Origin of the sequence: Agriterribacter humi (genome assembly GCF_009192765.1) — a bacterium.
Lineage (GTDB): Bacteria > Bacteroidota > Bacteroidia > Chitinophagales > Chitinophagaceae > Agriterribacter > Agriterribacter humi.
In genome coordinates this window covers 57,672-115,342 of sequence record NZ_VOHQ01000004.1, presented here as the reverse complement: position 1 = coordinate 115,342, position 57,671 = coordinate 57,672, and the positions used below count along the sequence as shown (strand labels likewise).

47 protein-coding genes (2 of these 47 cut by a window edge) are annotated in these 57,671 nt (G+C 42.1%); 27 read left to right on the top strand and 20 right to left on the bottom strand.

Annotated features, from left to right (window positions below):
• A protein-coding gene (locus FRX45_RS09080; protein ID WP_152268104.1) for a PVC-type heme-binding CxxCH protein crosses the window boundary here: on the top strand, positions 1 to 2,053 show its 3' portion. Its footprint begins 1,025 nt before the window's first position; 2,053 of the gene's 3,078 nt are visible here — the last part of the coding sequence; its start codon lies beyond the left edge, outside the window; its stop codon occupies positions 2,051 to 2,053.
• A gap of 30 nt (positions 2,054 to 2,083) precedes the next feature.
• On the opposite strand, the gene FRX45_RS09075 is transcribed toward FRX45_RS09080, so the two are convergent.
• Both FRX45_RS09075 and FRX45_RS09070 read right to left on the bottom strand, forming a co-directional pair.
• Positions 2,084 to 2,605 carry a DUF2480 family protein gene (locus FRX45_RS09075; protein WP_152268103.1) on the bottom strand — a complete coding sequence of 174 codons (522 nt, stop codon included), beginning with the start codon at positions 2,603 to 2,605 and terminating at the stop codon, positions 2,084 to 2,086.
• Positions 2,606 to 2,680: 75 nt separating this feature from the next.
• Entirely contained in the window at positions 2,681 to 4,804 is a 2,124-nt protein-coding gene (locus FRX45_RS09070; RefSeq protein ID WP_193311641.1) for a peptidylprolyl isomerase, read from the bottom strand.
• Positions 4,805 to 5,370: 566 nt separating this feature from the next.
• On the opposite strand from FRX45_RS09070, the gene nadA reads away from it, so the two are divergent.
• Positions 5,371 to 6,381: a quinolinate synthase NadA gene (nadA, locus tag FRX45_RS09065; RefSeq protein ID WP_152268101.1), complete on the top strand. Its 1,011-nt coding sequence runs from the start codon at positions 5,371 to 5,373 to the stop codon at positions 6,379 to 6,381.
• A gap of 23 nt (positions 6,382 to 6,404) precedes the next feature.
• Here the strand turns inward: nadA and mnmG are convergent, their stop codons facing one another.
• From mnmG to ybeY, 3 genes are all read right to left on the bottom strand, one after another.
• Positions 6,405 to 8,273: a tRNA uridine-5-carboxymethylaminomethyl(34) synthesis enzyme MnmG gene (mnmG, locus tag FRX45_RS09060; protein WP_152268100.1), complete on the bottom strand. Its 1,869-nt coding sequence runs from the start codon at positions 8,271 to 8,273 to the stop codon at positions 6,405 to 6,407.
• 85 nt (positions 8,274 to 8,358) lie between these two features.
• Positions 8,359 to 9,024 (bottom strand): CAP domain-containing protein, encoded by a 666-nt coding sequence (locus tag FRX45_RS09055; RefSeq protein WP_152268099.1) that lies wholly within the window; start codon positions 9,022 to 9,024, stop codon positions 8,359 to 8,361.
• Between the two features lie 12 nt (positions 9,025 to 9,036).
• Positions 9,037 to 9,465 (bottom strand): rRNA maturation RNase YbeY, encoded by a 429-nt coding sequence (ybeY, locus tag FRX45_RS09050; RefSeq protein WP_152268098.1) that lies wholly within the window; start codon positions 9,463 to 9,465, stop codon positions 9,037 to 9,039.
• 61 nt (positions 9,466 to 9,526) lie between these two features.
• Here ybeY and FRX45_RS09045 point away from each other — a divergent pair, with 61 nt between their 5' ends.
• Both FRX45_RS09045 and nadD read left to right on the top strand, forming a co-directional pair.
• Positions 9,527 to 9,766, top strand: a complete 240-nt coding sequence (locus FRX45_RS09045) for a FeoA family protein (RefSeq protein ID WP_152268097.1) — start codon at positions 9,527 to 9,529, stop codon at positions 9,764 to 9,766.
• A 13-nt stretch (positions 9,767 to 9,779) separates the two neighbouring features.
• Positions 9,780 to 10,349, top strand: coding sequence for a nicotinate (nicotinamide) nucleotide adenylyltransferase (gene nadD / locus FRX45_RS09040; RefSeq protein ID WP_152268096.1), 570 nt, complete (start codon positions 9,780 to 9,782; stop codon positions 10,347 to 10,349).
• A gap of 26 nt (positions 10,350 to 10,375) precedes the next feature.
• Here the strand turns inward: nadD and FRX45_RS09035 are convergent, their stop codons facing one another.
• Both FRX45_RS09035 and FRX45_RS09030 read right to left on the bottom strand, forming a co-directional pair.
• Positions 10,376 to 11,638 carry a chromate transporter gene (locus FRX45_RS09035; RefSeq protein ID WP_152268095.1) on the bottom strand — a complete coding sequence of 421 codons (1,263 nt, stop codon included), beginning with the start codon at positions 11,636 to 11,638 and terminating at the stop codon, positions 10,376 to 10,378.
• A gap of 24 nt (positions 11,639 to 11,662) precedes the next feature.
• Positions 11,663 to 12,607: an isopenicillin N synthase family dioxygenase gene (locus FRX45_RS09030; protein WP_152268094.1), complete on the bottom strand. Its 945-nt coding sequence runs from the start codon at positions 12,605 to 12,607 to the stop codon at positions 11,663 to 11,665.
• A 174-nt stretch (positions 12,608 to 12,781) separates the two neighbouring features.
• On the opposite strand from FRX45_RS09030, the gene FRX45_RS09025 reads away from it, so the two are divergent.
• The 3 genes from FRX45_RS09025 to FRX45_RS09020 all read left to right on the top strand — a co-directional run bounded on the left by FRX45_RS09025 (position 12,782) and on the right by FRX45_RS09020 (position 15,581).
• On the top strand, positions 12,782 to 13,618 hold the full coding sequence (locus FRX45_RS09025; protein ID WP_152268093.1) for a universal stress protein: 837 nt from the start codon (positions 12,782 to 12,784) through the stop codon (positions 13,616 to 13,618).
• A 168-nt stretch (positions 13,619 to 13,786) separates the two neighbouring features.
• Entirely contained in the window at positions 13,787 to 13,951 is a 165-nt protein-coding gene (locus tag FRX45_RS23245) for a hypothetical protein (RefSeq protein WP_193311640.1), read from the top strand.
• 442 nt (positions 13,952 to 14,393) lie between these two features.
• Positions 14,394 to 15,581, top strand: a complete 1,188-nt coding sequence (locus FRX45_RS09020; RefSeq protein WP_152268092.1) for an ATP-binding protein — start codon at positions 14,394 to 14,396, stop codon at positions 15,579 to 15,581.
• Between the two features lie 70 nt (positions 15,582 to 15,651).
• Here the strand turns inward: FRX45_RS09020 and asnS are convergent, their stop codons facing one another.
• Entirely contained in the window at positions 15,652 to 17,088 is a 1,437-nt protein-coding gene (asnS, locus tag FRX45_RS09015; RefSeq protein WP_152268091.1) for an asparagine--tRNA ligase, read from the bottom strand.
• Between the two features lie 263 nt (positions 17,089 to 17,351).
• Here asnS and rho point away from each other — a divergent pair, with 263 nt between their 5' ends.
• Complete coding sequence (rho, locus tag FRX45_RS09010; RefSeq protein WP_152268090.1) at positions 17,352 to 19,013, top strand: transcription termination factor Rho; 1,662 nt, start codon at positions 17,352 to 17,354, stop codon at positions 19,011 to 19,013.
• Between the two features lie 95 nt (positions 19,014 to 19,108).
• On the opposite strand, the gene FRX45_RS09005 is transcribed toward rho, so the two are convergent.
• Positions 19,109 to 19,744, bottom strand: a complete 636-nt coding sequence (locus tag FRX45_RS09005) for an LON peptidase substrate-binding domain-containing protein (RefSeq protein WP_152268089.1) — start codon at positions 19,742 to 19,744, stop codon at positions 19,109 to 19,111.
• Positions 19,745 to 19,795: 51 nt separating this feature from the next.
• The gene (locus tag FRX45_RS09000) at positions 19,796 to 20,539 is read right to left on the bottom strand and encodes a biotin--[acetyl-CoA-carboxylase] ligase (RefSeq protein WP_152268088.1); all 744 of its coding nucleotides are present in this window, start codon (positions 20,537 to 20,539) and stop codon (positions 19,796 to 19,798) included.
• Positions 20,540 to 20,674: 135 nt separating this feature from the next.
• On the opposite strand from FRX45_RS09000, the gene rsfS reads away from it, so the two are divergent.
• From rsfS to FRX45_RS08950, 10 genes are all read left to right on the top strand, one after another.
• Positions 20,675 to 21,076, top strand: a complete 402-nt coding sequence (rsfS, locus tag FRX45_RS08995) for a ribosome silencing factor (RefSeq protein WP_152268087.1) — start codon at positions 20,675 to 20,677, stop codon at positions 21,074 to 21,076.
• An 88-nt stretch (positions 21,077 to 21,164) separates the two neighbouring features.
• Positions 21,165 to 23,258, top strand: coding sequence for an ATP-dependent zinc metalloprotease FtsH (gene ftsH, locus FRX45_RS08990; RefSeq protein ID WP_152268086.1), 2,094 nt, complete (start codon positions 21,165 to 21,167; stop codon positions 23,256 to 23,258).
• A 4-nt stretch (positions 23,259 to 23,262) separates the two neighbouring features.
• Positions 23,263 to 23,898 carry a LutC/YkgG family protein gene (locus FRX45_RS08985; RefSeq protein WP_152268085.1) on the top strand — a complete coding sequence of 212 codons (636 nt, stop codon included), beginning with the start codon at positions 23,263 to 23,265 and terminating at the stop codon, positions 23,896 to 23,898.
• A gap of 23 nt (positions 23,899 to 23,921) precedes the next feature.
• Positions 23,922 to 24,680, top strand: a complete 759-nt coding sequence (locus tag FRX45_RS08980; protein ID WP_152268084.1) for a UDP-2,3-diacylglucosamine diphosphatase — start codon at positions 23,922 to 23,924, stop codon at positions 24,678 to 24,680.
• Entirely contained in the window at positions 24,680 to 25,510 is an 831-nt protein-coding gene (locus FRX45_RS08975; protein ID WP_152268083.1) for a hypothetical protein, read from the top strand. The genes FRX45_RS08980 and FRX45_RS08975 overlap by 1 nt, the downstream gene beginning before the upstream one ends.
• An 11-nt stretch (positions 25,511 to 25,521) precedes the next feature.
• A complete protein-coding gene (locus FRX45_RS08970) occupies positions 25,522 to 26,598 on the top strand; it encodes a mechanosensitive ion channel family protein (protein WP_152268082.1) in 1,077 nt (358 codons plus the stop codon).
• A gap of 443 nt (positions 26,599 to 27,041) precedes the next feature.
• Positions 27,042 to 30,206 (top strand): SusC/RagA family TonB-linked outer membrane protein, encoded by a 3,165-nt coding sequence (locus FRX45_RS08965; protein ID WP_152268081.1) that lies wholly within the window; start codon positions 27,042 to 27,044, stop codon positions 30,204 to 30,206.
• 19 nt (positions 30,207 to 30,225) lie between these two features.
• On the top strand, positions 30,226 to 32,223 hold the full coding sequence (locus FRX45_RS08960) for a SusD/RagB family nutrient-binding outer membrane lipoprotein (RefSeq protein ID WP_152268080.1): 1,998 nt from the start codon (positions 30,226 to 30,228) through the stop codon (positions 32,221 to 32,223).
• A gap of 268 nt (positions 32,224 to 32,491) precedes the next feature.
• Complete coding sequence (locus FRX45_RS08955; RefSeq protein ID WP_152268079.1) at positions 32,492 to 33,043, top strand: hypothetical protein; 552 nt, start codon at positions 32,492 to 32,494, stop codon at positions 33,041 to 33,043.
• A 241-nt stretch (positions 33,044 to 33,284) separates the two neighbouring features.
• A complete protein-coding gene (locus FRX45_RS08950; RefSeq protein WP_262884202.1) occupies positions 33,285 to 34,409 on the top strand; it encodes a dipeptidase in 1,125 nt (374 codons plus the stop codon).
• 56 nt (positions 34,410 to 34,465) lie between these two features.
• Here FRX45_RS08950 and FRX45_RS08945 read toward each other — a convergent pair whose 3' ends face one another.
• Positions 34,466 to 35,002: a hypothetical protein gene (locus FRX45_RS08945; RefSeq protein WP_152268078.1), complete on the bottom strand. Its 537-nt coding sequence runs from the start codon at positions 35,000 to 35,002 to the stop codon at positions 34,466 to 34,468.
• Positions 35,003 to 35,306: 304 nt separating this feature from the next.
• Between FRX45_RS08945 and FRX45_RS08940 the strand changes: the two genes are divergently transcribed.
• Together FRX45_RS08940 and FRX45_RS08935 are read left to right on the top strand one after the other, a co-directional pair.
• Positions 35,307 to 35,915, top strand: a complete 609-nt coding sequence (locus tag FRX45_RS08940) for an RNA polymerase sigma factor (protein WP_152268077.1) — start codon at positions 35,307 to 35,309, stop codon at positions 35,913 to 35,915.
• Positions 35,908 to 36,645, top strand: a complete 738-nt coding sequence (locus FRX45_RS08935) for a tetratricopeptide repeat protein (RefSeq protein ID WP_152268076.1) — start codon at positions 35,908 to 35,910, stop codon at positions 36,643 to 36,645. The genes FRX45_RS08940 and FRX45_RS08935 overlap by 8 nt, the downstream gene beginning before the upstream one ends.
• A gap of 36 nt (positions 36,646 to 36,681) precedes the next feature.
• Here FRX45_RS08935 and FRX45_RS08930 read toward each other — a convergent pair whose 3' ends face one another.
• The 5 genes from FRX45_RS08930 to FRX45_RS08915 all read right to left on the bottom strand — a co-directional run bounded on the left by FRX45_RS08930 (position 36,682) and on the right by FRX45_RS08915 (position 42,529).
• Positions 36,682 to 37,302, bottom strand: a complete 621-nt coding sequence (locus FRX45_RS08930) for an L-threonylcarbamoyladenylate synthase (protein ID WP_152268075.1) — start codon at positions 37,300 to 37,302, stop codon at positions 36,682 to 36,684.
• Positions 37,303 to 37,382: 80 nt separating this feature from the next.
• A complete protein-coding gene (locus tag FRX45_RS08925) occupies positions 37,383 to 38,411 on the bottom strand; it encodes a radical SAM/SPASM domain-containing protein (protein ID WP_152268074.1) in 1,029 nt (342 codons plus the stop codon).
• 80 nt (positions 38,412 to 38,491) lie between these two features.
• Positions 38,492 to 39,160 carry a polysaccharide deacetylase family protein gene (locus tag FRX45_RS23490; RefSeq protein WP_226805135.1) on the bottom strand — a complete coding sequence of 223 codons (669 nt, stop codon included), beginning with the start codon at positions 39,158 to 39,160 and terminating at the stop codon, positions 38,492 to 38,494.
• Between the two features lie 47 nt (positions 39,161 to 39,207).
• A complete protein-coding gene (locus FRX45_RS08920) occupies positions 39,208 to 41,205 on the bottom strand; it encodes a glycoside hydrolase family 9 protein (RefSeq protein WP_226805133.1) in 1,998 nt (665 codons plus the stop codon).
• A 73-nt stretch (positions 41,206 to 41,278) separates the two neighbouring features.
• Positions 41,279 to 42,529 (bottom strand): serine hydrolase, encoded by a 1,251-nt coding sequence (locus FRX45_RS08915; protein ID WP_152268073.1) that lies wholly within the window; start codon positions 42,527 to 42,529, stop codon positions 41,279 to 41,281.
• A gap of 48 nt (positions 42,530 to 42,577) precedes the next feature.
• Between FRX45_RS08915 and FRX45_RS08910 the strand changes: the two genes are divergently transcribed.
• The 3 genes from FRX45_RS08910 (at position 42,578) to ispG (ending at position 47,155) form a co-directional block, all read left to right on the top strand.
• The gene (locus FRX45_RS08910) at positions 42,578 to 43,585 is read left to right on the top strand and encodes a fumarylacetoacetate hydrolase family protein (protein ID WP_152268072.1); all 1,008 of its coding nucleotides are present in this window, start codon (positions 42,578 to 42,580) and stop codon (positions 43,583 to 43,585) included.
• Between the two features lie 58 nt (positions 43,586 to 43,643).
• A complete protein-coding gene (locus FRX45_RS08905; protein WP_152268071.1) occupies positions 43,644 to 44,438 on the top strand; it encodes a hypothetical protein in 795 nt (264 codons plus the stop codon).
• Between the two features lie 665 nt (positions 44,439 to 45,103).
• Positions 45,104 to 47,155, top strand: a complete 2,052-nt coding sequence (gene ispG / locus FRX45_RS08900; protein WP_193311638.1) for a (E)-4-hydroxy-3-methylbut-2-enyl-diphosphate synthase — start codon at positions 45,104 to 45,106, stop codon at positions 47,153 to 47,155.
• A gap of 2 nt (positions 47,156 to 47,157) precedes the next feature.
• Here ispG and FRX45_RS08895 read toward each other — a convergent pair whose 3' ends face one another.
• Genes FRX45_RS08895 through FRX45_RS08885 form a run of 3 tightly spaced genes read right to left on the bottom strand, consistent with a single transcriptional unit; the run spans position 47,158 to position 49,890 of the window.
• Positions 47,158 to 47,421 (bottom strand): hypothetical protein, encoded by a 264-nt coding sequence (locus tag FRX45_RS08895; RefSeq protein ID WP_152268070.1) that lies wholly within the window; start codon positions 47,419 to 47,421, stop codon positions 47,158 to 47,160.
• A gap of 12 nt (positions 47,422 to 47,433) precedes the next feature.
• Entirely contained in the window at positions 47,434 to 47,730 is a 297-nt protein-coding gene (locus tag FRX45_RS08890; protein WP_152268069.1) for a DUF1360 domain-containing protein, read from the bottom strand.
• A gap of 30 nt (positions 47,731 to 47,760) precedes the next feature.
• The gene (locus tag FRX45_RS08885) at positions 47,761 to 49,890 is read right to left on the bottom strand and encodes a hypothetical protein (RefSeq protein ID WP_152268068.1); all 2,130 of its coding nucleotides are present in this window, start codon (positions 49,888 to 49,890) and stop codon (positions 47,761 to 47,763) included.
• A gap of 400 nt (positions 49,891 to 50,290) precedes the next feature.
• Here FRX45_RS08885 and FRX45_RS08880 point away from each other — a divergent pair, with 400 nt between their 5' ends.
• The 3 genes from FRX45_RS08880 (at position 50,291) to FRX45_RS08870 (ending at position 54,830) form a co-directional block, all read left to right on the top strand.
• Complete coding sequence (locus FRX45_RS08880) at positions 50,291 to 51,796, top strand: lipopolysaccharide biosynthesis protein (RefSeq protein ID WP_152268067.1); 1,506 nt, start codon at positions 50,291 to 50,293, stop codon at positions 51,794 to 51,796.
• 246 nt (positions 51,797 to 52,042) lie between these two features.
• The gene (gene nadB, locus FRX45_RS08875) at positions 52,043 to 53,662 is read left to right on the top strand and encodes an L-aspartate oxidase (RefSeq protein ID WP_193311637.1); all 1,620 of its coding nucleotides are present in this window, start codon (positions 52,043 to 52,045) and stop codon (positions 53,660 to 53,662) included.
• Positions 53,663 to 53,921: 259 nt separating this feature from the next.
• On the top strand, positions 53,922 to 54,830 hold the full coding sequence (locus FRX45_RS08870) for a lysophospholipid acyltransferase family protein (protein WP_152268065.1): 909 nt from the start codon (positions 53,922 to 53,924) through the stop codon (positions 54,828 to 54,830).
• A gap of 11 nt (positions 54,831 to 54,841) precedes the next feature.
• Here FRX45_RS08870 and FRX45_RS08865 read toward each other — a convergent pair whose 3' ends face one another.
• On the bottom strand, positions 54,842 to 55,429 hold the full coding sequence (locus tag FRX45_RS08865) for a Uma2 family endonuclease (protein WP_152268064.1): 588 nt from the start codon (positions 55,427 to 55,429) through the stop codon (positions 54,842 to 54,844).
• 135 nt (positions 55,430 to 55,564) lie between these two features.
• Here FRX45_RS08865 and FRX45_RS08860 point away from each other — a divergent pair, with 135 nt between their 5' ends.
• On the top strand, positions 55,565 to 57,671 hold the 5' portion of the coding sequence (locus FRX45_RS08860; protein ID WP_152268063.1) for a zinc-dependent metalloprotease. It continues 527 nt past the right edge of the window; the window shows 2,107 of its 2,634 coding nt (coding positions 1-2,107); it begins with the start codon at positions 55,565 to 55,567; its stop codon lies off the right edge, out of view.

Here is a 57,671-nt window from a genome sequence, read left to right as displayed (position 1 = left end):
TTCGCCAACAGGCATCCTGGTGTATGAAGGCAACCTGTTGCCCGAAAGATTCAGGGGCCAATTGATACACAGCGATGCCGGGCCCAATGTAGTGCGCTCCTATGCTGTTGCACCCGATGGTGCCGGGTATACCGCCAGCATTAATAATATTGCAGAAGGAACCGGCGACAACTGGTTCCGCCCCTCCGATGTTTGTATTGCACCCGATGGATCCTTGTTTATTTCCGACTGGTACGACCCCGGCGTAGGTGGTCACCAGGTAAAAGATTTTGCCAAAGGGAGGATCTTCAGGGTTACGCCAAAAGATCATAAGGGCTACAAAATTCCTGCATTAGATCTTACAACCATTGAAGGTGCGGTAAGCGCTTTACAAAGCCCCAACCTCTCTACCCGTTACTTAGCATGGCAAAAATTAAATGGCATGGGTGAAGCAGCAGCATTGCCCCTGGAAAAATTATACGCCTCGGAAAATCCACGTTTTCGGGCCCGCGCTTTATGGCTGTTGAGTAAAATTCCTGCTAAGGGTTTGTCTTATGTTCAGGAGGCATTAAAAGATAAGGATCCCAATATCCGCATTACCGCATTAAGAGCCGCTTTGCAAATAAAAGCAGACACTATTGCCATAGTAAAATCATTGCTCAAAGATGAAAGCATACAGGTAAAAAGAGAAGCTGTGCTGGCGCTTCACCGCAACAATTCACCCGAAGCCTCCGCAGTTTGGGCACAACTGGCGCAGCAATATAACGGCAAAGACCGATGGTATCTTGAAGCATTAGGTATTGCTGCAGAAGGACAATGGGATCACTATTTTAATGCCTGGCTGCAATTGGTAAACAATAACTGGAACACTCCCGCGGGAAAAGATATCGTATGGCGGGCAAGAGCAGCTGCGGCATTACCCTTACTGGCGCAAATCATCAGCGATCCCACCACAAACCCCAATCAGCAATTGAAGTTTTTCCGTGCCTTTGATTTTTATAAAGGGGGAGAAAAACAAAAGGTATTGTTATCCTTATTAGAAGGGCATCATCCGCAGCAGGATAATATTGATGCACTAACGCTGTTGCAGCTTGATGCCAAAACTCCCCAAACGGCAGTGGTAAAAAGGGCCATTCAGCACGGACTGAACAGTGCTGAAGGAACACAGCTTTATGTGGACCTGGTAAGAAAGTATGCACTAAAAAATAAAAAGACCGAGCTTCTGGAATTAGTGAAACAAGGTAACAATGAAGCGACAAAAGCAGATGCTTTGCGGCTACTGCTTGAATCGGGAGGCAGCGGGCTTATTGCTAAAACATTGCAACAAAAAAATGAGGCCGCTGCTCAAATGATAAACCTGCTGGGTAAAGCGGGTAGTGATGCTTCAAGAAATATACTACAGCAATTCCTTATCAATAAAAGCAATCCGGTTCAATTAAGAACGGAGGCGGTAAGTGCATTTGCTACCGGCAGATCCGGCGAAGCCAGCCTGCTCCAACTGGTAAAAAACAAAAAATTACCCGAAGACCTTGAAGCGGTTGTTACAAACATCTTTACAAAAACACACAGGAAGGATTTGAAGGAAGAGGCTGCCAAATACCTGGCTATAAAACTACAAACCAATAAGCTACCTCCCATTCCGGAATTAATGGAAATGAAAGGCAATGCAGATTCTGGCGCAGTTGCCTTCGCAACTTACTGTGGTTCCTGCCACCAGGTAAAAGATCAGGGTATTGCTTTTGGACCCGATCTTTCTGAAATTGGTTCAAAACTATCGAAAGACGCTTTATTCACTTCTATTCTTGAACCCTCCGCAGGCATCAGCTTTGGCTTTGAAGGATATGCCTTTAAATTGAAAACCGGCGCTTCAGTATCGGGATATATTGCCAGCCAAACAGAAGACGAGATCAGTATTAAAATGATTGGCGGTATCATTGAAAAATACAAGAAATCGGATATCGTTTCCAAAACCCTTTATGATCAGTCTTTAATGCCACAGGGTTTAGCAGAAGGAATGGGGACGCAGCAATTGGTAAATATTGTAGAATACCTCAGCGGATTAAAAAGAAAATAAATCTTTACAAAGCTGTTCGATAAAAGCAATTTATTGTGGCTTAACAGGAGCAGCTTTATACACAGGCACTGTGCTGCACGGTTCGCCATACATCAGGCTTTTAACCACTGGACGTAATTTTTGTGTAATGGCCGCATAAGCCGCTTCCGGGAGCACCACATCGCCGCATCCTTTTATAACAATTCTTTTGCCCGCATAATCATCCACGCTTATGTTTGAAATATTATTGAGCATCAGTGTTTGCAGTAAGTTCCTTTCACTGCCAAATACAATGTCTTTGGCGAGCGGCTGCAAATAAGAAACGGCAAGCATATAGGCCCACATGGGTATTATGGCATCTGCAGTATTGGTTAAAGCAATATATTTTCCATTGTATTGCTGCCAGTCTGTATGCTTTAGTGCTTCCCTAAAATCCTTTTCTTTTAAAATCAATCCTTTAAACAGGTAGTCTTTGATATCAAAAACCGCTGTCTCTACTTTAGGATAAAAGGTTTCCAAATCTATTGTAACAATGCCGCTTTCGGCTACTTTGTTAATTATTACATCATTCATAAAGCAAAGTTACCGAAATAAAAAAAGTCGCCAACTTTAAGCCGGCGACTCTTTGGGAATAAATAGTATCGTTTATCAATACCCCGCTTTCATACGGGTATCTTTTACCGTTGCTGCTTCTTTCAATGCCTGCATCACAGCATAACCCATCGTTTGTTTCATTTGCATCGCTGTTGCTTTACGCTGTTCTTCAACGTTGGCGGCATCATTAGGCAAGGCTCCTAAATTTTTTACCTGTAGTGCATACACCCCGGTATTGCCGGCGAGCGGCGGCGATACTTTTTCCTGATAATTTTTATTTAGCGCGGCTCCTATCAATATTAATTCATTACCGAATGCCGGTTTAAAATTATCGGCGAACCGTATACTGTCTGCCTGCTGAACCTGTTGGCCCGTATTTTTCGCTGCTTCATCAATGGACGCATATTTACCAAATTTCGCAACAAGCTGAGCAGCTTTCTTTTTATTCCGTAATTGCGGCTCTACTATTATCCTTGCTTCTTCAGCAGATTGCACGCCCTCTTCTTTTTCACCGGTAATAAGCGCCACCACATATTGGTCACCTACCGATATGGGATCCGAAACCGTTCCTGGCTTATTGTTATATATCCATTTAATAAATGCTCTGGATGTTCCGACCCCCGTAACCTGGTAATCCATATCTTTTACACTTTCTGCTATGCGTTTATTGAGTTTTTCCTTAACAACATTCTCATCAAAAGCCCTGGCTGTACGGCTTACAGAAGCAAATTGCGTGGCCGCTGCTGAGGCTGCACGATCTGTTTCCACACTGGCTTCAATGGGTTTCGACAAATAGGCGATTTTATATGCCTGCTCAAAATTCTTCTGATCCAGAATTTCGATATAATGGTATCCGTATTCCGTTTTTACAACGCCTTTGTCACCTGTTTTTCCTTCAAAAGCAAAATCATTAAAGGCTTTTACCATTTGACCGTTTGGAAAATAACCTAAATTACCAAACACTGCTTTTGATCCTTCATCATCTGAATACTTAGTAACCAATAATTCGAAAGAAGCGCCACCCGCAATAGCCTGCTGTATGCTGTCTATTCTTTTTTTGGCAACAGAATCGGCAAGTGTTGGCTGACCTGTTTGAGGGTTAATTGTTCCTATTAATATATGACGGGCTTTTACCGAATCGGGCAATACTTTCGATCCGATCATACGGGCAATTACAATGGAGTTCCCATCATAGTAAGGACCATACACTTCACCAGGCGACAACCGAAACAAAGAGTCTTTAACCGGTACCTGAATACGGCTTTTGTTCATGTAACCATCGAAAAACTGCGATTTTGTTCCCTGCCTTGTAACAAAAACACCGGCATCCGCTGCTTCGGCCAATGGCTTTTTCAATTCTTCCATTTTGTTCCACAAATTGGCGCTATCCTGTTTATTGGGTGCCGCATTAAATAATACATACGCAATGCTCCGGCTTTTTTCCTGCTTAAAATTGTCTTTATGCTTTTGTATATAATCGTTAATCTCCGCATCTGTAACATTCACTGATGAATCGGCAACTGTTGAATAAGACAAGCCCACAAAAGAAATGTCTGCCACCTGGCCTGTTACTGCATTTTGTTTTTCAATTAACCATTTGGGTATATAGGTACCATTGGTAAAAATGGTCATGAGCTTTTTTTGTATCTGGCTCAGTACAATGGGATCAATCAACTGATCATTCACCTGCCGCAGTTGAGCGGCATCCTTGCTTTTTTGCAATGTTTTAAAAGCGTTGCGTGCCGCTTCAATATTATATACGCCTGTTTTAGGATCGGTGAATTGTTGTTTAAATTCCTGTGGTGCATTTTCACTAAATAACAATTCTGTAAATTCTTTGGATGTAAAGTCTATACCCAGTTTTTGAGCTTCTGCAGTTATCAGTTCTTTGCTTATTAAACCATTCCATATCTGGTTTTGAATTTCCTGACGCACAGATTCATCTACGCGGTAGCCCTGCGACTGGTACTGCGCTTCCATAGCTCTCACCCTTTCATCAAAACTTTCCCTTTCAATAGCAACGCCATTTACTTTTCCTACGGTGGAAGACGGGGCAGTAAACAAATGGCTGCCACCTCCAACAAAAGCATCCTGCACTAAAAACCCAATTAAGCTGATACCGATAATCCCAAATACCAAAACAGCAGCTTTGTCCCGGATAGTCTGAATAATAGACATATAATAATGAATGTATTTTTTATGGACGGCAAAAATAGGGTAATATACGTTTATCAACAAATTGTGGAAAACGACTGTAAAGCAGCATCCCTCCTGCTTTTTAAAAAGTGGATATCTGCTGGTTCCCTCAGAACAATAAAAAAGGAAGGAAGCGCGTTTATAGCAATCCACATCCTGTTGTTGATACATACCCTTTTATGTTGAAAACCCCGGGTTTAACCTTTTTTTAATGTGCTGTTCAGGACAACATATTATTTTGGAAATATCAGTCTCTTCCCAACCAGTGAAATAATGACCAAAAAAAGAAATTTCACCACAGCTTATTAACAGCTAATTAATAAAAAATAAGAGGAAACTTTTCCGCACCCTTAATCCTTCAACATTGTTAATAACATTTGAAAACATATACTGCTGTTTATTTCCTCCCTGTGAACAGCTTGTGAATGAAAGTGTATAAAGTATTAGTTTTAACTTTGCCAAGAAATTGGTTTACCTATATTTCCCCATATTCACAGCCGTAATAGTAATAGGGCTTTTAAATAAATAATCAATTATTATTAAATACTATGGCAGTAATTAACATTGATGAGGCAAAGAAAAATGTACAGCAGGTTGGTTTTTTAGATGTTGATATTGACGCACGCCTGGATCTGTTTAAAGAGATAGAAAGATTGAAGAAAGAAAAGAACGCCATAATTCTGGCACATTACTACCAGGAAGCAGATATCCAGGATGTAGCGGATTATATTGGCGATAGCCTTGGACTGGCACAGCAGGCCGAAAAAACAACCGCAGACATTATTGTTTTTGCGGGAGTTCATTTTATGGCTGAAACAGCAAAAATTTTAAATCCCGGAAAAAAGGTTTTATTGCCCGATCTGAAAGCAGGTTGTTCTTTATCTGATTCGGCTCCTCCGCCTCTGTTTAAAAAGTTTAAAGATGAGCATCCTGATCATCTTGTTATATCTTACATTAATTGCTCTGCGGGAATTAAGGCTTTAAGCGATATTATCTGCACTTCTTCAAATGCCAGGCAAATAGTAGAGAGTTTACCGGAAGATCAAAAGATCATCTTTGCGCCCGATAAAAACCTGGGTGCTTACATCAACAAAAAAACCGGCCGCAATATGGTGTTGTGGAATGGCGCGTGCATGGTACACGAAATTTTTAGCAGGGAAAAGATCACCAGATTGAAAGTAAGGCATCCCAATGCCAAAGTAATTGCACATCCGGAGTGTGAAGATGTGGTGTTACAATTGGCCGATTTTATTGGTTCCACTACACAGTTGCTCAAGTTTACCGAAAAAGATGAGGGAAAGGAATTTATAGTAGCTACAGAAACGGGTATATTACACCAGATGCAAAAGAATTCCCCGCATAAAATATTTATTCCTGCGCCGCCGGACAATAGTTGCGCTTGTAATGATTGTCCGCATATGAAACTGAATACGCTTGAAAAATTATACCTGTGTATGGAATATGAATCGCCGGAACTTACAATGGATGAAGATTTACGGATAGCCGCTTTGAAACCGATCAGGCGTATGTTGGAGATAAGTGCATCCTTAGGCTTGTAAACAGGGCTTTAAGCACTTTAAATCTATCTTCCCATATATACCATCAAAATTTGAACATCGCTTGGATTGACGCCTGAAATGCGTGAGGCCTGACCAAGTGTTCTGGGTTTAACCCTTATAAATTTTTGCCTGGCTTCTGTAGAAAGTGCGGAAATACCAGAATAATTAAAATTTTCCGGGATCATAAGATCTTCGAGTTTGCTCATCTTTGAAACCAGCTCTTTCTCTTTTTCTATATATATATTATATTTAATTTGAATTTCAGCCTGTTCTATAGCTTCCGGTTTGTCGTTTTGAAGCGCTTCGGTTAATTTAGGCAGGGCTGTTTGCAAATCCGTGAGATTGATACCCGGACGAAGCAGCAATTGAGCCGCTTTTTGTTTTTGGGTGATTGGTGCAGTAGGAATATTTTGAAGAAAAGGATTTATATCTTGTGGATCAATATATAAAGAATTAATAATATTTAGTATATTATTAACTGAACTCCTTTTTTCTTCTAACGCTTTCATTCTTTCTTCTGAAGCCAATCCTGACATATATGATTTTTCTGTTAACCGTAAATCGGCATTATCCTGCCGCAATAAAGTTCTGAATTCTGCACGGCTGGTAAACATTCTGTAGGGTTCTTCTGTTCCTTTACTGATCAGATCGTCAATGAGCACGCCAATGTATGCATCGCTTCTTTTAAGAATGAAAGGCGCTTTATTTTGTGAGGTGAGATGCGCATTCATCCCCGCTATTAAGCCCTGGCAGGCAGCTTCTTCATAACCTGTAGTGCCGTTGATTTGCCCGGCAAAAAAAAGGTGCTCAATACGTTTTGTTTCCAAAGAATAATTGAGTTGGGTAGGAGGAAAATAATCATACTCTATGGCGTATCCGGGTCTGAACATTTTGGCAGCTTCAAAGCCAGGGATCATGCGAAGCGCCTCAAATTGTACCTCTTCGGGCAGTGAAGTGGAGAATCCATTTACATAGATTTCTACCGTATTCCATCCTTCCGGTTCAACAAAAATCTGGTGCCGGTCTCTTTCAGCAAAGCGGTTTATCTTGTCTTCTATACTGGGGCAATACCTGGGGCCAACACCTTCTATTCGCCCGGCATACATCGGGCTCCTGTCGAACCCTGTTTTAAGAATGTCGTGAACAGTTTGATTGGTATATGTAATCCAGCAGCTTTTTTGCTGCCGAGCTTTAATTTTAGAAACCGGGGAGAAGCTAAAGCCGCTGATTTCGTCATCTCCTTTCTGTTCCTCCATTTTGGAATAATCCAAGCTTCTTCCGTCTACGCGGGGCGGAGTTCCCGTTTTTAACCTGTCGCTTTCAAACCCCAGTTCCACCAATTGTTCTGTAATACCGGTTGCTGCTTTTTCAGCAACTCTTCCGCCTCCAAATCTTTTTTCGCCAATATGGATAATACCATTTAAAAAAGTGCCATTGGTGAGTACTACTGCTTTGGCTTTTATTTCATGTCCCATGCCGGTTATTACGCCAAAGCATTGACCGTCTTTAACGAGTAAGCCGTTAACCATATCCTGATAAAAATCCAGGTTGGGTGTTTGTTCCAGCATTTCCCTCCACTTTTGCGAGAAAAGTATCCTGTCGCTCTGCGCCCGGGGGCTCCACATTGCGGGTCCCTTGGATTTATTCAGCATTCTGAACTGGATCATGGTAGCATCTGTAACAATGCCAGAATAGCCACCCATAGCATCAATCTCCCTTACTATTTGGCCTTTGGCAATTCCACCCATAGCCGGATTACAACTCATTTGAGCTATGGTTTGCAGGTTCATGGTGACGAGCAAAACCTTGCTGCCCATATTTGCCGCCGCTGCTGCTGCTTCACAGCCCGCATGGCCTGCACCAACCACAATTACGTCATATGTTGAAAACATGCGGCAAAATTACAGCAGCAAAAAATAACAGGGATATTTATTTACGGATTGATGTATGATAACAATGTTTCACGTGGAACTAACTTTAATTGCAGGAAAAATCCTGAACCATAAAATATTGGTTCGTCCTTCCTTTAATTGGAAAGAAGGATACACCTATATACTTCATATTGGAGTCAAGTATATTTTTACGATGTCCCAGGTTTTGGACACCGGCGTCAATAAGAAGAAAAAGAACTGCCTGTAAACCATCTTTTTTTCCCTCGTACACATTCTCTGAAACACAGTCAAAATAGCCAAACTTGTTCAGGCGTTCTTTAAAGGATTCACCTTTTGAAGAATTATGAGAAATGTTGAGCCGATTGGAGCCTAAATCTTTTGTGTGACTACTGGCGACTTCATATAGTTTTTTTGAGGGAGCAAGTGGCGGGCGGGAAGAAAGGTTTGACAGATCATTGATCAAGGACCGGGTGTAATTGCTTTTTGCTTCAGGAAATTGCTTCAAAAAGGGCAATAAAATGGTTTTGGAGAACAGCCGGGGTTCCTTCCTGGCATAATTTACCCAGTAAACAACCTCTTTTTCCTGAGCTCCTAACTGAGCATAAGCCGGGTTTATGCTCAGCCAGTTTTCCAAAGCCGTGTCTTTTACCGGTGTAATTATGAAGGGTTTGTCACTTAAAACCATAGAACCCTGGCTAAAAGCGATGGTAAAAAAGAGTGACACAATAATTGTAATAAGGAAACGTTTCACGTGGAACGGAGTTTATTTTTTATCAAAGTATAACTGCAATAAACGATCTTCTTTTGTTCTCATTTCAAGGTTTTCGTTTTTTAACTTATCCTTATAGCCACAGAGATGCAGCACTCCATGAAAAATTACGCGGTGCAATTCTTCTTTAAAACTGGTTTGCATTAACCGGGCATTTTCCTTTACCCGCTCTGCACTGATGTATATTTCACCGTCAATCTTTCCTGCTGCGCCAAGCTCAAAAGTTATAATATCGGTATAATAGTCATGCTGTAAATATTGTCTGTTGATTTCAAGCAGATATGCATCGGTACAAAAAATATACTGGAGCTTGACGAGGGATTTCTTTTCCTTTTTAAATATCTCCCTGATAAACGACTTTAGCTTTGTTCTTTGAGTAAGCGAGAACTTTTGATAGGGGAAGAAAAAGTGAATAGGGACCATTAATAATTCCTTTTCCGAAATTCGTAAATAATGCTGCAAAACTACCGATAGATTTGCTTATATGAAAAAGCTTTCTGAGATAAGTCCAGGTATTGCGGTAATCATCAGGCAAATTGAAAATGATGAGCTTTTTCTAAAGCTGATGGAAATGGGTTTTATTCCCGGGGAAGTAATTACCATTGAGCAGGTTGCTCCATTGGGTGATCCTATTTCTGTGTCTGTTGCGGGATATAGCTTAAGTTTGCGGTTAAATGAGGCTAAGAGCGTGCTGGTAGAAGAAGTATACAAAAAAACAGCCTGATTGTTTTTTACACATGCAGATAGGTTTGTATTTCGGTTCATTTAATCCTGTTCACCACGGGCACTTGATCATAGCCAGTCATATTGCCGGGCATACAAATCTTGATCAGATCTGGTTTATTGTATCACCCCAAAATCCTTTTAAAATATCGCACTCCCTGCTCAACGAATACCAGCGTTTACATCTTGTACACATTGCTATCGAAGGCGAGTCAAAACTAAGAGCCTCGGATATTGAATTTCATTTGCCCAAACCCTCCTACACCATAGATACTTTGACCTACATAGAAGAAAAATACCCACAGAACCAGTTTGCTGTTATTATGGGCAGCGATAGTTTTCAAAATTTGCATAAATGGAAAAATGCTGATGTGCTGATGAAGCGCTATTCCTTTTTTGTTTATAACAGAGCGGGCTTTGAAGCCGGCCGGCTTCAGCCTGAAAATATTACGATACTGGATGCGCCATTGCTGCAAATTTCGGCTACGCATATCCGGGACCTGGTAAAACAGGGGAAATCCATACGGTATCTGGTACCGGATATAGTAAAAGAGGAAATTGAAAAGAATGGATATTACAAATAAAATACCAGCCGGGGTTTATCATCAACCTAAATAATCCATCCCAATAACAGGCAGAACAAAGCAATTACAGGTGCAGGTAAGCGGGTAAAAGTGAGCAATAAAAAGGTTCCGGTAATTACGCCAATATTTAAAAAGCTGATTGTATTTTCTTCGTTCACTTCAAAGAAAGAAATGTCTTTCATTAAAAAAAGGGTAGAGGCTGCCATAATACCTACTACTGCTGCATTTATCCCCTTTAAAGCACGGTAAATGGCGGCATATTTTTTTAAATTATTCCAAACCGGGTAAAAAAACAATACCAGCAAAGCGCTTGGCAAAAAAATACCAAAAGCTCCTATTGCACAACCTATAGCCTGCATACCCATTCCTTCGTTTTTTAAAGCCTCTCCACCCACGAAAGCAGAAAATGAAAAGGTCGGTCCCGGTATGGCTTTTACCATTCCTGCGCCCGTAAGGAACTCATTTTGATCAATGCGTATTACATTTTGATTTCTTTGCTGTATGCGTTCCGTATTGGGACGAACAACATATTGTTCATACATTATGGGCATCAACACATCGCCTCCGCCAAAAACCATTCCCCCAAAGCGATAGGTATTTTCAAAAAGATTAAATGCTTTGCGGTGTTGCCATTCATTTTTCCGGGAGAGTTCACTGAATACACCAGCCATTATAAATATTAAAAAGAATATTACTATGTTACCCCATTTAATGGGTCTTGGTTCAACGATAATTTTTTCATAAGTCTTTTCTGTAAAATTGGTAATCAGTCCGCCAAGTAAAATAACAGCAGGAAAAACCCAGGGCGAATTAAAAAGAAAATAGGTAGCGATCATTGTACCAGCCATAATCAGTCGTGCAATGCGCCTGTTGGCCACCAACGTATAGGCCCTAAAGGCAGCAAAAGCCAGGAAGCCTACAGCCATTGGCTTTATGAATTTAAATAAATCATTTTGAAGAGTGGTTTTACCGGCAAAATCAAGTGCAAAAGAAAGCCCGCTCATGAGCAGGCAGGCGGGCAATATCCAAAGCAACAAGGTTAAAATAGCCAGGGGTAGTTTGCCTTTTTTATATCCGATAAGTGTGATAATCTGGGTAGAGGATGCACCGGGAAGCAGTTGGCAAAATGCGTTGTATTCCAGGAGTTCCTGCTCCGTGATGTCTTTTCTTTTGGCAACAAAGGTTTTCATCATCATTCCAAAATGCCCCTGTGCTCCGCCAAAAGCTGTTAAGCTATACAATGTAACAGCTTTCAAAAAAGAAATGTGACGCAAAAGTTTCAAACGCATTCCATAAAGCATTAAAAGTGACCCTCATTTTTTAAGTCCTATTTCTCTTAGTCTTTCATCTAAGTATTCACCTGCCGTGGCATCTGTATAAGATTTAGGGTGGTTTTGATCCTCACAACCGGGTAAGCAGGCCAGCGACATGTTACTCCTCGGGTGCAAAAAGAAAGGAATCGAAAAGCGGGAAGTATGCCACAGTTCCTTTGGTGGGTTAACTACCCGGTGCGTTGTGCTGCGGAGTTTATTGTTGGTAAGCCTTTGCAGCATATCACCCACATTAACCACAATTTGTTCCGGCAAAGAAGTAACAGCAACCCATTCATTTTGTTTCGTTAATATTTGTAATCCGTCAGCGCTGGCACCCACCAGTAGTGTAATCAGGTTAATGTCTTCGTGCTGCTCGGCTCTTATGGCCGATTTTGGTTCCTGTAAAATAGGTGGGTAATGAATAGCTCTCAAAATGGAGTTGCCATTATGAATATGCACATCAAAAAAATCTTCTTCCAAACCCAGATACAACGCTATTGCCTGTAATAGCACTTTACCAGACCTTTCAAAAGCCCTGTAAGCATCATGAAGCGTGCTGTTGAATTGTAAAACATCTTTTACGATTACATTACCGGGATACTCCTTTTTAACCGGGTCATTGTCTTCCACCGGTTGGCCAAATTGAAAGAACTCTTTTAAATCAGGCGCGTCACAACCCCTGGCGTGCTCGCGGCCAAAGGAAGTATAACCCCGTTGCCCCGCCAGACCAGGAACTTCATATTGCAATTTTTTTTGCAAAGGCAACGCAAAAAATTGCTGTACCTGCCCGTATAAAGTATTGATAAGGGCATCTGAAATAAGATGATTCTTTACCGCAACAAAACCTACCTCTTCATAAGCCTTACCCAATTGTTGCACGAAATCTTTTTTTCTTTCTCGATCGCCTCCCGTAAAATCGGAAAGGTCAACAACAGGAATATGCATAGGAAAATTTTTAGTTTGCTTTGAGTAACAAAAAGTAGAATTTTGTATGAAATTAGCATCAATTCTTTTAAAATTGTATTTCAAAGATATCTGCAGGTAAATAAAAGCCCCGGCAAACTGCTCTTATCATCAACCAACTGCTGGTATTATTTTTATTAGTGTAAAAGCAATCTGATGAAAACAATTATTGTTCCCACAGACTTTTCCCCGGCAGCTATTAATGCTATGCATTATGCTGTAAATATGGCACAGGTCATTGGTGCCGATATTATGCTGTTGCATGTATACCAGATGCCTGTATCGTATAATAACAGCGACATCCCGCTGCCGCTTATGGACATTGGCGAACTGGAAAAGATCAACGAAGAAAGATTGCAGGAATTAAAAGAGGTAACAGGGCGAACTTCTTCGGGAAAGTTAAAAATATATGCTGAAGTAAAATTGGGAGACCTGGCAGATGAGCTGGAAACAATTTGTGCTGCCACACAACCCTTTGCCATAGTTATGGGAACCAGAGGCGCTGGTTTTGTAGAAAGGCTGCTGGTTGGCAGCGCTACTTTATCGGTGATAAGGCGGTTAACCTGGCCTATTCTGGTTGTTCCACCCGGCGCTATTTTTAAAGGGATACAAAAAATTGGATTTGCCTGCGATTTTAAAAAGGTTGTAGAAACTACGCCTGCGGCCTATATAAAAGAATGGGTAAAAACTTTTGGTGCTTCGATGAGCATTTTGAATGTAGATGATAAAAAGAATGCCGCAACGGGTAATACAGAAGAACAGTCTGCCTTATTGCATACTTTGTTGGAAGAAACCCACCCTCAATATTTTTTTATTGACAATCCCGATGTGGAAAAAGGCATTCACGAATTTACTGAAAACAATAATCTTGACCTGCTTATTGTAATACCCCGCAAGCACCGTTTATTAGATTCATTGTTTCAGAAAAGTCATACCAAAGAACTGGCCTTTCATTCACATATCCCTATTTTGGCGGTACACGAAGAGGAGTAGGGTGGATTTATGGTTTGTAGTTTATAGTTTTTTGTTGCATTTCGTTTCGAATTTGAATTTTTATCCGCCACGCCGGACAGGTTTGTTTTTTGTAATTTGGCTTACTGATGCTTTGTATCCTGGTTCTTAACGTTTGGCGAAGATGCACAGATACAAACACATGAAGAAATGCTGGAACAGTTTGAGTTATTTAAAGAAGGTCTGCCGGATGATGAAGATAAGCGGTTGCATTATTTGCGTTTTATAAGAGAATTTAAAGACAACAACCCCAAAGAATTTAAACGTATCATATGTTGCTTTAAAACTACCTGGGCTTTCAGGCTTCAACCGTAGGGTAGTTACAGAATGATGCAATTTTTTGAGTCTTACACTGCATCGTCTGAGTGTTATTTACTTTGGCAAAATCTTCAAACTCAAAAAGTGTCGCCAGCGGCGACACAATTACAAAGTACTGAAAATCAAAGTCAAAAATTTGTGTCGGCGGTGCTGACACAAACTTCATGGACCAATCACCGGGAAATTTTTTCAGCCGTAAAAATTGCAGAGCAACGGCTTTTTTACATGCTAATGTGCATTAAAGAAAATGGCTGGGTGTAATGAAGGAATATTTCAATGCTAAGAAATTTCATATAAAATCTTGCCTGTTTCGTTACCTATTACATGCGGTTTGATCGGATGGTCCGCCAAACAACATTCTGGAGAAAAAGAAAAATGTATTTCAGTTTACTCATTATATTGAGTAATTTTACTCAGCACGTTGAGTAATTTGTATAAAATGTTTGAACGATCTCATTTACAAGAACTTATACAAAGAGTGAAAGAACCACGCCGTTTCATTCAGGTGGTAATGGGTCCGCGACAGGTGGGTAAAACCACGCTGATTACACAGTTGGTTGAAAAAATAAGCATGGCTTATCATTTTGTGTCTGCCGATGCTATAGCTGCAACCCATACCACCTGGCTGGAACAGCAATGGGAAGCGGCCCGGGCTCTGATGGACCAGCATAAAGCCCCCGAATTACTACTGATCATTGACGAAATTCAGAAAATAGAGCAGTGGAGCGAAACCGTGAAATTATTATGGGATGCGGATAGCCGTAAGAAAAGAAATATGAAAGTGATACTGCTCGGTTCGTCCCGGCTGCTGCTGCAACGCGGACTTACAGAATCGCTGGCGGGCAGGTTTGAAAACACCTATATGGGGCATTGGTCTTTTACCGAAATGCAGCAGGCATTTGAGTGGAGTGCTGATGAGTATGTATGGTTTGGCGGATACCCCGGAGCGGCGGCACTTATACAAGATGAAGTGAGATGGAAAGCTTATGTGCAGCAATCTTTAATTGAAACGAGCATCTCCAAAGACATACTCATGCTCACCAGGGTAGACAAGCCGGCGCTGATGAAAAGACTTTTTGAAATGGGATGCCTGTATTCGGGCCAGATCCTTTCCTACACCAAAATGCTGGGGCAATTGCACGATGCGGGCAATACCACCACCCTGTCGCATTATTTGAATTTATTAGATACCGCGGGTTTGCTTGGCGGACTTGAAAAATATGCTACTGATATTATCCGCAAGCGGGCTTCCAGCCCGAAATTCCAGGTACACAACACCGCTTTGATAAGCGCCCAGCGTGATGCAAACTTTAAGGATGTTGCAGCACAACCTGCCCAATGGGGCCGTATGGTAGAATCGGCGATAGGAGCTCACCTGATCAATCATGCGCTAACAGAAAAATTTACCCTGTATTACTGGAGAGAGCGAAATGAAGAAGTGGATTTTATTATTGAAAAAGGAGGTAAAACGGTGGCGCTGGAAATAAAGAGCGGAGCAACACAAAGAATTCCAGGTATGGCTGCGTTTCAAAAACAGTTCAATCCGAATAAAGTATTGCTGGTTGGTAATTCCGGTATGCCCTGGCAGGATTTTCTAAAACTAAACCCCGTGGAGTTGTTTGGATGATCCCGTTGCGGCAATGGTGCAGGAAAACGATCTGTGAAAAGCTTCCAAATCCCCGGCGTAAAGAGCTTCCCTAAAACTCCGCACTCCCCGGCGTTCTTGGAAAAGCAATGGCATCGCGGATATTGCTCATGCCGGTAACGAACTGCACCATGCGTTCAAAGCCCAGTCCAAAGCCTGCATGCGGAACAGTACCAAAGCGGCGGGTATCTAAATACCACCATAATTCTTCTGCAGGCACATGCATTTCCTTCATGCGCTGTTCTAATTTATCCAAACGTTCTTCACGTTGTGAACCGCCCACAATTTCACCAATGCCGGGGGCTAAAATATCCATGGCGGCAACGGTTTTACCATCATCGTTCTGGCGCATATAAAATGCTTTTATGCCCAGCGGGTAATCCGTAACGATAACCGGTTTTTTAAAATGCTTTTCAACCAGGTATCTTTCATGCTCGCTCTGCATATCAATACCCCATTTTACTTCGTACTGAAATTTCTTTTTCTTGTATGCGGGCGATTGCAATAAAATAGCAATGGCTTGTGTGTAAGTAATCCGTTCAAAATTATTATTAAGAACAAAATCTAATTTTTCCAATAGCCCAAGCTCACTGCGTTTATCCTGCGGCAATTGTTTCTCTTCATCGGCAAGTCGTTGCGCTAAAAATTCAAGATCTTCACGATTGTGTTCTATAGCGTAGCGGATGATGTATTTAATGAATTCCTCTGCCAGGTTTATATTGTCTTCAAGGTCGCAAAAAGCCATTTCGGGTTCAATCATCCAAAACTCGGCCAAATGACGGGGCGTATTTGAATTTTCAGCCCTGAAGGTTGGTCCGAAAGTATATATTTCCCCCAGGGCTGTAGCACCCAGTTCGCCTTCTAATTGCCCGCTAACAGTAAGGTTGGTTGCGCGGCCAAAAAAGTCTTCCTTGTAATTAATACTGCCATCTTCGGTACGGGGTGGATTACCGGCGGGTAAAGTAGTTACCCTGAACATCTCTCCTGCGCCTTCGGCATCGCTGGCGGTAATTACCGGGGTATGCAGGTAAACGAAGCCTTTATCGTTAAAAAAATGATGTACAGCATAGGCTAAAGCATGCCGCACCCTGAAAACAGCTCCAAAAGTATTTGTGCGAAAGCGGAGGTGGGCGATCTCTCTTAAAAACTCGAGGCTGTGCTTTTTAGGTTGCAGGGGATATTTTTCAGCATCGCTATCGCCAAGGATCTCAATGGTATTGGCTTTTACTTCCAGCTTTTGTCCCTTACCTAAGGAGGGAATAGCTAAACCGGTAACTTTTAAGGAAACCGAGGTAGTAATGCGTTTAAGCAGGGCTTCGTTAAATTTCCCCAGTTCAGCCACTATCTGCAGGTTATTATTGGTAGAGCCGTCATTTAGGGCAATAAACTGGTTATTTCTAAAACTGCGTACCCATCCCATAACTGTAACTTCCTGGCTATCTGGTTCCTGCGACAGTAGTTGCTTTATTTTAATTCTTTTATTAAACATATGATTCTTTTTGATCAGGCCTTCCCTAAAATAGATGATGATAATGAAAGCGCACAAAGATAAGGGAGTAAAAAATTTTTTAGATTCCGGAAATTTGATGTATTATTGCCACGGAATCAAACTGATCAGTTCTTACCAAGCTCCGGGATTCTATCAGTTTTAGCCATTCCGCACCAATTTCATTCAACCAAAAATTCATTTCAACATTTCTCTTTCAAATTATCAGGTGTTTTTGATGAGAGGTTAAACCGTTAAGTATATTTATGTACGACATTCTGCAACTGAATGATATGCTCGTTCCTGAGCTGCTTGATATTGCCGAGCAATTGAGCATTGCTAACGCTAAAAAACTCGATAAACAGGAACTCATCTATAAAATTTTAGATAAACAGGCTATAGAAAACAGTGCTGAAACCAAAGGCACGGAAGAAAAAGGGAAACGCAAGCGTGTTGTAAAAACAACAACGGCCAACAGTACCGAAGAAGCACTTGTGGAATCCGAACCCGAAAAAGCGGCTCCGTCCGGCAGAAAAAGGAAAATTGTTGCCGCCGAACCGGAAAAAAAGGCGGACAGGAAAATAGTAAAAAAGCCAAAACTTTTCCATGACGAGACGCCGGAGCAGGCTGAAAAGAAGAGGGAACAGGAAGCTGCTGCGCTTGCTGCTGCTGAGGAAACAGAAGAGCAGGAAGAGCAGGAAAACGAACTATCTGAAGAAGAAGCGCCCCAGTCCGAAACAGCGCCTGCAGAAGAATCGCAAACCGAACGCAGGCAATACCCCAACCGCCGCGAACAGAACTTTAACATTGAGTTTGACGGTGTAATAATGAGTGAAGGTGTTTTGGAAATGATGCCCGATGGGTATGGGTTCTTAAGAAGCAGTGATTATAATTACCTTTCCTCTCCCGATGATATTTATGTTTCTCCATCGCAGATAAAATTGTTCGGATTAAAAACCGGCGATACTGTTTCCGGCGCTGTGCGCCCTCCAAAAGAAGGCGAAAAATACTTTGCTTTACTGAAGGTGGAAGCCATCAATGCCAAATCGCCTGAAGAAGTGAGAGACAGGGTGCCATTCGATTATCTTACACCATTGTTTCCTTTTGAAAAGATGAATCTTTTCACCCAGCCTTCGGCATTAAGCACAAGGATGATTGATTTGTTTACACCAATAGGCAAGGGCCAGCGCGGACTGATTGTAGCTCAACCCAAAACCGGCAAAACGGTTTTACTGAAAGATATAGCCAATGCCATTGCCGAAAATCATCCGGAATGTTATATGATGATTGTGCTGGTTGACGAACGGCCGGAGGAAGTAACCGACATGGAAAGAAGTGTGAGGGCTGAGGTTATAGCGTCTACCTTTGATGAACCTGCAGAAAAGCACGTGAAGGTTTCTACCATCGCCCTGCAAAAAGCAAAGCGCCTGGTAGAATGCGGTCATGATGTGGTTATACTGCTTGATTCTATTACCCGTTTGGCCCGTGCGCACAATACGGTGGCTCCTGCATCCGGCAAAGTATTGTCAGGTGGTGTGGAAGCCAATGCCATGCAAAAACCAAAACAATTTTTTGGTGCTGCAAGAAAAATTGAGAATGGCGGATCATTAACCATACTGGCTACTGCATTAATAGATACCGGTTCAAAAATGGATGAAGTGATCTTTGAAGAATTTAAAGGAACCGGCAATATGGAATTGCAGTTAGACAGGCGTTTGGCCAACAGGCGTATATTCCCCGCTATTGACCTTGTGGCTTCCTCTACCCGCAGAGAAGACTTGCTGTTAGATAAGGATGTGTTGAAAAGAATGCATTTGCTTCGCAATTACCTGGCAGATATGAATGCAGAAGAAGCCATGAATGAATTGTTGAAACGGATGAGGGGAACAAAAGACAACCAGGAGTTTTTAGCCAGCATGAATAGCTGATAAAGCAGAAAGCTGTCAGCAATCAGCTTTCAGCCAGAAGAGGGCGGCGAAAGGAAAACGGCTACAACGATAAACCCAAAATCATAAACTATAAATTATATATCCATAGATCCAGGATTTTTAAAATGCCCGTTAAGTTTTATCTTTTCCTTCAGGGCCTCTGTTTCAGTTAATATGGAAATAATTTTATTGAGATGCCGCTTTAAATATTCCTGCCTTTGTATTTCCTGTGTCAGTCCAAGCAGCTCATATTCTTCTTCAATAGAAAGTCCGGCGTGATGCGCTATATCATAAGCGCTTAGTTTTTCATCCGGGTTATTAAATGATTTGGTAATTTTTAAAAGCCTGTGCATTTCCCTGAGTCGTTCCAATACTTTTTCCATTAACGATTTACTTCCGTTTTCACTGATGTTGGGATAATGTACAATAGCACCGCTGTACAGCTTATCGGGAATTCTTTTGATGATCTCCAATATCCGAAAAACCGATACCCCTTTTGTACGGATATCCATTTCACCACTGTCATACACTTTTACTATTTCAACTACTTTTACAAGGGTTCCTGACTCGCCAACCTGGTTGTTAATAATGCAGGGGATGCCAAAAGGTTTTACATCGCTGAAGCATTCTTTAACCAATTGTTTATAGCGGGGCTCAAAAATGTGGAGGTTTACCTCTTCTCCCGGAAATACTACAATGCTTAATGGAAAAATAGGAATGAAATTGGTCATTTATTGTAAGTTGCTAAATGAAAAATGCAATTCCTCTCTATATACCGAGGGTCATACTATCCATTCTACCGTTCCCCATAACCACTCCTCTTCAATATTATCCGTTTCAACAACCAGAAGCCCTTCTGCTGTAATTCCTTTTATAAGGGTGTCAAACACAAGTCCGTTTTTTTTAAATGTAACATTTTCATTCAATTTGTACATCGCCTGCCCATAGTCGTGTAAAATTTGTTTTTCGTTCCCTGCTTCCAGCGCCTCATATCGTTGTTCCAAAAAAAAGCAAAGCTCCTTTGCCAATTCAATCACCTCAAATTTTTTGCCTGTTATTTGCCGGAGTGAAGTTGCCTTTTGCAGGTGCTCTGCGAAATTTAACTGATTAATATTAAGGCCTACCCCTGCAACCGCAAACGACCAGTGTTCAGCGCGTATAATGTTTTCTATTAATATGCCTCCTGCCTTTCTGTCACTCCAGTAAATATCATTCGGCCATTTTATCCGGGTTTCATGGCCGGCATATTTTTTATAAAAGTCGTAAACACCCAGCGTAATAGCAGCATTTAATAAAAATGACTGCATGGGAACTAAAAAAAGGGGCTTTAAAACGATGCTTAAAAGAATATTTTCACCCTTGCTGCTCTGCCAGCTTTTACCTCTTTGTCCTTTTCCTTTTGTTTGCTCCAGTGCAAACCATGCATCGCCATGCTTTGCCAAACGGGCATGAACCATTTGCATGGCATAGTTGTTGGTGCTGTCAATACTGGGTATTACGCTAAAAGACTGTCCGAAGGATTGCATAAGAGAATACCGAATTAATTCCTATTTTTGAGCAAGTTAGATAATCGAAAAACAAATAAGCAGTCGCAAAGCGATGCTTTTAAAATATAATCAAATCAACCCCAAAAAAAGGGGTAAACCTAAAATTGATTTCTATTGGCAGCATTACAGGTGTTAACTGCACGGCCCAAACGTGCAGCCAGGTTGACGAGGAACAGTAAGCTATTTAAAACCATCATCAGCGCCATCCGTCAAAAAAAAGGAGAAAATATTGTTTCGCTTGATCTGCGCAAAATACAGGAAGCCGTTGCGGATTTTTTTATCGTTTGTGAGGCTTCCAGTAATGTGCAGGTGAGGGCAGTTGCTGATGCCATTGAAACCGAAGTAAAAAAACACACAGGTGAACTGCCGTATCACCACGAAGGTTACCAGGCTCTGCAATGGGTGCTGATAGACTACGTAAATATTGTGGTGCATATTTTTCAGCCGGAAACACGAAAATTTTATAAGCTGGAAGAAATGTGGAATGACGGCGATCATATACAGCATGAGGCATAATCCGAAAAACAGCAGTAACTATAATTTTTTATGTATAACTGGGTATCCGGTTTTTTATTTTAATTTAAATATTTAAGCGAAGAAGTTTATGGCACAGGATAATAATCAGGGTAAAATACCGGGATTCAATAAGCGACCCGAGGGAGATGACAAGTCTCCACGCCGTGGTCCGAAATTCAGCATATACTGGGTTTATGGCATCGTTGCGCTTTTGCTGGTAGGATACCAGTTATATAATGGAGCTACACCAACGGCCACGGTCATTTCGGATCTTCAGTTCCGCAATGAAATGCTTGTAAAAAATGATATTCAGAAGCTGGAGCTGGTACGCAATAAGGATGTGGTTAGGGTTTTTATAAATAAAGACAGCCTTGACAAACCTATATATAAAGAGCTTTTGGGAGACAGGTGGTCCATTGTTGCCAAAACAGATGGTCCGCATTTTCAATTTGAAATTCCGGATGCAAAAACCTATACAGGTACAACACTTGCCGAATTTTACAAAGAGCATCAGCAGGTAAAAGAAGTTCCTGTTAAAATTGTGAGCGAATCAGAATGGTTTGGGTCTTTACTCAGCTATATATTTCCCTTGCTAATGTTTGCCCTGTTGTTTATTTTAATGATGCGTAAGGTGGGCGGTCCCGGTGGTGGTAGTGGTCCCGGTGGTATTTTCAGCATTGGCAAATCCAAGGCCACCTTGTTTGAAAAAGGCACTAAAGTAAACATCACTTTTGCCGATGTAGCCGGATTGGAAGAGGCCAAACAGGAAGTAATGGAAATTGTTGATTTTTTAAAGAATCCCAAAAAATATACAGCCCTCGGAGGTAAAATTCCAAAAGGCGCTTTGCTCGTTGGATCTCCCGGTACAGGTAAAACCTTATTGGCAAAAGCCATGGCAGGCGAGGCCCAGGTACCTTTCTTTAGTTTGAGCGGTTCCGATTTTGTTGAAATGTTTGTGGGGGTTGGCGCCAGCCGGGTAAGGGATTTATTTAAGCAGGCGAGAGAAAAAGCGCCATGCATTATATTTATTGATGAAATAGATGCGATTGGCAGGGCGAGAGGAAAGAACATGATGATGAGTAATGATGAAAGGGAGAATACCCTTAACCAGCTATTGGTAGAAATGGATGGCTTTGGCACCGATAGTGGCATTATTATACTTGCCGCTACCAACAGGCCCGATGTGCTGGATAGTGCCTTACTACGCCCCGGCCGTTTCGACAGGCAAATAACCATTGACAAACCGGATGTAAAAGGCAGGGAAGAAATATTTCATGTGCATTTGAAGCCCATTAAAAAATCAGCAAAGCTGGATGTGTTTAAACTGGCGGAGCAAACCCCGGGTTTTGCAGGTGCCGATATTGCCAATGTGTGCAATGAGGCGGCTTTAATAGCGGCCCGAAAAGGGAAAACGGAAGTGGAGATGAATGATTTTCAGGATGCAATTGATCGTGTAATTGGCGGACTGGAAAAGAAAAACAAGATCATCTCTCCCGATGAAAAGGAAATTATTGCTTACCATGAAGCAGGACACGCCATTTGCGGATGGTTTCTGGAGCATGCGTATCCTTTGCTAAAGGTTACCATTGTTCCCCGCGGTACAGCGGCACTTGGGTATGCACAATATACACCCAAAGAGCAGTATCTCTACAATACAGATCAGTTAAAAGACCAGATTGCTATGACCCTGGGCGGAAGGGCAAGTGAAGAAATTTTCTTTGGAAAAATTTCAACCGGCGCCAGCAACGATTTGCAGCAGGTAACCAAAATTGCCTACTCCATGATTACCATATATGGTATGAACGAGAAGTTGGGAAATATCAGTTACTACGATCCCCAGCAGGAAAATTATTTTACCAAGCCATTTAGCGAGGAAACAGGCAAAATAATTGACGAAGAGGTAAGAAAACTGATAGATGAAGAATACAGCAGAACTAAAAACCTGCTGATGGAGAAAAAGCAGCAGGTTGAAAGAATAGCAAAAGAATTATTGATAAGGGAAGTACTTTTTCAAAGCGATCTTGAGCAAATGATCGGTAAACGTCCGTTTGAGGAAAAGAAGCCGGCGGATGTGGTGCACGACCTCCATCATCACGATGAAAACCCTTCTTCTTCCAATGGTTCAGAAGGCGGCGGTATCAGCGCTGGTGTTCCACCTGCTGAAATTATACCTAAACCATAATGTAATGAAGATATCTCCTGCAAAGGAAAATATGCTTAAAAAAATACGAAAGGCACTGAGTACACCAGTGCCTTTGCCTTTTCCTCAAAGTGAAGGAAATAATTCAGTGTTTTTACCCCCTGCCGATGATGCTGAAATCGTTTTTGCGGAAGCATTTGGAAAACTGGATGGCCGGTTTTTATACTGCACCAATGAAGCCGAAATGCTCGCGCAATTATCCCTTCTTATTCAGCAAAGGCAGTGGAAAGAAGTATTTTGTAAAGAAACCCTGCTTAGAGAAAAGCTTGCCTCTTTAAATTTTGGAGGATTTTCTCAAAAGCCGCTAGCCCTGGCGGATGTGGCCATTACAGGCTGCGAAGCCTTAATAGCTAGAACAGGAACAATCATGATGAGTGCGGCGCAGCAAAGTGGCAGAACAACCAGCGTATATGCGCCTGTGCATATTTGCGTGGCATACCTAAATCAATTGGTATATGATATAAAAGACGGTCTGCAACTGATAAAAGAAAAATACAAGGGCAAGTTACCTTCGCTTATTACCTTTGCAACAGGCCCCAGCCGTACAGCCGATATTGAAAAAACGTTGGTGGTTGGCGTTCATGGGCCTAAAGAAGTATTTGTGTTTTTGGTAGAGAATTGAAGCTTTCATTTTATCTTGCACAGATGCAGGTTCCTACAGGGAAAAAAATATACTTTCTTTCTGACTTTCACCTGGGCGTTCCCGATCATGCTTCAAGCCTGAAACGGGAAAAGCTAATTGTTCGCTTTCTTTCCGGAGCAAAAGAAGATGCTGCAGCCATTTTTATCGTTGGTGACCTTTTTGACTTTTGGTATGAATATAAAAAGGTAGTGCCTAAGGGGTTTGTTCGCATTTTAGGCAAATTGGCGGAATTAACAGACAGTGGCATACCGCTTTATTTTTTTGTAGGCAATCACGATATGTGGATGAGCGGTTATTTTGAAAAGGAACTGAATATCTCCGTGTTTTATGAGCCGCAGCATTTTGAATTCAATGGAAAACAGTTCCTTGTAGGGCATGGCGACGGACTGGGCCCCGGCGATGAGGGCTACAAGCTTTTAAAAAAAATATTCCGCAACAAAATATGCCAGTGGTTGTTTGGAATTTTACCTCCTTATATCGGGATGGGTATTGCGCATCGCTCCAGCAAAAGTAGCCGTGCAGCTACCGGTGAAGATGATGCCCGGTTTTTGGGTGAGGATAAGGAATGGCTGATCAGCTATTGCAGGGATGTGCTGCAACAAAAGCATTACGACTATTTTATTTTTGGTCACCGCCATCTTCCTATTGATTTTATATTGAATGATTACAGCAGGTACATTAATTTGGGCGACTGGATCCGGTATAACAGTTATGCCGTATTTGACGGGCATAATCTTGAATTGAAATATTATCAATCCTGATGCGCTTTTCTTTTATCATATTATTGTGTTGTTCTGTTTTTTGCGTACAGTCGCAAACAGATTCCGCCGGTAAAGCATCGGGCACTGTTTTTTTGCCTCCTGTTTCCATATACAGCGGCAAGGTTAAACAGTTTGCCGCCGATAACCTGGGAAATGTTTATGTGCTTACGCCTCCAGGCCTTTTAATAAAGCTTAACAGCAAGGGTGATTCTTTGAATGTTTTTAATGATGTTCGCCGCTATGGAACAGTGTATGCAATAGATGTAACGAACCCTATGAAAGTGCTGTTGTATTATAAGGATTATTCAACGATAGTAATGCTGGATCGCTACCTGAACAGGATAAATATGATAGATCTGAGGAAATCGGGTATTTTTCAGGCAAAGGCGATAGGGTTGTCGTACGATAATAATGTGTGGATATTTGATGAGCAATCCGCGAAGCTTAAAAAGATTGATGAAAACGGTAGAGTGCTTAGTGAAACAACGGACCTGCGGCAGGTATTGGATATTATGCCATCTCCACGCACCATAATAGACAGCGATGGGTTTGTGTATGTTTATGATGATACAAAGGGGTTATATGTATTTGATTATTATGGGGCGCTTAAAAATACTTTACCGCTAACGGGTATCACCGGTTTACGGGTAATCGGCCAAACCATTGCAGGACGCAGGCAGAATAAATTGGTGAGGTATACATTGGGAACGCTGGAGTTGCAGGAGCAGCCTCTTCCGGCAATTATACAAGATGCATTAAAAATTTACATTACGCAACAGGGTATCTATGTGCTTAATGAAACAGGTATTGAAATGTATCCTTATCATTAAAGAAAGACAACATGAATGACTTTTTGGACAGGATGGTTTTAAACAACAGCATAGGAGATTATCTTACTATTGGCCTGATCATTTTTGGAATATACCTGTTGAAAAAATATTTCAGCAGGCCCATTGTTGCTGTTATTATTTTTTTATCAAAACGGATGGGCAGGAAAATAGACCGCCAGGCTTTTGTTGACCTGATACTTGCACCGCTGGAATATTTCATCATCATACTTACTGCTGTTATCGCCCTTTCTTCTCTTAATTTCCCGGAAGTATTTAAATATAATTTCTACAAAACAGATACCAAAACAATCATTGACCGCATTGCAGTAACACTCCTTATTGTTTCCTTTTTCTGGTTGTTGTTGCGGATGATTGATTACCTGGCATTGGTTATTGCCAAAAATAATCAGAACGAAGAAATGCAGGGAGAACACCAACTGGTTATCTTTATTAAAGATTTTTTAAAAGCTATTGTAAGTATAGCGGGTTTATTAACCGTCATCAAGTTTGCTTTCCGGTACCAGATTATGGACCTCCTTACCGGGCTGGGAATAGTAGGCGTGGCGCTTGCATTGTCTGCAAGGGAAAGCTTAGAGAATCTTATCGCTTCATTTATAATTTTCTTTGATAAGCCTTTTGTTATAGGCGACGTCCTCAAAGTACAGAATGTAACGGGTACGGTGGAAAGAATTGGTTTCCGGAGCACACGGTTACGCACAACCGAAAAAACATATGTAAGTGTGCCCAATAAGCAAATGGTGGATAGCATTGTAGATAACCTGAGTCTTCGCACACAACGCCGCGCCGATTTAAAACTGGAAATTGATACTGCCGCAACAGCGGAGCAGCTCCGGCAACTGCTGGAGGGAATGAATGAAATTCTGGATCACCCGAAAATTGAAAACAGGAATCTTTTTTTAAACGACATTGTACAGCAGGGATATATTGTACAAACCGATTATTATACTGCGCCCATACCGATGGATGAATTTAATGCTTTAAAGCAGGAAATAAATCTTAAAGTAATACAATTAATGGAAAAGTTGGGAATCGAAATATCGCAGTTGGTCCCTAAAATCAAGCCCTGATTGATGTAATTCTGAATCAATGCTGCTCCCGGGTAAATTTTTCTGCTTGCTATTTTTTTCATGTTTTTGCATTTTTGTGCAGGTATTTGATGTATTTTTAAGGTGCCAAAACTGAGATCATGCAAAAAGCAATACAACTGGCTTCTTTACTCTGGAAAGACTTCTGTTCCGGAATATTTTTTTTAAATGCTGAACAAAAATGTTCTTGTGCAATACAGGAACATTCGCCTGGTTTGGGGAACAGGTCACTTCACAACAATATCCACTTTCGCATATTCAACTGCATCAGGAAAAAAATAGTATTACAGGCTGTCCATCTCCAGGCTTATAATGGGCCGGTATTTTATTATGTTTTTTGAAGCCAGGCAAACCCTGTGCACCATAGTCATAAATAACTCCTGGGATAAAATTTATTTACCATTCTACACATCAAAAACACAATTATGAGAAAAATGCTCCATTGTGCAGTGGCCTTTACACTACTGCTATTTTTGTTGCCTCAAATGCTGCAGGCACAGGAAAGAACTGTTAGGGGCACCGTATTGTCTGCGGAAGATAATACAGCATTAACAGGCGTTACCATCAGGATAAAAGGCAGCCAGCGCATTACCCAAACAGATGCCGATGGGAATTTCAGTATTCAGATTGCTTCAGGTCAAACGCTGCAGGTTTCGTATGTAGGTTATGAAGACCAGGAAGTAACACCGGGAGATGACGCTGTAGTTAATATCCGGTTACAAGTGGCGGCCGGAAGCCTGGGAGAAGTGGTTGTAACAGCAATGGGCATTAAAAAAGAAAGGAAGGCGCTTGGCTATTCGGTTTCCGAACTGAATGCGGAGGAACTAATGAAAAACAAGAACACCAATGTTGTTAATTCTTTAGCGGGTAAGGTTCCCGGTGTAAATATTACTCAATTCAGCGGTTCTGCCGGCGCCGGTGCATCTATCACTATTCGTGGTGGTAACTCTACATCGGAGGGCAGGCAAAACCAGCCGTTATTTGTTATTGATGGTGTTATATATGATAACTCCACTACAGTTACCGGTAATACGGGTACCGATGGGATGAGTCGCAGTAATACAACTTTTTCAAACCGTATCATGGATGTAAACCCGGAAGATATTGAAAGCTTGTCGGTATTGAAAGGAGCTGCAGCGGCGGCATTGTATGGTTCCCGGGCAGCCGATGGTGTTGTTATTATTGCTACAAAGAAGGGAGCGGAAGGAACAGTAAAAGTTGATGTTACCAGCAGGGTGAGCACCTCCTGGGCAAACAAACTACCCGAGGTTCAAACGGAGTTTGGACCCGGTTCTTATTCTGTTAATGGCGTTCTCACCAAAGAAGGTGTTTATAATTCATGGGGAGAAAAGATTACATCGCAGGAAACGGTATATGATAATATCGGTAATTTTTTTCAAAATGGTATGCTGTATGATAATAACGTAAACGTATCCGGCGGCACTAAAAACAGCTCTTTTTATTTATCCGGCTCTAATTTTGATCAAACAGGTATCGTTCCCAACACAAGTTATGATAAAACCACTTTCCGATTCAATGGCGAACAGAAATACGGTCGTTTGACCTTGAATGCAAATGTTGCCTATTCTGTTGCCAAAACCAACAGAACGCTGACTACCGCAGGGTTATATGGAAGCGGAGTTGGAAGTATGCAGGCATTATACCGTTGGCCTCAAACATTAGACATAAGCCATTACATCAACGAAGATGGAACGCAATATCGTCCTTACGCCGGAATTATTACTGAACTGCAAGACGATATAGACAACCCTTACTGGATCATTAATAAGGATAAATTAACATCACAAACCAAACGTATCACCGGAGGCGTGAGCGGTAATTACAAAATTGCGAGCTGGTGGGATGTTATAGCGCGTTTGGGCTACGACCAGTATACAACAGATGATTATACTTATATAGCCCCGGGTTCTGCCGTGGCCCCGCTGTATCAGAACGGGCGATTGAGCAAGCCCAAGTATGATTACACATTCATTACAACAACGGTAATGAGTAATTTTCATAAAACATTTGGCGATTTTGATACACATCTCATGCTGGGAACTACTTCAGAAGATACGAGAACGAGCAGGCAAAATCATTGGGGATACAACTTTGTTACAGCCGGTACGATCAGCTTTAATAATATCGGTACGGAAAATAAGTTTTTCGCTGATGCGACAGTGCGTAAACGGCTGGTGGGGGGTTATGGGGAAGTTGGCGTATCTTACAAAAGCATTGCATTCCTTACTGCAACAGGACGTAATGACTGGTCGTCCACATTACCTTTTGAGAACAGATCTTATTTTTATCCTTCCCTGAGCGGCTCTCTTGTTTTTACAGAGCTGTTGCCAAAAGGCAACATTCTTTCTTTCGGTAAGTTCAGGGCAAGCTGGGCACAGGTCGGCAAAGACGCGAATCCGTATGCAACCAATACTTATGTATGGGCCCCCTACACTATTGGCTCTTATGTGCTGGTGGGCAACCAGTGGGCGGCAGGTAATCCTGTTTTAAAACCCGAAATTCAAAATTCCTGGGAAGTTGGGGGAGAGTTTAAATTCCTTAATGGGCGTATAGGTTTGGACTATACCTATTATCATAGCCAGACAAAGAACCAAATTGCACAACCACGTTTAGCCCAATCCGGAGGCTTTATTTTCAGCTCGCTCAATACCGGCTCTGTTATTAACGAGGGTATGGAAATGATGCTTACAGGTAAGGCAATATCTCAAAAGAATTTCGGATGGGACATAACGTTTAATTTTTCCTATAATAAAGGCAGGTTGGGAGACTTTCTTCCGGGGGTAGCCTATTTTTACCCAACAGATGCCCAGTTCGGAACAGTAAAAGCGGCATCTGTTCCAAACGGCGGATATTTTCTTGGAATGACCGGCCAGCCTTATTTGCGTGAAGTAGACTCAAAAGGGGATGAAATTCCAAACGGGCGCTACCAGGTTGATCCTGCAACCGGATTATATAAATTAAACACTACTAACCCGGTTGTTGGTAACCGTGAACCAAGTTTCATTGGCGGGATCAACAATACATTCCGGTACAAACAGCTCTCCTTATCATTTCTTCTCGACATACGCAAAGGCGGGGATGTGTATAACGGTACAGAATATGCGATGATTGTAAACGGGTTAAGTAAAAGGACTTTACTGAATGACAGGCAATCGGTAACCATAACCGGGGTGAACAGCGTGACAGGAGAAGATTTTACGCAAACCTACGATGCCAACCAGTCCTACACCATTGGTGGTACAACGTATGCAGGTACAAACATGATTCAGCAATACTGGTCGAACTATGCGGCTAATTCCATGAATTTTATTACTTCAGTAAACTGGGTGAAGCTGCGCTCTTTATCATTAACCTATGACTTCTCCGGTATATCGAAGCGCCAGAAAGTTATTAAAGGACTCTCAGCAACAGCGGTAGGCACCAATTTATTTACCTGGACAAATTACAAGGGAATGGATCCTGAGGTAAGCGCAGCAGGCGGAACGGGAGGTTCGGGTTCTACGGGTATTGATTATTTGGGAGTGCCTGCGGTAGCAAGCTTCACTTTCGGAGTAAATATTACATTTTAATTAATGAAAAAAGAAAAGCATGAAAAATTTAATCTATATAATATTGGGTTGTGTACTTGTAGCAGGCTCCACTTCGTGTAAAAAGTGGCTGGACGTTAATACGGACCCGGATAACCCTAACAATCAAAGCGTATTGATCCAAAACAGGTTGCCCTGGATTGAACACTTTTATATGTACTCCTCCGGGGTTGCCAATTACCGTACTGCATTACAGGCGGGCGTTTATTATAGCACAAATGTTAATGGCAATACGTTTAGCACAACATGGGCAGCCGCTAACGGGAACTCCACAACCCCCTATCAAACCTGGTTTGTGGCAGTATCTTCCAACGTGATTGATATGTATAATACTGCTGAAAAGCAAGGAGCCTATCATTATATGGCTGCGGCAAATGTCTTCCATGCGTTGGGTTTTATGCAAATGCTGGATCTTTATGGCGAAATGCCTTATACAGAAGCCGCCACAGGAAATCCAAGTCCTAAACCTGATGACGGTAAGACCATTTTCAACGGGTGTATGGATAAATTGAATGAAGCCATCAGCCTCTTCGATAAAACACAGGAGGCCGGAGCACCTGCATTTTCTCTCGGCGATTATATGAATAACGGCGATGTGAGTAAATGGATAAAATTATGCTGGGGATTGAAAGCCCGGTACATGCTGAAGCTGTCAAAAAAATCGGATTTATATAATGCAGATTCTGTTCTTTACTGTTTGTCGAAAGGTCCACAGTCTAATGCCGACAATACGGTGGTACCATCCTTTAACAACAGTACTGTAACTGACTTTTTATTAGGCGATCCTGTTGTAACAAATGGAAACTTTAATTATGCGGCTTATGGCAGTACTCAGCGTATTTCCCAATATTACTACAACCTGTTGACGAATCTGCGTGGCTCCGGGGTAACGGATCCCAGGATGACTAAAATTGTACCGGCTTCCATGTCCAATGTTAAATTAGATCCCAGTGGTAAAGTGTCATCTTATACATGGAATCGTTCAATAGGGGTTGATTCTTATGGGCCGGCAACCCGGTTGATAAAAGGTGGGGGAGCAAGGTCTATTGCAACGGCAACTTATGCCGCTACAAATACTAATATAAGCTATACGATCGCCGATGGAACGGATCTTGCGAATTTTATTGCTGCCCAGGTTGCGGCAGGGCGGACCCACACGGTTAGCGGGAATGTTGTAACGGTAACCTACCCGGCTGGTTCTATATATGTAAACAGTACCAATTACGTACTTGCCGGCGATACGGTTTATGTAAATATGCGTAGCAGCGCTCTTGCTACATCAGGCATAGACGATCAGCCTGCTACCGATGTTAGCTGGTACCCTTCAGCAGCAGCGTACGCTGCCGGCGTTGTAGGTTCTACAGGATCCTTCCAGGTTCGGCCTGTTTCCGACCAGGAGATATTGACTTATCATGAGATGTGCTTTATCAAGGCTGAAGTTTATATGCGGAAAGGTGATGCCGCAAATGCTTATACGGCTTATACAGACGGTATCAGGGCACATTTGGATATGATGCAGGCTAAGTTAACTGAATGGCAGGGCGGGGGCTATACCAACACCAATCCGGATATGGCACCTATGGATGAGGCTGCCATTAATGCTTATTTTGCAAGTGACGCGGTTTGCCAGGCTTCCGGTTCTTTAACGATGTCGGATATTATGCTGCAAAAATATATTGCCATGGGCTGTAGCATTGAGAACTGGAATGACATGCGCCGCTTTAACTTTAGCGCTGGCAATGTAGATGGTTTTGGCGTTGTTTACCCGGGTTATCAACGTGGGGCCTTATTTACAGGTGCAGCTCAGTTAACAGGTGGTTCCCCAACAGACCCTGGTTATTGGATGCGCCGTTGGGCATTACCGCCGGTTTATGAAATACAATACAACTCTATAAATACGCTTGCCTTAAATCGCCATGCCGCTGAACCGAACATCTGGAGTATGCCTGTTTGGTGGGATTGTGCAACAGACGATGAGTATTACGGATACCTCAAATAATTGAAAGCCAATTCAAACGCTTCAAGTCCTACCTGTTTAAATGAGCCTGTTTGGTGGGGCAAATCTTAATGCATGTTGGTTTTGAGTTGTTAAAGGGCTGCCTTAAGAGGCGGCCTTTTTTGTACCATATAGTATGGTAGCGGGAGTAAAAGCCTCCTTTACCTGTATCATTTCATATGCAGTATACCGGTATAGAAGTATATGAGCCTTATTTGAAACTTGTTCTGCAAAAAATTTTACCTTGAGCTTTACTTACATATAAAGCATTATGGAACAGGAACAACTTACACTGGGTATTGGTACCCGACTGCAACATACACAATATGGCCCCGGCGTTATTGTGGGCGTTAAATACGCTGTATATATGATCTCTTTTATCAATCATGGCATAAAAGAAATTGACAAAACCGATCCGCAGCTCGATGAGATCATCCCGGAAAATGTAACGCCGGAAGTGGAAACAGTTTCCGATACGGAAAAATCGTTGCTTAAAATTTTACGTTTGTGGGGCGATGTAACAGAGAAAGTGCCTTTGGGCGACAGGTGGACGGGTGGTACCATGCTGCTGCAACCCGCAGACACATCATTGAAGCCCAAAGAGATACCCGTGGAAATCTTCTTTCACAAGATTGTAATGCTGCGCGACAGACTTCGCGTACTGGAACAACAGATCAATGCACATAAAAAGCTCAACGACGAAGACAAAGTAAATCTTCAGCAATATATAACCCGTATTTACGGGTCGCTAACTACATTTAATGTACTCTTTAAAAACAAAGAGCAATGGTTTACCGGAGAGAAGGGTGCAAAAGAGGATTGAAAGCTATATATAGACTATGTGTTAAAAAAATACATTAAACACATAGGCACAATAGAAAAAAAAAAATATGTACATATAGACGATGATCCATATGATCCCCAACGCATGTTTAACTAATGCATTGATATAAAAAATAATTTCGCAGCATGAAGCAACACGCTCTTCTGTTATTTGGTTTTTTGTTGTATTGTATAGTTGTTCATGCACAAAATTATACAGCCATACATGAGAAGCAATTGTGGTGGATACCCACAATGATGTACTTTCTTCGGCTACTATGCATGGGTTGAACATTGAAAATGATCTTACCGGCAAGACGCATTCTGATATTGCCCGTTTTAAAACAGGGGGTATAGACGTGCAGGTATTTTCCATTTTTTGCGATGAAGCATTTGGAAAGTATACGGCATTTCAATTTGCCAATATTGAAATGGATTCACTATATGCTCTCGTTAAGCGCAATCCCCGCAAAATGATGCTGGTTACTTCCCCCGCACTGTTGCAAAAAGCAGTGCGGCAAAAAAAACTGGCTTGTATGATAGGGGTAGAAGGCGGTCATATGATAGAAGACAGGCTGGATTATCTGGATAGCCTGTACCGGCGCGGAGCCCGATATCTCACGCTTACATGGAATAACTCCACTGCATGGGCAAGCTCGGCAAAAGATGAAACTTCCTCGGATCCCGATACCGGAATGCCTTCCGGAGAACTGAAACACAAAGGCCTTACCGATTTTGGAAGGCAGGTGGTAAAGCAGATGAATGAAATGGGTATGATGATTGACCTCTCGCATGTGGGTGAGCATACATTTTATGATGTAATGAAGACTACAACCAAACCGGTGTTGCTTTCGCACAGTAGTGTTTATGCCATTTGCCCGGTGTTCCGCAATCTTAAAGACGAACAAATAAAAGCAGTAGCTAAAAACGGAGGTGTGATACAGGTAAACTTTTACTCGGGCTTTTTAGACAGCAATTACCAGAGGCGGCGCCGGGAAATTTTTCAGCGCCACAGAATTGAACGCGATTCCCTGAAGCAGCTAAGCTGGCAGTCGTATACCATTTCAGAATGGCTGGCTAAAAAATATGCCGGGGAGATGGAAGCGCTGCGTCCCCCATTATCCCTGCTGATAGATCATATTGATTATATTGTAAAACTGGTGGGTGCGGATTATGTGGGTTTGGGTGCAGATATGGATGGCATTGAATCTTTGCCGCAGGAATTAAAGGGGGTGGAAGATTTTCCAAAAATAACCAAAGCACTGTTGGGCAGGGGATATAGCGAAAAGGACATTCTTAAAATATTAGGGGGGAATTTTATCAGGGTGTTTAAAGCAAACACTAAAAATGTGTTGCAGGCAAAATAAAACCGGTGCAGGTATGCTGATAACGATTACGCATACCTGTACCGGCTGGCATATGATCATGGTTTTTGTTTTTTAAATTCTTTCCAAACATCCATCTCTCCATTACACACTCTTATGAATTTGTAATCGTTCTTACCTTCTATGTGCACAATATAAGTGGGGACGCCGCCTGACTGAAGGGTCTCAATTTCATCAACGTAATTAATGCTACAGTCGCAATAGGCACGTTTAATCATGTCACGTACCTCAAAGGATAACTTATCTTCTGTATAGTTTTTTAAATGGGCAGTCCATTTCCCTTTTTTATTGTAATACACTTTGTTGCTTACACCATTTAAAGTAAAGGAGGCCCTGAATCCGTCATTAATTGTTATCCATACTACGCCGGCGGCATTTTTATATGACTGGTAGAAGTGTTTTATGGCCCTGGCGTTAATGGCGTTGGGAGCTGACGCAGTAACATTTTCGGAAACCGCGGCTTTGTTAAAATGGATATTCTCTTTTAATGTGCTGCTATTTTGAGCATAAGCTCCGTTCATGGCTGCCAGGGCGGGAATACATCCGGCCGCAAAGGCAAAAAAAATCTTTTTCATTTTTCATTTTATTTTTTGTGAATGATGCAGTCCCTGATCTTAGTTATTAAGCATCAAATGAACCGGTAAGGTTTGTCGGGGAAAAGGATTATTAAAATTGTTTTGCAAGCTTGCCGGCGAATAAAGGCTGTTTTATTTCAAAAAGGGTAAGGATGACGCCTTGGTTTCTGCAATTGAGCCTTTTATAACCGGGCCTCAGTTTTTAAGCCTTTATAGCTTTGTCGTGATACGAAAAAGGACAGGAAACAAAAAATGGTTTTTTTTCATATTATTTTTATTATCTTTCTGAAACACACTACATATCATGTCTTTTGACACCTCACGTATTGTTTCTTCCGATGAAGAATTAATCCAGAATCTTCAGGAAAACAATTTGCTTAAAAGAAAAGCTGAGGATGCGTTATTTAACCGGTATACCTATTTTATAAAGGAAGGAATAAAAAAATATGCATTGCAGGAAGATGAATCCTTTGATGCGTATTCGGATACCATCCTGCACGCTATTGATAATATCAGGAAAGGACATTTTGAAAACCGGTCTGCACTTAAAACCTACCTGTATAGAATATTTATTAATAAATGTGTTGACCTTTTGCGAAAGAAAACGACCAATAAGAATAGTGTTCATCAAACTTCATCCATTCCGGATATGCTAATGTTAATAGCTGATCCGGCAAAAACAGCTGTTCAGCAATTAATTGAACGAATGGATATGGATGCATTAAAAAACAGGCTGCAGGAGTTGGGAGAAAGCTGCCGGAAGTTATTGATGTTGTTTGCCGATGGATACAGCGATAAGGAGATATCGGTATTAATGGAATATAGATCAGCCGATGTAGTAAAAACAAGCCGTTTGCGTTGCATAGATAAATTGCGGTTGTTGTATAACGTTAAAAGAAACTCAGATGGATAATATGGAATATATTGATAACTATTTTAACCACCCAAACACCGCGGAACAAAAGCAAGAGTTTGAGCAGCGGATCATCCATGATGTTTCATTTGCAGAAGAGGTGGCCTTTTATATTTCAACCCATAATGTAATTAAGGAGCAACTGCAAATTCAGCAAAAGGAAAGATTCAGGGAACTATATGAACAACAAAAAGAAGCGCTGCCCCGGAAACAGCCGGTGACGCAAATATGGAGATATGCGATTGCTGCATGTGCAATTGTTGCAGTAATGGTGTTGTCGTGGATGCTGGTCAGTACAAGCAGTTCTCCGGAACAACTGGCGGATGCGTATATACGGCAAAACTGGAAAACTTTAGATATAACCATGAGCAGCGAACCAGATAGCCTGCAGTTCGGGCTGACTTTATTTAACGCCGGTAAGCCGGCAGCAGCATTGTTACAGTTCGAAACCATTGCAGAAAAGGATTCTGCAAATTTCAGCGCAAAAAAATATGCCGGTATTGCTGCACTCCGGCAGTTTCAATACGATAAAGCGCTCTTTTACTTTTCCGAACTCGCAAAGGATACAACGTTACACAGTAACCCCGGCAAATTTTACCAGGCGGTTACTTTATTCAAACGAAGCGGGACTGGTGATATAGACGCGGCCAAAAAGCTATTGCAGGAAATCGCAGCAAATGACCTGGAAGGAAGCAAAGAGGCGAAACAGTGGTTGAGGAGGTTGGACTGAAAACAGTCGTTCCGGAATCAAATGCTCATCCGCACTTCAGAATTGTTCTTCTTCCGCCCACTCTCCCAGTCCCCTCCTGATCAGCACGGGTTCTTTTCCTGTGCAGTCAATTACGGTAGAAGGGGTTACTCCGCCGATGCCGGCGTTTATAACGATATCCACCAGTTTATTAAAATTCTCTTCAATAATTTCGGGATCGGTATATTCTTCTACCATTTCGCCGGGCAGGGTTGTACTCAATATGGGATGCCCCAGCTCCTTTACGATCATTCTTGCAATTTTATTTTCCGGTACTCTTATACCCACCGTATTTTTTTTGCTTTTCAGTATTTTGGGCACTTCTTTACTCGATGGTAATATAAAAGTATAAGGACCGGGAAGATGGGTTTTTAAAATGCGGTATAAAGGAGTGTCAATGCTTTTGGTATAAATGCTCAGGTCGCTGAGGTCGTAGCACACGAATGAAAAATTGGCTTTTTGAGGGTCAATGTGTTTAATGCGTGCAATACGCTCAATGGCTTTATGCTGAAAAATGTCGCAGCCCAAACCATAAATGGTATCAGTGGGATAGATAATAATGCCGCCATTTTGCAAACATTCCACAATGGTTTTTATTTGACGGGGTTGGGGATCAACAGGGTGTACGTGCAAAAGCATATATGACGAACAAATTAATTTTAGTAATCACTGCCGGGACAGAAGGCCGAAAATAAAAGGAAAAATACTTTCTTTGACTATCAGCTCCATACTTTTGTTCCTTCGCTGCAATTGGCACAAATGTCAATATTCTTGCGGCTGGTCATCAGTTCACTGCGAAATTGTTTGTAATTATCATTATGCCATATTTCTTTAAACGACTGCATTTTTAAATTGCCCAGGCGGTGCATGGCATCTTTATCAAAACAGCAGGGAACTACCAGCCCATCCCAGGTAATTACATTGGCATGCCACAGTTTCCAGCAATGATTATTCAGTTTATTTTTTACTTTATATTGTCCTTCTTTGTCTTTTTTGTAACGACTGAATTTACCGGTAGAAGGAATTAAGTTGTTGGGGTCATTTTTATAATCGTATACCTGGGCTGTTTTAAACCATATATCATCAGCACCTACTTCTTTTGCCAATTGTTTCACTTCTTCTACCTGGTGCTCATTGGGCTTTACAACGAGGAACTGGAAAACAATAAACGGCGTTTTGCTTTTCAGTTCTTTTTTCCATTTCACTATATTTTTAGCACCTTCCAATACTTTATCCAATTTACCACCACGCCGGTATTGCTGGTATACCTCCTGAGTAGTTCCATCAATGGAAATGATCAGCCTGTCCAAACCACTTTCCACAGTTTTTCGGGCATTGGCATCATTCAAGTAATGCGCATTGGTTGATGTTGCGGTATAAATTTTTTTGTTCGAAGCATAACGCACCATTTCCAGGAAGCCGGGGTTGAGATAAGGTTCGCCCTGGAAATAAAAGATAAGATATAAGAGCTCTTTGTGTATTTCATCAATGGTTTGACTAAAGAAATCTTTTTTAAGCATGCCCGTAGGCCGGGTAAAACTTCTTAGGCCGCTTGGGCATTCGGGGCAGCGCAGGTTGCAGGAAGTAGTGGGCTCAAAAGAAATGGAAATAGGATAGCCCCATTGCACTGGCTTTTTTGTCCAGCGGCTTATATAATAACTGCTCAATACTTTGCCTGCATTCCAGGCACGGCGAAGGCTGAGCTTGGACAATAAATTGATGCTATCGTGAATATGAATGCCAGGCATGAGCGTAAAGGTAAAGAATATGAACTATCCATTTTATATAGTGGTCCCTACCCTCCAAAAAGGGTGAGGCCGCTATATAGCTATTTCAGCAATTCATCTACCCTCACTATATGATATTGTTTTTGCTTTAAATAATCCACCAACCCGCCTAAACGATGATACATTTTATCTGGGCGTTTGGCATCGGTACCAATATGCAGTAATAAAATAAAACCATTCAACCCATGAGTTTGTTCATACCCGATTATGGATTGATATATGGTATCCGACGACCGGTAGTTTTTCATATCGGGTGTGGTATAATCCGCATTGCTTAATGTACCGCTTGTAAAATTGATCAGTTGTATCCCGGATTGACGCGCCCATACACTAATACTGTCGTTGTACCACTCATAGGGAGGCAGAAAAAATGGAGCATCTTTTTTTGTGATGCCAAAGCCGTTCATGGTAGTATAGCTATGCTGCAAGTCGGAGCTAAATTCTTCTTTTGTTACTAATAGGCTATCTCTTTTGTACCAGTCGCAATACAGCAAATGCTTATCGGAATGACTGCCCAGGTAATGCCCATCTTTCTTGAAACGTTTAATGAGCTTGCCAAATGCTGGATTCCGGTAAAAATTCCCTGTAAGAAAGAAGGACGCTTTTACCTTTTTTTCTTTCAATGTTTTTGCTATATGATTACCGCCATCTCCAAATTCATCTCCTGTAAATACAATGGCAATGGTTTTAGCGCCTGTATCGCCCCGCACAATACCACCATGGTTGTAACTGAATTTTTTGAGCTGGTTATTGCCGGTTAGCGTTTTTTTTTAGCTGAAGCTTTTACCGGTGAGGAGTCGCCACTTTCCTTAGCTGCCAGCAGGTATATCAGTGAGGCGGTTCCGTCCATAGTGGGTTCATTGGTGCTATAGTCACCCGAATCGTCGTGATATACAGCCAACTGGCTTTGAAACTGCGCATATTCGTCGGGTTTAGTAAGCTTCAGCCCGATAAGATTTCCAAAAATACTCCCATAAACGGGGCCGTCCACAATGCCGCCGTTAACCGGAAAATTACCCACTTTTAAGAATGAAGCATGCGGATCAGTGGGGGTATCACCCCAGGCAGGCAAGCCGTATACCATACTGGTTCCCCAGGGGTTGCAGCCAAACAGCCAGTCAAAATTAGCCTGCTCCAATTCTTCAAAGCTTGTATCGCCGGTGGCTTGCCGGTACCAGTAGCATTGTATGGCAAATGAAGTGGTAAGGTTATTGCTGCACCATATAAAAGGCACACCACGTAAAAAAGCATTCTGTTTTGCTTTGTTCCATACCAGTTCAATCCCCTTTTTGTAATAGCCTGCTACAGTATCCCTTCTTTTATCGCTTAATTTTTTGATCAGTTCATAGTGCCCCACATTAATGAAGGGATACCACTGGTAATGACTGGCAGTATCGGCGCCCAGCCAGGGAGTCAGGGGTTCTTTTTGGGACAGGTTATACGCATAATCAATACCGTTAGTGCCACCTAACTGTGTTTCAGTAGCATCGTCAAGCATAGCACCGGCTAATTCCATATCGTCCATCCAGTTGTCTTCGGCATAAATATAGGGTGATACTACCGAGGCGGTTTGCGTGTTTCCCGGTTTCTTTAATCCAAATGCAAAGGCGGTGTATGACTTTTCTTTTAATGTTTGTGAATAATTATTATCCAGTGAATTAAAAATGAAAGATCCCAATGAAAAGGCACTGCTGAATTTGCCTGCTGCAGAAGAAGTACCTTTTGTATTGTTCATAAATTTTCCCCGTATTTGAGGCTCTCCGCTTACGAAATATACGGGTCGCTGGTATCCCCGGCCGTATTGATTGTCCATTCCGGGCATGCGCATCCCAATATGATCGCGGTCATCGGCTACCTGGTTAAACATCCAGTCTGCACGCGGATGCATTTTTAACAGCCAGTCTAATCCCCAGCGGGCTTCGTCTAACACATCGGGTATGTCGTTTCTTCCTTCCAGTCCATTAGCCTGGTGGCCATCGCCAAAAACACCTGGAAAATCGCGGTACGCGGCCAACAGGTGAAAAGTAGCATTGGCCGATGTGGTTACGTATTGCAGGTAGTCGGTAGCATCGTGCCAGCCCCCGCTAACATCAATGAATGTGCTGTCGGGCATGGGGCCATATAATGTGTAGCCATCCTGTGTATGGCAACTGTCTTTAGTAACAGGATTGAACTTATTGCGTTGCTGCCGCATATAGTACAGACAAAAATCAGCAGCTCCCTTGTATACATCTTTTCCAATTTCAAATTCAGGAGATATGGTATTTCCTGCCTGCAAGTAATAACGCCCCGTTTTTTTAAATGAGGAGAAATTTAAACGCAACGTTTCATTGAATGGTCCGTATGCGCCGGAAAACTTTCCGGACTTTGCGCTTAATACTACTTTTTTTGAGACGGCATCTATCAATTGCCAATTCTTAAACGATGGATTTTCTTTACCGGCCCATACCGCTACTTTAATGCCATCCGGCGTATAGCCCAACTGGTTAATGCGTATCCATGAGGATTGCGAAAAGGCTGTTTGAGTGCCTGCTATTGTGCAGATAAGGATAATGATCCACCAAATGCCATTCAATTTTTTTGTGTTTGATGTTCGTGTAGACCTGCATAAGTGACTGGTTTTTGTACATTCATCGCAAGGGTATGACAAATTTGATTTCTTTAATCGCCAGGAGGCGATATAATAATTACGCGAGGCGATAGACGCCTCGCATAGCAATCGTACAAATGCAATGATCCGGGTAATAACATTCATTTTTTTTTATGTTTATGTGGGGCTATGTAAACGGGACGGCGCCTGCTTTCCTTCTGGTTGCATTCACGGCTCACTATTGACCACTCACAATAGTAAAATTTTTCAGATCGGGAACAAACTTCCGCTTTCTTTCCAGTTCATACTGGTAAATAATATTTCCCACTTCTTTAAAAAAAGGATAACCCAGTTCTTCATATTCATATTTGTCATCATTGAGTATCCCATCGCGGTTTACGTAAATAGTACCGCTTAACATAAATTCCACTTTATTTTTAAAATCAACGATGTAAGCAATATCCGTTAAAAAGCCATAACTCCATCCTGTTTTGTTGAATACTTTTATATGTGTTGGGATTTTGGTTTTGCCGGATCTGAACATAAAAAACTTGGTGTAACTGTTGAAAAATTTCGTGGTATCATATTTCGGATAATCACTTTCTGTTGGGAGTTTAGACATATAGCTGTATAAAAACCGGTAGTCGTTTCCGGTAAGATCAAACCTTTGGCGGGCGGGCACTGATGCAGGAAACATAACGGATTGCAGAATCTGCTGCAGCTCTTCAAGCGGCGCATTGTTGTGCGTGGTAAAATCCATAGGGGCATGAATTAAACTATCATCGTGGTTATAATGCGCCTGTCCTATCAGTATTTTTTTGCTGAAATCAAAGTTCAGATCGCTGTAAGCGGCAGGTTGTTTATAAAGCAATTTTCCGGCTCCGTCAACAAACCGTATAAGATTGGTATGGCGGTTCTCCTCCTCCGCAGCGCGAACAAAACGGCGGGTAATGCGGAAATCTTTATACCCCATTTGCCAAAGCCGCTCGTTGATGGTTTTTTGCCCGATAAATTCGTACAACCGGTTATAGGCATCGTTATCGCTTACTAAAAATACTTTTTTTATGTAATGAGCTATAGAAGGCAAACCGTTTTCGGAACTGCTGTCTTCCAGAACAGCTGTTTGTCCGTTATAAGCACTATCCGTTAGCATTGCGGTGAATTTATTTACACCCGGTTCATTCATTTTATTCAGCTTTTCCAATGCCAGGAAAGCCAGTGGCATTTTTACAGTAGAGGCAGGATTGAAATACTGGTTTTTATCAACATGCAGGTAATGATGTTTAAAGGAAGGCTTATTGTTTTTATCGCGGTTGATCTGTGTATAGATCAACTGGTACTGAAAGCTGTCGGGATTGTTTAATATATGGAGCAGCGGCTCAGAAGCAGTATTGCGTAACAATTGCGAAAGCCATGCATCTGTTTTTACCTGGGCGTTCATATTTTGTGTGGTGAAAAATAAAGTGAGAAGCAGGAGAAACATTTTCATACAAAAAGGTACAAAACATTCAGTTATATTGCAGTTTAAATTTTAGTTGTGCAATTGATTTCCTACCTCAGCGATTCGCATGATCAGTTAGCCCTTTTAATTGGTGATTTTTTATATAATATGGATGAGCTGCATCCCGATTTGCCCGGAAGCATGGGTATGTTCCTGAATTACTGGGAAGATGCTTTTCCGCTGGCAAAAAGGGCCGAAGAGGGCGTTAAGTCCGGCAGGTTTCTGCAAAACAGGGGTATTCCATACGATACCGTGCAATTGTTAGCACCTGTTCCCTTTCCCACTTCGTACAGGAATGCATACGCTTTTTGCCGGCACCTGGCCGCAGACAGGCACAACCGTGATGTGCCCATGCAGCAAGAGCTTGACCAATACCCTGTATTTTATTTCGGCAATCACCACAGCATACAGGGTCCGGGAGAAATACGCTGCCTGCCCGATCATTTGGAAAACTTAGATTTTGAGCTTGCCGCGGCCATTGTAATCTGTAAACATGGCCGAAACATCCGGGCGGTACACGCAGATGAATATGTTGGAGGCCTGATGATCATGAATGACATATGCGCAAGAAAATTGCAAATGGAAGAAATGTTGCTGAACCTTGACCCTGCAAAAGGAAAGGATTTTTCAACTGCAATAGGACCAGTATTGGTAACGCCTGATGACCTGGAGCAATTTGAAATACCTCCCCGGGCAAATCATACCGGGAAAAGTTGGAACCTGGCTATGAAATGCAATGTAAATGGTGTGCATGTGAGCGAAGCCAACCTGGGTAATATGAACTGGACTTTTGCGGAACTTATTGAACGGGCTTCTTATGGAGCCGATCTTTACCCCGGAGATATTATTGGGAGCGGAGCCCTGGGCGGCGGATATTTCCTGGAACTGAACGAAGCCGGTAAACAAAATAATCCTGATTATACGGAGCAATGGTTACAAGCCGGGGATATCATAGAAATGGAAACAGATCGTCTGGGCAGCCTTACCAATAAAATTGTTGCTGAAGAAGAAAACTGGAGCATTTTAAAGGAGAAAAAAATATAGCCGGGCGGTAACACAATTGCGGACTGTCTTTCTAACTTTACAGTATCAATTCATAAGCATGACAAAGAAAATATATGTTATTGTTTCCTTGCTTTTTTTTGTGTTCTTAACTTCCTGTTTAGACACGGAAGAAAGAATAGTGATCAATAAGAACAACAGCGGTATTTATACACTTACGCTTGATATGAGCAAAATGCTTACGCTGATGGACCAAATGGGACAGGCAAATAAGGATGATTCCAAAATACAGGAAAAGAAAGATTCAACTGTTTACTTTAAATCCTTTGTAGATACTTCCACTGCGCTTACTGCCAAAGAAAAAGAAATGTTTAAAGATGGAAGCCTGCGTATGCGGGTAGATGAAGCTGAAAAAGAATTAATTATCGTCCTCAATTTTCCCTTCAGGCACATAGGGGATTTACCGGAACTCAAATCATCTTACCTGTCTGTTATAGACAAATTGGGCATATCAAATAAATTGAAGAACCCCGGCGATAGCGGGTCTGCAGAAGACATGCCGGCAGATATAGCAAAAGATAAAAATATTTTGAACCCTGCCCGTGATGCTTTTGCTTTTGCCGCCGCACCGGGTAAGCTATCCAATACCCTGGTCAGTAAAGATATATTCAATAATAGGATACAGAACGATTCATCTATGCAAATGCTGCAGCAAATGTCGATGATGATGGGTGATATGAATTATAAAACGATTATTGTTTTGCCTAAGAAAGTAAAAAAATATAAAGGCAATCAAACCATTTTGTCGGACGATAAAAAAACGCTCACCTTTTTAACTACCCTGAGCGATATGCTCAACCGGCCCGAAGCAGCCGAATACAGTGTGGAATATTAATATGCCTGTCGGATGCCCTGGACAAAAGCCCGAAGATAACCTCACCCCCGGCTAAAGGGCAGGCAGGCTCTTTCCCTCTCCACCTGTAGAGAGGGATGGTGCTTTATAACAATTCCATGGTAATAATCCTTCCATTTCAACTATTGAATACAATTGAACATTGCTGAAGTTGACATAATTGGTGAAAAGTGAAAGAATTGCTTTGCGTTAAACAAATCCGGGGGAATACAAAGCACCAAAAAGCAAGAAACAAATAAAATATAGATGCTTCGTTTCTCAGTCCCGAAATGTTACGGTGTAAACTATGACAAACAGTAGTAATGCTGTTGAGGTTTATAACACAGCTAAACCAACAACGCACTGCTTGTCACCCTGACGCAGCTTGGCTAAAGGGCAGGCAGGGAAGGCTCTGGTTCCTCTGCAATCATTGCAGATGGTTCGTTCATCCATGACAGACAAATGTCAAATCCGAACCCGGTAATCGAACCTCAAACCCGAGTACAACCAAGAGCGCGTTGAGAGGTAGAAAGAGGAAAATAAAAGAAGGAGTATTCACCCTGGGGTTAGTAGTTATTCATCTGATAGCTAACGGCTAATTGCCCCTCCGTTAACGGCCATCTTAGTTTTGTTTACCTTTGCATTCAGTTTTCTTTTATACTTATATTATGCAATGGTATTGTGAATCCTTAACTGAATATAAAAGGCTAAAAACCAGGGAAGTAAATATTGGTGGATTATTAACAGGCAACTTTCATCCCATTCGCCTGCAAACCATGACGACTACCGATACCATGGACACACTGGCTACGGTAGAGCAGTCTGTTCGTTGTATTGAAGCCGGCGCGGAAATGGTTCGGATTACAGCACCCAGTAAAAGAGAAGCGGAAAATTTGCTTAACATTAAGAATGAACTCCGCAAAAGAGGATACAATACACCACTTATCGCCGATATTCATTTTACACCCAATGCGGCCGAAATTGCCGCACGTATTGTTGAAAAAGTGCGGGTAAACCCCGGCAATTATATTGATAAAAAGAAGTTTGAATTTATTGAGTATACCGATACTGCATACCATTCCGAAATAGAAAGAATAAGACAGCGGTTTACCCCATTGGTGAAAATTTGCAAAGAATATGGAACGGCTATGCGCATTGGAACCAATCATGGTTCGCTGAGCGACCGCATTATGAGCCGCTATGGCGATACACCCATGGGCATGGTGGAAAGCGCTATGGAATTTTTGCGGATCGCCCGCGATGAAAATTTTCACAATATTGTGCTGAGCATGAAGTCCAGCAATCCGCAGGTAATGGTGCAGGCTTACCGTTTGCTGGTAAGGCAAATGTCCGATGAGTTTAAGGAATGTTACCCACTGCACCTGGGAGTAACGGAAGCGGGTGATGGAGAAGACGGGAGAATAAAATCTGCGATAGGCATCGGCACTTTGTTAGAAGACGGCATTGGCGATACCATACGGGTATCCCTAACCGAAGATCCGGAGTTTGAAATACCGGTGTGCCGTGATATTGCCAAACGATACCATGCTGTATCACTCCACTCCGATCGCTCACCCCTTACTACTCACTACTCACCACTGATCACTGACCCCTCACTACTCCCCCCTCACTACTCCCCCTTCCAGTATAAACGGCGTGAAACTTTTGTGGTAAATCATATAGGCGGCCACAATGTTCCCGGGGTTATAGCCGATCTGAGCAAAGCAGGCGTTATTACAAAACAGGTTTTACAACGTATCGGTTATGGCTATGATGAAGCGCTTGATAAGTGGAACATCAGCGACCTTGCGGCTGACTATATATTTTTTGATGGCGATGAGTTACCCTTTGCATTACCCGGAACCTTAAAAGTGATACTTCCGGCAAAGCGTTGGTCGCACTGCGCGGATAAAGAAAAATATTATCCTTTATTTTCTTTTGAGGAATATCTTAATGCTGGCCATCAAAACAAAAGCGGCATATTGAATGTTGTACTGCCCGATTGCTTTAACGAAGGCGATGCGTTTGATGTAAATAAGCTGGATAAAATAAAAAATGACCCTGCTGTTGTGCTGGCATTGAGCAGCAGCAATAAGAATGCCATGCAATCGGTGCGGCATATGTTTAAGGAACTGTTGCAAAAAGATATCCGTAATCCTGCTATATTAATAACCGACAGCAACTGGCAAACACCCGATGAGCATCTTATACATTTTGCTACTGAAACCGGGGCCTTGTTTTTAGATGGTTTTGGAGATGGTATTTGTCTGAGAATGACTGCGGGGAGCTATGCACTGCTTTCCAATCGTTATGGACAGCTCAATGCCAGTGGCAGAAATTATATAGACAATAAAAGTGCCGAGCAATTTATCAACAGCACGGCGTTCAGCATCCTCCAGGCAACACGGACACGCATTTCAAAAACCGAATATATCTCCTGCCCTTCCTGTGGCAGAACCTTGTTTGATCTGCAGGAAACCACTGCTAAGATACGTGCAGTTACCAATCATCTCAAAGGCGTTAAAATTGCCATTATGGGATGCATCGTAAATGGTCCCGGTGAAATGGCTGATGCCGACTTCGGCTATGTAGGCAGCGGCCCTGGCAAAATAACGTTATACAGAGGTAAGGAAGTAGTGAAGCGTTCTGTTGACAGCAATATAGCTGTTGAAGAGCTCATTAACCTGCTTAAAGAGAGCGATGCATGGGTGGAACCCTGATTTTACCGGCTTTTTCTTTGCAGGTAGGGATAAATTAACAAGCCGGCTTCGTCCCGCGGATCAACGGTTAGCACTTCACCCTTTCTGTTAAAACTATACCGCCTGCCTGTTCTGTTCCCTGTTATGCTAAATCCTGCATCTCCTGTATATTCAATTTGAACAGTACCGGAGGCCGTTCCCTCATTTTCCTTTTGATGATTTGTTGCGGATGAATGCTGATAGAACTCAGCATTTAGCGCAGCTCTTTTTTTACCACAGCAACTCATAAACGATTGTTTTTAATTTTTTGAATGATTGTTGGATGAAGAAGTCAGTTGTTCAAGCAAACAGGCAACTCCGGAAAAGGCGAGCCAAAGCAAAACGATTTCCTTCCAGCCTTTGCCAATACAAAATCCTGCCGGCAATGCCACCCATATGCTGGTGCAGTAAAAGCAGTCGAGCAGGTTTCCGAAGAAACCCGCTCCTGCCTTTTTTCTGATTAAATAAATGATATCAAAAGGCCCGTCTTCTGCCTGCAGTAAATGCGTTATTCTCCAGACAGCTAATGAACCTAAAACAAACAGATACCATTGCATACAATTTACATTTTACAAATGCTTACAAGATCAGCCTATACAGAAACCCTTTGCCAGTTGGCTATGATGATAAAATCCGCTGCTGTGAACAATTGTTCTGTCGTTTCCGTTTATCCATACATTGTATCCGCATGGTTTGATGGTAGCGGGCGTTTGTATTTGCCAGGTTCCCGATTGGCCTGTTCCCGGTAATGTACCGCCTGCATAGGATAAGGAAGAGGTCACTATGCCGTCTATCGAAATAATGGATCCTGCTGCTTCCGCGGCCGGTGTCATACTGATGGACATGGAATGACAATAAGCATCTGTTATGGAATAGGTTCCCGAAATGGTATCACCCGGTACAAAATCACCACAATCACCCGTTCCGCTGGTAATAACAATATCAACGTCAGGATAAATCTTATCTACATTAAACACCACCGTATTGCTGTTGTAAATTACATTGGCAGTAACATCCCAAAATTCAATCCTGATGGTATGCATGCCATTTTTAGTAGGAACAAAATTTCCGAACAGATCATCAACAATCACCGTATTGGAAAATGGATTGGCTAAATAATCTATCCAGCCATCGGGGATTGAAGGCGTTAATGTAATTGCCGGTGACAATACGCCAAATGTATCTGTTTTTAAAATTACCTGATCCATAATGGGGTGAATGGCTGTGGCTGGTTCAGTAATCACTAAGCGGTACTTAAAGTTGTGTGCATTTTGGTTGAACAGCCGTCCCCTGATGGTAATATTTCCGTCGAACGGGCTATCGTTGGCGGTGAATCCCAATGTATGCATACCTGTAGCATTACCAGTGATATTGCTGATCAGGTCAACTGGCATACCACCCAGCAATTCTATAAAGGGGTAAATCTCTTCTTCCGGAACACCTGCCGGTAAAGGCTTTATTTCCACGTTACATTCTTCCCAATCGCCCCATGGCGCTACCCAGTTTGGATCAACAGGCGGAACAACGGCCCATGACAGGATTACTTTTATTTTGGCTCTGCCCGTTTCGCACCATTTTTTCTGATAGGGCGTGAGATAAACAGATAATGGCGCATTGTACCACAAACCCTCATTGGGAATAGTTGGAATATCATGCACATTTACCGATGTGGTACCCATATAAACCCAACCGGCGCCAAAATCCATATAGTAGGCGAGATATTCCCAACTGCCTTTTTTACATAAATCGCCCGAATAACCCGTTGCACGTTTTACATGTACTGCAGCATTCAGCAGGTTAAAATTCCTGTTCAAACCTACGCAGCTTACTTCTTCATATCCCGTATTGAATTTTTTAGGCTTAAAAAACTCAAGAATGGATTTCAGATCCAGGTCGTATTTTTTGAAGAAAGCAAACTTATTGTCGTTTATGGCATCGGAATCGGATAATAACTGGTGTGCGAACTGGTAACCAATTCTTGCGTCTTCTACCTTACCACCATAATAACGCTTTAATTCTTTCAAGGAAATATTATCCTGGATGATGCTGGTAAAATCATAATCCGCTACTGCATTTTCCAAAAATGCAAATTGTTCTTCATTGAGCTTAATATCAATTTTTTCGAACAGGTGATGGAAGTGACAGAATATGCTTTTAGATGGAGCTATTTGTATATTAGCGTTCATGGCATTGCCCCATATGGGCGTCCACCACCATATTCCGGGAGGCGGCATTGTGTTCCAGGAAAGTATTGCTTTAACCAGCGGCAGCACTGCTTTTCTGTCGCAACAACTCCTTTTTTTAGGTGTAAATGTTTTACCCAGCTCATAGCACAAATCAATATCAAAAGCCAGATCATGTGCATCAAAGTCAACCACACCTTCATCATCCCATGTGGCGCCGCCATCGTAACTAATGAAAAACCGCACAAATTCCTTACTTCCGTTGGTGCAGGGTCCGCCGGCATAACCGAAGCCCTGCTTTATTTTTATATTGGCGCTTAACCGCTGGAGTTGTGGATTATAACTTACACAGGTTAACTCTTCAAAGCCCGTATTTGAGAGAAGATCAATTACAGGCTGAAATCCCTGGAGTAGTTTATTTTCCTTATCCTGGATACCAAAGTAATTGGGATTTTCGAGGAGGAACATTTTTGCATTATTCCTGAGTTCAACCATTTTCCCGGTATCTTCCCCTTCTTTCACATTTCTTTTCATAAAAAAAATTAAGTTGTAAGACTTTCCTTTCGTTGAAAGTAAATCACGCCCTACCCTGCCAGGCCGGTAAGGTTTGCCGGTTCATCTGTAGATAAAAAGAAATTAAAGATTGTCCTCACAGCAAAATATTAAGGAGGACCTTTTACATTGTTGGATAAAACTGGCATAAAGGATGGTTTAATGGTTAATTAAAAATCTTCTCAAAAAATGCAATAAGATTGTATTAAAGGAGCACTAAGTTAAAAGAGGGTACAGTAAAAATTACCGTTTCACATTTGTACTGGATGCGGGTAAATATCAAAACCATCAGTAGTATTTTTTGTTACCCCCGGTATTGATCATTAACAAATATGTGCAGGAGCCGGGAATAGTTTTTATTTTACAGGATTATATTTACCGCATGAGTACAATCAGAAGACAGAGCATTATTTCTTCTATAGTTATATATATAGGCTTTGCCGTTGGGATGCTCAATGTGTATTTTTTTACCAAGGAAGGACTTTTTACACCTTCTCAATATGGGTTAACAGGTATTTTTATTGCCATAGCCAGTATGATGCAGGCTTTTGCCAGCCTGGCCATGCCCTCGTATATTTTTAAGTTCCATCCTTATTATAACCACCACCTCTCTGCCCGTAAAAACGATATGGTTACCTGGGCCCTGCTCATTGGCTGTATTGGGTTTTTATTGGTGATGCTGGCGGGTTGGGTATTTAAAGACCTGGTGATCCGTAAATTCGGAGAGAACTCGCCTGACCTGGTAAACCATTATTACTGGATTTTTCCAATGGGGTTTGGGTTAACTGTATATACGATACTTGAATCCTATACCTGGAGTATACATAAGCCGGTACTTACCAGTTTTTTGAAAGAGGTGTTGTGGCGCCTGTTCACTACAGTACTTATTGTTTTTTTTATTTTCCGCGCCATTGGGAGTTTTGACGTGTTCATAAAAATGTATGCCTTTACTTACCCCGGTATTGCTTTAACCCTGTTTATCTATTTAATTGCTACCAAACAAATCCATTTCACTTTTGAGCTGAGCAAGGTTACCCGCCGCTATTTTAAAAAAATAATTTCGCTTTGTCTTTTTGTGTATTCGGGGATGCTCATCTTTACGCTTTCACAGGTATTTGATTCACTCGTTATTGCCTCAGTACTTGACGATGGGCTTAGTAAAGCGGGCATATTCGGGCTGGCGCAGATCATGACCAGCGTAATACAGGCGCCGCAAAGGGGCATCATCGCGGCTTCTATCGCGCATTTATCCAAGGCCTGGAAAGATAAGAATATGGAATTGCTGCAAAAGATCTACCAGCGCTCATCCATTAACCTGCTGCTTTTTGCTGCTGGTATTTTTGCATTGATAACGCTTAATTATAGGGAAGCCATTTATACATTAGGATTGAAAGATGCCTACCTGGCGGGCTTCAGTGCTTTTGTACTGCTGGGTCTTACAAGAGTAATTGATTTGGGTACCGGGCTCAATGCACAGATTATAGCCACATCCAACTACTGGCGTTTTGAGCTGGTGAGCGGAATCATATTGCTGGCATTTATGCTGCCCCTTACTTATATCCTTACCAAACAATATGATATATTGGGTCCTGCAATAGCCAATCTTATTTCCATCAGTATCTATAACATGGTACGCATTGTTTTTTTATGGAAAAAATTCAGATTGCAACCCTTTACGCTTTCCAGCATTTACACTATAGTGGTGGCGGGCTGTAGTTATGCCATCTGCTATTTTATTTTCAGGAATATGCATGGCTTTGCGGGATTGTTTTTACGCAGTGCAGCATTTGTTTTGTTGTATGGAGGAAGCGTTATTTATTTTAAACTTTCACCCGATGTGCAACCGGTATGGGCAAGTATCAGGAAGAGAATGGGGTGTAAAATCTGAAATCCAGACATATGCAAAGCGCCAAGAAACCAAATCACAAGAATCAAATAAATTTCAAATCTGAAATTCGAAGGAGATAGTCAGCATTGAGCGATAAGCAGTACAAGTCGTATTCATCCTGTCGTTTAGCAGTAACTCACCTGATAGCTGATACCGGACTGCTATACTTCCTATCCACAACTGCCTGGCGGCAGACAGGTTTTCAAATTATCCATCTTATCTTGCATCAAATATTGATCTGAAATCATGCAAACCGATTTTCTTATTATAGGCTCTGGTATTGCAGGACTTACCTATGCCCTAAAAGTTGCCCGCGATTGTCCTGATAAAAAAGTACTCATTTTTACTAAAACCACATCGGATGAAACCAATACCAAATATGCACAGGGCGGAATAGCCGGCGTATGGGATAATGAGAATGACAGTTTTGAAAAACACATAGAAGATACATTGATAGCCGGAGATGGTTTATGTAACGAAAAAACTGTGGAGATAGTAGTAAGGGAAGGCGTAGAGCGGATAAGAGAAATTATTGAATGGGGAGCAAAATTTGATAAGGAACCGGATGGCGATTATGCACTCGGGAAGGAAGGCGGTCATAGCGAATTTCGTATACTGCACCATAAAGACGTAACCGGCAGGGAAATGGAAAGAGCGCTTTTAGAGGCAATAAAAACGCAATCCAATATAGAGGTTATCACCCATTGCTTTGTGGTAGATATTATTACGCAGCACCATTTAGGCTATTTGGTTACAAAGGCCACGCCCGATATAGAATGTTTTGGAGTGTATGCATTGAATCTTCGCACAAAAAAAATAGAAAAGGTGAGGTCCGGTATTACCCTGCTGGCCACAGGTGGTAACGGGCAGGTATACCGTACCACTACCAATCCTGTTATTGCCACCGGCGATGGTGTGGCCATGGCCTATAGGGCAAAAGGGAGAATTGAAAATATGGAGTTCATCCAGTTTCATCCTACTGCATTATACGAACCCGGTGTAAAGGGGCAGGCTTTTTTGATAACAGAAGCGGTACGGGGCGATGGCGGTATTTTACGCAACAGCGATGGAGAAGCTTTCATGGAAAGATATGATGCCCGCAAAGACCTTGCCCCCCGCGATATTGTGGCAAGAGCCATAGACAATGAAATGAAAAGAACAGGTACGGAGCATGTGTGGTTAGACTGCCGAGATATGGACCAGGAAAAGTTTCTGCATCACTTTCCCAATATCCACGAAAAATGTTTGTCCATTGGTATTGATGTTGCTAAAAGCATGATTCCCGTAGCGCCTGCTGCGCATTACAGTTGCGGCGGCATTAAAACAGATGAGTGGGCAAGAACTTCCATCCGGCATTTGTATGCAGCGGGCGAATGCGCCTCAACAGGATTACACGGCGCCAACCGTTTGGCCAGCAATTCCCTGCTGGAAGCTATGGTGTTTGCACACAGGGCATACGTAGATGCTGTAAAGAAAATGAAGGATAATTCTGGTGAGGAGTGGGGCAACTGGCGTCGCGATGCTATACCCGACTGGCGCACCGAAGGCACCACGGCTCCAAAAGAAATGATCCTGATTACGCAGAGTTTAAAAGAACTGCAATTGCTGATGAGCGATTACGTGGGCATTGTAAGAACCAATACCCGCCTTGAACGTGCTATGCGTCGTTTGGATATGATGCACGAAGAAACCGAAGAGTTGTATAAAACCACGGAAGTATCACCACAGCTTTGCCAGTTGCGCAATATGATCACCGTAGGATATCTCATCGTTAAATCGGCACAGTTCAGGCATGAAAGCCGGGGGCTTCATTTTAATACCGATTATCCGCATAAGAGTGAACAGGTGCAGAATATTGTATTGTAGGCCGAAGTTTGAATACAAAACCCCAAATCCGAAGGGAATACAAAGAACCAAGAACCAAATCACAAGAACCAAAAAAGATACAGATGCTTCGTTCTTCAGCATGACAGGAGAATCCGAATATTAAATTTCGAAATCCGAGGGAATACATGATAAATCAACAAATCAGAAACCAACAAATCAGAAATAGCAATAACTCACCGATAGCTCACGGCTGAAAGCTGATCGCTGGTAATTTCAAATCCTTTTTATCTTTGCATCCATGTATTATCTTATTCTTGGCTTACTGTACCTGTTTTCTTTTCTGCCGTTGTGGATCATCTACCGTATATCCGATTTCATCAGTTTTTTACTGCATTATGTTTTAGGGTATCGCAGAAAAGTATTGATGAAAAACCTTTCTATCGCTTTCCCGGAGAAAACAGAAAAGGAAAAAATGGCGCTCATCAAAAAGTTTTACAGGAATTTCACCGACACTTTCCTGGAGGCCATCAAGCTGCTTTCAATATCTGAAAAAAGTCTCCGCAAAAGGATACAATTTGATCCATCGGTATTTAATGAGCTGTATCGAACCGGTAAAAGTTGCCAGGTGCATGCGGGACATAATTTTAACTGGGAATGGGTGAATGTAAGAGTGGCGAAGGAGCTGCTCTATCCATATCTTGCCGTTTATATACCTATTGGTAATAAAGTACTTGACAGGCTGTTTAAATATTTTCGGGAAAGAACGGGCACTACCATGTTGCCTGCAACGGATATGAAAAACGCCATGTTGCCCTACCGCAATAAACAATACCTGCTGGCACTGGTAGCCGACCAAAATCCGGGTGATCCTTCACGGGGGCATTGGGTGAAATTTTTTGACCGCTGGACGCCTTTTGTAACGGGCCCTGAAAAAAATGCACGCTTAAATGATATTCCAGTTGTATTTGCCCGGTTTTCCAAACCCAAAAGAGGATACTACCTTGTTGAAACGAAATTAGCCAGCCTGCACCCGGCAGCCATGAAAGAAGGGGAACTTACACTCCAATATGTGCGCTACCTCGAAGAAGTGATACGTAAGCAACCGGAGGTATATCTATGGAGCCATAACCGCTGGAAATGGGAAATCAAAGACGAATATGAGAACAGAAAGATTGAAGATGAAAAAGTTAAAAATGCCGGCGTATAGGCAGGGTAGCTTTAACCTAAAGTAATACCTTCATATATATCATCCATAGAAAGAAGAAGTCCGATAGGGTTAATCCATATTTGCTCATCGGCATTAAAATATTCTTCAAATTTCCATGCGCCATCTGACTGTTTTCTTCCTATACGAACATGACGGCTGGTGGAATCTATTGTTATATATTCTTTAAGCGTTTCAATCTGCATATAAAAGAAGAACTTTCTGCCAAGGTCATAGTCTTCGGTTGAGGGAGAAAGTATTTCAAAAGTAACCAAAGGGTTTTTTACGGTATCTTTTATTTCATCCGATAAATCCAATGCTCCGCATATTATGCTGGCATCGGGATAAAAATAAGATTCACGGGAAGGGACATATATCAGCAGATCACTGGGATAAATATTGCAGGATTTCCCTTTTAAAAATGTACCGGCTATCGCAATGATATTTGAAAGAATAAGATTGTGCTCCGGCGAGGCACCGGCCATGGAAACAATCATGCCGGAAGCATACTCATGTTTAGCATCCGATTTTCGTTCCCACTCCAGGAACGCCGAAGGGCTCATTGAAGTATAATATCTGGGCGCCGGTTCTTCAATAATCATATACTAATATAATACTTAACTCTCTTTTTACCTTTCGTAATTCTTTTTATTCTGTTAACCCCGTTAATAAGCCTCCCACAAAAATATTGCTGCTATAAATGGCAAACGCTCTATCTTGGAGAAAAATAACTGTTTATGTATAAAAAAGCTGCCTTGCTGGCAATAAGCTGCTGTTTTATCAGCATAGCTGTGCTGGCTCAAAAAAAACAAAAAAAAGCCGAAGCAACTCCTGCTGCGGTCGTTGACACAACAAAAAAAACACCTCCAAAACCGCCCAAAGCCACTGTAGCTGAAAAGATAAAGTCGAGCAAAAAAACAGAAGGGCTTTTTACCATATACCAGGACACGGCAACGGGCAGTGTGCAATTGTATATTAAGAAGGATCAGTTGGGGAAAGAATATATATACCAGAGCTTTTCCATGGGAGGACCTACAAGGCTTTACCTGAACCAGAATATGATAAGAGCCACATTTGCCTTTAGCATTGGCAAAGCGTTTGATAAGCTGGAATTTGCCCAGCAAAATACCAATTTTTATTACGATTCATTAAATGCTGTCAGTAAGGCTGCTAATGTGGATGTTGCCCCTGCTGTCTTTTTTTCGGAAAAAATAGTGGCTGAAGATTCAGTGGGCTACTTAGTTGCTGCCGATGGTTTGTTTCTGAGCGAAAAAATGGATCCTGTAAAGCCCTTAGTAGCTCCGGGTACGCCACCCACAGCCGTATTCAATTTGGGAATGCTTAATGCGGGCAAATCAAAATACAGCCATATAAGGTCATACCCCGACAACACCGATGTAGTGGTAGATCTTGTTTATGATAATCCCATGCCTTTTAACCAGGGGGGAGCTGATGTAACAGATGCACGTTATAACCGCGTTCGCATGCAACATTCTTTTCTTGCTATGCCGCAAAATGATTACCGTCCTCGCCGTGATGATCCGCGTGTAGGTTATTTTGGAGCAGAGGTACAGGATCTTACCTCTGTATCGGCTACACCATATAAAGATTTTATCAGCCGTTGGTACCTCGTAAAAAAAGACCCTTCTGCAGCAATAAGCGAACCCGTGGAACCTGTTGTGTACTGGATTGAAAATACCACGCCGGTTGAGTACAGGGAAATCATTAAAGAAGCAGGAGAAAAATGGAATGAGGCTTTTGAGAAAGCCGGGTTTAAAAATGCCATTGTTATGAAAATCATGCCCGATACCGCCACCTGGGATCCGGCAGATATCCGCTATAATGTTATTCGCTGGGTAAGCAGCCCTTATCCGAATTACGGAGCGATAGGCCCCAGCTTTTTTAATCCCCGCACGGGCCAAATTCTGGGTGCAGACATCACTGTAGAATGGAGAAGCGGTGCGGGTACCGTTAATTATGACGACCTGTTTAATGGCAGCAGTGCAACGGGGCTACCTGCAGTGCAATTGCCCTGGGAAGCTGCCGCCACTAATGCTGCCCCGCATCTGAGTTTTGATAAAAACCATCTTCCGTTTTGTGATATTGCCCGCGAATTACAATCGCAATATGTTGCCGGACTTACAGTATTGGAAGCACTGGATAATAAACCCGAAGCGGTGAAAGAGATGCACCGGGAATTTCTTATTTATTTGATCATGCATGAAATGGGACATACGCTGGGATTGAATCATAACATGAAGGCCAGCCAGATGCTCAGCCCGGCGCAAATCAATGATAAAACCATTACCGATAAAATTGGGATGATCGGTTCTGTAATGGATTATCCCGCCATTAATGTAAGCCTCGACCGCAGTAAACAGGGAAATTATTATACAACCAAAGCAGGCCCATATGATATATGGGCTATTGAATATGGCTATACTCCTTTTGCTGCCGGTGAAGAGCAATCCGCGCTTAATAAAATACTCAGCCGCAGCACGGATCCACAACTTGCTTTTGGCAATGATGCAGACGATATGCGCTCACCGGGTGGGGGAATAGACCCACGGGTAATGATCAGCGATATGAGCAATGATATGATTGCCTATGCGGAAGATCGCTTTAAACTCGTCAATTCATTGTTGCCCAAATTAAAAGAAAAATACAGCAAACCGGGCCAAAGCTACCAGCAATTGCGCCAGCGTTACCTGATGCTGCAGAGCCAGCGGGCACAAATGGCCAATGCTATTAGCCGTTATATAGGAGGGGTATATGTAGACAGGAGTTTTCCCGGACAAAAAACAACGAGCAAACCGTTTACCGCTGTTTCGGTGGAAACACAAA

Coding starts and splice junctions, on each gene's coding strand:
- FRX45_RS09075 (WP_152268103.1), bottom strand. CDS start 2,605: ATGAATGATGTAATAATTAACAAAGTAGCCGAAAGCGGCATTGTTACA.
- FRX45_RS09070 (WP_193311641.1), bottom strand. CDS start 4,804: ATGTCTATTATTCAGACTATCCGGGACAAAGCTGCTGTTTTGGTATTT.
- nadA (WP_152268101.1), top strand. CDS start 5,371: ATGGCAGTAATTAACATTGATGAGGCAAAGAAAAATGTACAGCAGGTT.
- mnmG (WP_152268100.1), bottom strand. CDS start 8,273: ATGTTTTCAACATATGACGTAATTGTGGTTGGTGCAGGCCATGCGGGC.
- ybeY (WP_152268098.1), bottom strand. CDS start 9,465: ATGGTCCCTATTCACTTTTTCTTCCCCTATCAAAAGTTCTCGCTTACT.
- FRX45_RS09045 (WP_152268097.1), top strand. CDS start 9,527: ATGAAAAAGCTTTCTGAGATAAGTCCAGGTATTGCGGTAATCATCAGG.
- nadD (WP_152268096.1), top strand. CDS start 9,780: ATGCAGATAGGTTTGTATTTCGGTTCATTTAATCCTGTTCACCACGGG.
- FRX45_RS09035 (WP_152268095.1), bottom strand. CDS start 11,638: ATGCGTTTGAAACTTTTGCGTCACATTTCTTTTTTGAAAGCTGTTACA.
- FRX45_RS09030 (WP_152268094.1), bottom strand. CDS start 12,607: ATGCATATTCCTGTTGTTGACCTTTCCGATTTTACGGGAGGCGATCGA.
- FRX45_RS09025 (WP_152268093.1), top strand. CDS start 12,782: ATGAAAACAATTATTGTTCCCACAGACTTTTCCCCGGCAGCTATTAAT.
- FRX45_RS23245 (WP_193311640.1), top strand. CDS start 13,787: ATGCTGGAACAGTTTGAGTTATTTAAAGAAGGTCTGCCGGATGATGAA.
- FRX45_RS09020 (WP_152268092.1), top strand. CDS start 14,394: ATGTTTGAACGATCTCATTTACAAGAACTTATACAAAGAGTGAAAGAA.
- asnS (WP_152268091.1), bottom strand. CDS start 17,088: ATGTTTAATAAAAGAATTAAAATAAAGCAACTACTGTCGCAGGAACCA.
- rho (WP_152268090.1), top strand. CDS start 17,352: ATGTACGACATTCTGCAACTGAATGATATGCTCGTTCCTGAGCTGCTT.
- FRX45_RS09005 (WP_152268089.1), bottom strand. CDS start 19,744: ATGACCAATTTCATTCCTATTTTTCCATTAAGCATTGTAGTATTTCCG.
- FRX45_RS09000 (WP_152268088.1), bottom strand. CDS start 20,539: ATGCAATCCTTCGGACAGTCTTTTAGCGTAATACCCAGTATTGACAGC.
- ftsH (WP_152268086.1), top strand. CDS start 21,165: ATGGCACAGGATAATAATCAGGGTAAAATACCGGGATTCAATAAGCGA.
- FRX45_RS08985 (WP_152268085.1), top strand. CDS start 23,263: ATGAAGATATCTCCTGCAAAGGAAAATATGCTTAAAAAAATACGAAAG.
- FRX45_RS08980 (WP_152268084.1), top strand. CDS start 23,922: ATGCAGGTTCCTACAGGGAAAAAAATATACTTTCTTTCTGACTTTCAC.
- FRX45_RS08975 (WP_152268083.1), top strand. CDS start 24,680: ATGCGCTTTTCTTTTATCATATTATTGTGTTGTTCTGTTTTTTGCGTA.
- FRX45_RS08970 (WP_152268082.1), top strand. CDS start 25,522: ATGAATGACTTTTTGGACAGGATGGTTTTAAACAACAGCATAGGAGAT.
- FRX45_RS08965 (WP_152268081.1), top strand. CDS start 27,042: ATGAGAAAAATGCTCCATTGTGCAGTGGCCTTTACACTACTGCTATTT.
- FRX45_RS08960 (WP_152268080.1), top strand. CDS start 30,226: ATGAAAAATTTAATCTATATAATATTGGGTTGTGTACTTGTAGCAGGC.
- FRX45_RS08955 (WP_152268079.1), top strand. CDS start 32,492: ATGGAACAGGAACAACTTACACTGGGTATTGGTACCCGACTGCAACAT.
- FRX45_RS08945 (WP_152268078.1), bottom strand. CDS start 35,002: ATGAAAAAGATTTTTTTTGCCTTTGCGGCCGGATGTATTCCCGCCCTG.
- FRX45_RS08940 (WP_152268077.1), top strand. CDS start 35,307: ATGTCTTTTGACACCTCACGTATTGTTTCTTCCGATGAAGAATTAATC.
- FRX45_RS08935 (WP_152268076.1), top strand. CDS start 35,908: ATGGATAATATGGAATATATTGATAACTATTTTAACCACCCAAACACC.
- FRX45_RS08930 (WP_152268075.1), bottom strand. CDS start 37,302: ATGCTTTTGCACGTACACCCTGTTGATCCCCAACCCCGTCAAATAAAA.
- FRX45_RS08925 (WP_152268074.1), bottom strand. CDS start 38,411: ATGCCTGGCATTCATATTCACGATAGCATCAATTTATTGTCCAAGCTC.
- FRX45_RS08920 (WP_226805133.1), bottom strand. CDS start 41,205: ATGAATGTTATTACCCGGATCATTGCATTTGTACGATTGCTATGCGAG.
- FRX45_RS08915 (WP_152268073.1), bottom strand. CDS start 42,529: ATGAAAATGTTTCTCCTGCTTCTCACTTTATTTTTCACCACACAAAAT.
- FRX45_RS08905 (WP_152268071.1), top strand. CDS start 43,644: ATGACAAAGAAAATATATGTTATTGTTTCCTTGCTTTTTTTTGTGTTC.
- ispG (WP_193311638.1), top strand. CDS start 45,104: ATGCAATGGTATTGTGAATCCTTAACTGAATATAAAAGGCTAAAAACC.
- FRX45_RS08895 (WP_152268070.1), bottom strand. CDS start 47,421: ATGAGTTGCTGTGGTAAAAAAAGAGCTGCGCTAAATGCTGAGTTCTAT.
- FRX45_RS08890 (WP_152268069.1), bottom strand. CDS start 47,730: ATGCAATGGTATCTGTTTGTTTTAGGTTCATTAGCTGTCTGGAGAATA.
- FRX45_RS08885 (WP_152268068.1), bottom strand. CDS start 49,890: ATGAAAAGAAATGTGAAAGAAGGGGAAGATACCGGGAAAATGGTTGAA.
- FRX45_RS08880 (WP_152268067.1), top strand. CDS start 50,291: ATGAGTACAATCAGAAGACAGAGCATTATTTCTTCTATAGTTATATAT.
- nadB (WP_193311637.1), top strand. CDS start 52,043: ATGCAAACCGATTTTCTTATTATAGGCTCTGGTATTGCAGGACTTACC.
- FRX45_RS08870 (WP_152268065.1), top strand. CDS start 53,922: ATGTATTATCTTATTCTTGGCTTACTGTACCTGTTTTCTTTTCTGCCG.
- FRX45_RS08865 (WP_152268064.1), bottom strand. CDS start 55,429: ATGATTATTGAAGAACCGGCGCCCAGATATTATACTTCAATGAGCCCT.